Genomic DNA, 57,671 nt, shown 5'->3' with positions numbered 1-57,671 from the left:
GCCAGCGTTGAGGCAAGCGGCGATGCTGTCCGCCGCCCAATCGGAGACTGCTCGCCCGTCCGCATAGGACTGAAGCGTTCCCGCTACGGCTGTGCCCGCCTGGACCGGAGCCAGCCCGGTGATCGACATCGCTCTGGCGAGCAGTGTCATCGCCTGCTCCCGGCTCATCTTGTCATTCGGCCGGAAAGATCCGTCTTCGAAGCCTTCGATGAGGCCGTACGTTTGGACCGCGCCGATCGCGCCCGCGAACCAGTCGGACGGCCGAACATCGGTGTAGGCAGACGCTCCTGCCTCAAGACGAAGACCGAGGCCTCTCGCGAGTATGGCGGCGAACTCCGCGCGCGTCACGTCCCGATCGGGATCGAAGACGCCGCCGTCGCCTTCGACGATCATCCGCGCACCCAGATCTTCGACCGCCTGCTTCGCCCAGTGGTTCGCGACATCGGCGAACGATAGCGGATGCCAGACGACAGCGTACAAGCTGTTCGTCAAACTGTTTATTTTCGCAAAATATTTTCCGTCTGCGACAACGAGCTTCGTCGGAACGTGACGCAGCGTACCATCCTTCTCCAGTACGACCGCCGTGGTCAACCGCTCGGCGTCTGCCTGGCCGGGCAGCGCGATCGTACGCGTTACGTATTTGCCGAACGTTGTCACTTCAACGGAATGTTCCCCATACGCCGCACTTACTTTAAATGCGATCGGGGAAGCGATAATCGATAAGTTGTCCTTTTTCGCCGCAGCCGACATCGCCTCCAGCTCATCCGCGGTCGGCTTGGCAATCTCGATCCTCAGCATGACGCCGGACAAATCCTCCGGTGCGCCGAGCTGCCGGGCAAGCCGGCTCAGATCGATCTGCGCGGCAGGCAGCGTATAGGAAGCCTGTCCGGCTTGAACGACCAGCACGGCCGCATGATCGATGAGGCTTTGGACCATCCTTCCGTTCAGCTCTGCACGATTCACGTCGGAGTCGCCCGGCATGGGAAGCGTGATGACGGCTCCCGCTCCCTCGGCGGCGAGCTTGTCGGCCAGCAGCCGCTCGTCCACCGTCAAGGTAAGCACCGATCGGCCGCCTGCAGCCGTCTCGCTCGCTTGGCCGATGTTTTCGGTACGTCCGTTAATCAGAATAAGGATCGGCCGGGTCGACACATTCGAGAAGACCGGCTCCCAGGGCGAAACCGCGCTCGAAGGCTCGGAAGCCTCGCTGCTGCCCGCGGCATTGATCGCCTTGACCGTAAACGTATAGCTCACGCCGTTGGTCAATCCGGTCATGACGATCGGACTGCCCGTTCCGACCGCGACGATATTCCCCGGATTGGCCGTCACTTCGTATCCCGTAATCGGCGCGCCGCCATCCTCCTCGGGAGGCGTGAACGTAATCGTCGCCTGCCCGTTGCCGGCGACGGCCGCGACATCCTTCGGCGCATCGGGCGCTCTCGGAAGCGTGACGATCCGCGTGGGCTCGCTGACAGTACCGTTAATGCGCTGAACCCCGTAATAGGACCTGCCAGGCGTCAGACCGTCATACCGGACCGATCCGTCGTCCAGCATGTCCGGCTCGGCTTCAACCGCCATATTCGTCTCATAATCGTACAAGATCACGGTTGCGCCGGGATAAACCTTGCGAATATCGACATAACCGACGCCGGCTGCGGCCGTCGGCGTGCGCAGACTTGCGTTCACGAAAACGGAGTTTTCGCTTTCCTCTCCGCCAACCGTCTGCGTGACGTAGTACTGAACGTGATTCGGCACGACATTTTCAAACGTATAGGTCGCCCCGGCCACGCTGGTCGCCGTCGCCACAGGCGCTCCGCCAGTGGACAAATACAGCTTCAAAGTCGCTCCGGACGTGTAGTCGCTCGCCTTCACGCTCTCTTCAAGCCCTTGCGCCGTCGGCGCGGCCGGAATCGCCGGCTGCACGGTCGCATACGACGAACCAAGGCTAAGGACGCCGTTGATCTCTTGGACCGCATAGTAAGACTTGCGCGCCTCGAGTCCCTCATACTTCAGCGTACCGTCGCCCGGGTCCGTCGGCGCTGCCGTAACGGCTGCGTTGGAATCCGCCTCGTACAACGTCACGGCTGCCCCGGGATAAATGTTGCCGACGGTTACATAACCGACGCCTGCCGTCGCTGTCGGCATACGCAAGCTCGCTCCGACGAAGCTCGAATTCAGGCTCTCCTCGCCTGCGACCGTCTGCGTGACGTAGTAGCCGCTGCTGTTCGGCTCCACATTTTCGAACGTATACGTCGTTGCCGTCACGCTCGGCGCCATCTCCACCGGCGTCGCGCTTGTGGACAAATACAGCTTCAAGGTCGCTCCGGACGTGTAGTCGCTCGCCTTCACGCTCTCTTCAAGCCCTTGCGCCGTCGGCGCGGCCGGAATCGCCGGCTGCACGGTCGCATACGACGAACCAAGGCTAAGGACGCCGTTGATCTGCTGGACCGCATAGTAGGACTTGCGCGCTTCCAGTCCCTCATACTTCAGCGTGCCGTCCCCCAGGTCTGTCGGCGTTGCCGAGACCGCCTGGCCGGACCCCGCCTCGTACAGCGTCACCTCCGCGCCGGAATAAATATTTCCAACCCTCACATAACCGTCGCCTGCCGTCGCCGTCGGCGTCCGCAGACTAGCGCCGACGAAGCTCGAATTCAGGCTCTCCTCGCCTGCGACCGTCTGCGTGACGTAGTAGCCGCTGCTGTTCGGCTCCACATTTTCGAACGTATACGTCGTTGCCGTCACGCTCGGCGCCGTCGCCACCGGCGTCGCGCTTGTGGATAAATACAGCTTCAAGGTCGCTCCGGACGTGTAGTCGCTCGCCTTCACGCTCTCTTCAAGCCCTTGCGCCGTCGGCGCGGCCGGAATCGCCGGCTGCACGGTCGCATACGACGAACCAAGGCTAAGGACGCCGTTGATCTGCTGGACCGCATAGTAGGACTTGCGCGCTTCCAGTCCCTCATACTTCAACGTGCCGCCGCCCAGGTCCGTCGGCGTTGCCGAGACCGCTTGGCCGGACGCCGCCTCGTACAGCGTCACGTCCGCGCCGGAATAAATATTTCCGACCGTGACATAACCGATTCCCGCCGTCGCTGTCGGCGTCCGCAGACTGACGCCGACGAAGCTCGAATTCACGCTCTCCTGGCCTGCGACCGTCTGCGTGACATAATAGCCGTCGCTGTTCGGCTCCACATTTTCGAACGTATACGACGGCGACGTCACGTTCGGCACTGTGGCGGCCGGCGTTCCGCTTGTAGACAAATATAGCTTCAAGGTCGCGCCCGACGTATAATCGCTCGCCCGCACGCTCTCCTCCAGCCCTTGCGCCGTCGGCGCGGCCGGACTGGCGGCAAAAGCGAGATGACCGAGCCCGAGACTGCCCGTCAGCAGCGATACGACCGCCAGCACAGACAGCCACGCCAACCTCCATCGACGCCTCGGGGTTCCAATTGCGGCTGTTGCGTATAAACTTGAATCTCTCATTGCATTTCTCCCTTCCCTTTATTCAACCGTGTTTTTCAGAAAATCATATTTCGGTTAAATTTTCATGACTAAATCTTGTAATTCGACGTCAGTCGACATTTCCCTTTACGATTGGTCCTATTGCCAGATACAGTCCCGTCCGAAGTCACCGTTTTGTCTAAACTTCCCGAATCCTTCGGCCTCGGATCGACTCGTCGTTCCGCCGCCGCGCGCAAAAAAAACCTCCCGCCACTCTGTTTGAAGTGGATGGGAGGCTTAGGGTTAAGCACGCTCGATACGGCTCATCGGCTCTTCGCGTCGTATTCCTCGGTCCAGGCCTGCGTCTGCGCCAGCGCGGCTTCCGCCCGCCCGATCGCTTCGCTCACCTGGTTCGCGGCGGTGCCGCCGTAAACGTTGCGCGCGGCGACGACCGTCTCCGGCTTCAGCGTTTCGTAGATGCGATCGTCGAACAGCTCGGAGAACTGCTTGAACTCGTCCAGCGTCAGGTCGAGCAGGAACTTGTTCTGCTGGATGCAGTACAGCACCGTCTTGCCGATGACCTCGTGCGCCTGGCGGAACGGCAGCCCTTTGTTCACGAGGAAGTCGGCGATGTCGGTCGCGTTGGAAAAGTCCTGGTCGACGGCGCGGCGCATCTTGTCCTTGCGCACCTTCATCGTCGCGATCATCGGCGCGAACAGCTGGAGCGCGCCCTGCAGCGTCTTGACGGTGTCGAACATGCCTTCCTTGTCTTCCTGCATGTCCTTGTTGTACGCGAGCGGCAGCGACTTCAGCACGGTCAACAGACCGACGAGGTTGCCGTACACGCGCCCCGTTTTGCCGCGAACGAGCTCGGGCACGTCGGGGTTTTTCTTCTGCGGCATGATGCTCGAGCCGGTACAGAATGCGTCGTCGAGCTCCACGAACTGGAACTCCGTGCTCGACCAAAGAATCAGTTCCTCGCTCAGACGCGACAGATGCGTCATGATGAGCGAAGCGCCCGCCAGGAACTCGACGATAAAGTCGCGGTCGCTGACGGCGTCGAGGCTGTTCTCGTAGACGCGGCCGAAATTCAGCAGCTCCGCCGTGTACAGGCGGTCGATCGCGAACGTCGTGCCCGCGAGCGCGCCCGCGCCGAGCGGCAGCGCGTCGATGCGCTTGTAGCTGTCCTGCAGGCGCTCGATGTCGCGGCCGAACATGGACACGTACGCCATCAGATGATGGGCGAACAGGATCGGCTGCGCGCGCTGCAGGTGCGTGTAGCCCGGCACGATCGTATCGAGGTTGGCCTTGGCTTGGCCGATCAGCGCTTCCTGCAGCTTGGACAGCAGGCCGACGAATTCGACGACGCGCTTGCGCAGGTACAGGTGCATGTCGGTCGCGACCTGGTCGTTGCGGCTGCGGCCGGTGTGCAGCTTGCCGCCGACGGGACCGATCTCCTCGATGAGCGCCTTCTCGATGTTCATATGGATGTCTTCATCGGCGATCAGGAACGCCTGCTCCCCGCTGCGGATGCGCTGCTGCACCTTCAGCAAGCCCGCCTTGATCGTCTCGACATCCTCTTGCGGCAGGATGCCGCAGCGTCCCAGCATCGTCACGTGCGCGAGACTGCCCTGGATATCCTCCTCGGCCAACTCTTTGTCGAACGTGATCGACGCCGTATATTCTTCTACCAGCTGGTCGGTCTTCTTCGTAAACCGGCCGCCCCACAGCTTGCTCATGACGCTAGTTAGCCCCTCTCTATTCGGCAAATAAGGATGCGCGACAGCGTTATTCGCTCGCCATCCGGCGAATCGGACAAATAACGTTACGCGACATCCTTATCCGCTCAACATGCCGGATTTTACGCAAAATAACGATCTGCGGCATCCTTATCCAATCCCCACGCCGGACTATCGAGCAAATAACGATATACGGCATCGCTATTTGCCGGCGATCGGAGGATTTCGAGCGAATAAGGATACACGGCATCCTTATTCATCTCTCTGCCACCGTCGGCTGCTTAAACGCCTGAAGCGCCGTTCACGCCGGACGATACTTTGAGACGCAGCGCGTTCAGGCGGATGAAGCCGGTCGCGTCGCCCTGGTCGTACGCCTGGGTCGGGTCGGCTTCCATCGTGGCGATGTGCGGGTTATACAGGCTGACCGGGCTCTTGAGGCCGGCGGCCAGAATGTTGCCCTTGTACAGCTTGAGGCGCACGGTGCCGGTGACGTTCTTCTGGCTCTCGTTCACGAGCGCTTGAATCGCCAGACGCTCCGGCGCGAACCAGAAGCCGTTGTACACGAGCGTGCTGTACTTCGAGATGAGCGAGTCGCGCAGGTGCATGACGTCGCGGTCCATCGTCAGCGACTCCATCTTGCGGTGCGCGGTGAACAGGATGCTGCCGCCCGGGGTCTCGTACACGCCACGGGACTTCATGCCGACGAAACGGTTCTCGACCATGTCGACACGGCCAATGCCGTGCTTGCCGCCCAGTTCGTTGAGCTTGTTCATCACTTCGAGCGGGGACAGCTTCTCGCCGTTGACGGCGACGACATTGCCCGCTTCGAAGTCGAGCTCGACGTACTCGGCTTGGTCCGGTGCCTTCTCCGGCGACACGCTCAGCACGTACATGTCCTGCACGTCATCCGCGCTGGAGTCGAACCACGGATCCTCGAGCATGCCGCTCTCGAAGGAGATGTGCAGCAGGTTGCGGTCCATCGAGTACGGCTTGGCGGCGGACGCCTGCACGTTGATGCCGTGCTTCTCGGCGTAGGCGATCATCTCGGCGCGGCCCGGAAACGCCTCGCGGAAAGCCTCGTCGCGCCACGGCGCGATGACCTTGATGTCGGGGGCGAGCGCGGCCGCGGTCAGCTCGAAGCGGACCTGGTCGTTGCCCTTGCCGGTAGCGCCGTGCGCGATGGCGGTGGCGCCTTCGGCGCGGGCGATCTCGACCATGCGCTTCGCGATGAGCGGGCGCGCGATCGAGGTGCCGAGCAGGTATTGGCCTTCATAGAGCGCGCCGGCCTGGAACATCGGGTAGATGAAGTCTTTGGCGAACTCGTCCTGCAGGTCGTCGATGTATACCTTGGAGGCGCCGGTCTTGATCGCTTTTTCCTCCAGGCCGTCCAACTCTTCCTTCTGGCCGATGTCGGCCGTGAAGGTGATGATCTCTGCGTCGTACGTTTCCTTCAGCCACGTGAGGATGACGGAGGTATCCAGGCCGCCGGAGTAGGCGAGCACGATTTTTTCTTTTGCCATGATGGGAATGAACGCTCCTCTATTGAAAAATGGATGCGACGGTCGACGAAACGGCAGAATCCGGCAAGCTGCGGCTCAGTCGCCGCGCCCCGGTTCGCCGCCTCGCGAGCCGGCGCGGATCGGATGCTACATGATCGCGGCCATGACGGCCTTCTGCGCGTGCAGGCGGTTTTCCGCCTCGTCGAAGATGATGGAGTGCGGGCCGTCTATGACGCCCTCGCTCACTTCCTCGCCGCGGTGCGCCGGCAGGCAGTGCATGAACAGGTAGTCGGACTTGGCATGCTTGGCCAGTTCCTCGTTGACCTGGTAGTTTTTGAACGCGCGCTCGCGCTCCTGCTGCTCAGCTTCGAAGCCCATACTCGCCCACACGTCCGTGTAGATGATGTCGGCGCCTTCGACCGCCTCGCGCGCATCGCGCACGATGTCGACCCGGGCGCCGGATTGGGCCGCGTACTCGCGCGCCAGCTTCACTTGCTCCGCATCCGGCTCGTAGCCTTCCGGCGACGCGCTGGCAAAGTGAATGCCCAGCTTGCTTGCGCCGATCATAAGCGAATGCACCATGTTGTTGCCGTCGCCGATGTAGGCGACCTTGAGGCCTTCCAGCTTGCCCTTGTGCTCGAGGATCGTCTGATAATCGGCGAGCGCCTGGCATGGATGCGACTGGTCGGACAGGGCGTTGATGACCGGGATGGTTGCGCCGCGCGCCAACTCGACCACGTTGCGGTGGCCGAACGTACGGATGATGATGCCGTCAAGATAACGCGACAGCGTCTGCGCCGTATCGCGAATCGTCTCGCCGCGGCCCATCTGGATGTCGTTTTTGCTCAGGAACAGGCCGTGGCCGCCGAGCTGGAACATGCCGACCTCGAACGATACGCGCGTGCGGGTGGACGATTTTTCGAAAATCATGCCGAGCGTCTTGCCCTTGAGGGGCTGGTACACTTCCCCCGCTCTTCTGCTTGCGCTTGAGCTCGATGGCGAGGTCGATCAGATAACGGATCTCGTCAGGCTGGTAATCGACGAGCCCCAGGAAATCCCGCCCCTTGAGGCCTTGGGCGAGTTCTTCGGCGTTGGCAGCCGGGTTAGGCATGGCGATACCTCCTTGGTATGAAAAGGGGCACACAGACCCCGCGTTAGTGATAGTGTCGGCGAAACGCCGGCCGGACGCGATCGAGCGAGCAGCCGGCCAAGGCGCGATTAGTTCGAGGCCTTCGCGGCAGCCGCTTCGGTCAGGACGGCTGCGATCAGCTCGACCGCGCGGTCGATGTCCTCGCGCGACACGAGCAGGCTCGGCAGCAGGCGGATGACCGTCGGTCCCGCCGAGACGACGAGCAGGCCGCGCTTGTGCAGCTCGCTGATCCAGTCGGCGACCGGCTCGGTGCACTGGATGCCGATGAGCAGGCCGCGGCCGCGGATCTCGGTGACGACCGGCAAATCCAACAGCTTTTCGCTCAGCTTGGCAATCAAGTACTCGCCCGATGCGGCCGCGCGTGCCGGCGCGTCCTGCTTCAGGATCGATTCGACCGTGGCGGCCACGACCGTCGAGGCGATCGGCGTGCCGCCGAACGTCGTCGCATGCGAGCCGGCCGTGAAGGCAGGGATGAGCTTCTCCTTGCCGAGCATGGCGCCGACCGGGAAGCCGCTGCCGATGCCCTTGGCCAGTGTAAAGATATCAGGCTCTACGTCATAGTGCTGATGCGCGAACAGCTTGCCGGTACGGCCCATGCCCGTCTGGACTTCGTCCAGGATGAGCAGCAGGCCGTGTCGGTCGCACAGCTCGCGGACGCCGCGCAGAAACTCGGGCTCGACGACGATAACGCCGCCCTCGGCCTGCACGAGCTCGAGCATGATCGCGGCCGTGCGGTCCGTGATCGCCGCCTCCAGCGCCGGCAGATCGTGCAGCGGCACGTGGACGAAGCCCTCGGGCAGCGGCAGAAAGCCTTCCTTGACCTTGTCCTGACCGGTCGCGGTCAACGTCGCCAGCGTGCGGCCGTGGAACGACTGCGTAAACGTGATCACTTCGTAGCGATCGTTGCCCAGCACCTTCTGGTGATAGCGGCGGGCCAGCTTGATCGCGGCCTCGTTCGCCTCGGCGCCGCTGTTGCAGAAGAACACGGCGTCGGCGCAGCTGTTGTCGGTCAGAAGCTTGGCGGCTTTTTCCTGATACGGGTTCACGAAAAGGTTGGACGCATGCCACAGCTCCCCGAGCTGCGCCACGAGCGCATCCTTCACCTCGTCCGGCACATGGCCGAGGTTGGTGACGGCCAGGCCGCCCATAAAGTCGAGATACTCCTTGCCTTGATCGTCCCACAGGCGGCTGCCTTTGCCCTTGACGATGGCGATCGGATAGCGTGCGTAGGTCGGGAACAAGCTGCTCATGTTTTCCACTCCTTCGTTGGTTCGGTTATTCGCGTACGATGCGGGTCCCGAGGTTGCCTTCGTTAACCGCCCGGCTCAGCACCCGCGGCGCCGCGCCGTCGACGATCAGCACCTCGCGCACGTCGCCGGTCAGGCAGGCCATCGCGGCCCGCACCTTCGGGATCATGCCGCCGTAGATCTCGCCGCTCGCGATCATCTCTTCGATCTGCGCGAAAGTGACCTGCGGCAGCACCTGCTTCTCGCCGTCCGCCGTCCGCATGATGCCCGGCACGTCGGTCACGACGATCATCGTGGCGACGCCCAGATGCGAGGCGACGGCGCCTGCGGCGGTATCCGCGTTGATGTTGTAACGCTGGCCGGCCGCGTCGATGCCGATTGGCGCGATGACGGGCAGGTAGCCGAGCGCCACGATGCCCTGGATCAGCTCGGCATTGACGCCGGTCACGTCGCCGACAAGGCCGACGACGTCCGCGTTGGCTACGGGCCTGGCCTCGATCAGCCGCCCGTCGGTGCCCGACAGGCCGAGCGCCTTCGCGCCGCTCTGCTGCAGCCGCCGCACGATCTGCTTGTTGATGCGGCCGGCGAGCACCATCTCGACGACCTCGAGCGTCGGCTCGTCGGTCACGCGCAGGCCGCCTTCGAAGCGGCTCTCGATGCCAAGCTGGCCGAGCGTCTCGTTGATCGCCGGGCCGCCGCCGTGCACGATGACCGGCTGCGCCCCGCTCTCCTGCAGGTCGCGCAGATCCTCGAAGAACGCGTCCGGCAGCGCGGCGAGCGTGCTGCCGCCGCATTTCATTACGAATGCCATGGTTGCGCCCGCCTCCCTCTAAGTCCGGTAAGCGGCGTTGATCCGCACGTAATCATAAGTCAGGTCGCAGCCCCAAGCGAGCGCCTGCCCGCTGCCCATATGCAGGTCGACGCGGATCGCGACCGTGTCGCCCTTCAGGTAGACCAGCGCGGCGTCCTCGTCGAACGCGATCGGACGGGACTGCTCGAGCACGAGAATGTCGCCGAGCCGCACGTCGACCGTGTTCACGTTGAGCGGCACGCCTGCGCGCCCCGCCGCCGCGATGATGCGGCCCCAGTTGGCGTCCGCGCCGAAGGCCGCCGACTTCACCAGGCTCGAGCCGATGATCGTCTTGGCGATCGCCTGGGCGTCCGCGTCGCTCGCGGCACCCGCTACGGTCGTCTCGATCAGCTTGGTCGCGCCTTCGCCGTCGCGCGCGATCGCCTTGGCCAGCTCCTCGCACACATAACGCAGCCCTTCGGCGAACGCCGCCCAGTCCGGATGCGCGGACGTCAGCTCAGCATTGCCCGCAAGGCCGTTGGCCATCGCCACGAGCATGTCGTTGGTGCTGGTGTCGCCGTCGACGGTGATCATGTTAAACGTCAGGTTCGTGATGTCGCGCAGCAGCGTCTGCAGCGCTGCGGAGCCGATGGCGGCATCCGTCGTGACAAAGCCGAGCATCGTCGCCATATTCGGATGGATCATGCCGGAGCCCTTGGCTGCTCCGGCGATGGTGACCTCTGCGCCGTCTACGACAATGCGGACACACGCAGTCTTCTTGACCAGGTCGGTCGTCAGAATCGCCTGGCAAAAGTCGTCGGAGCCCGCCGCGTCGCCCTTCAGCCGTTCAGGGAGCCGTTCGATGCCCGCGCTGACGCGGTCCATCTTGAGCGGCTCGCCGATGACGCCGGTCGAGGCGACGGCGACCTGATGCTTCGCCACGCCGAGCGCCTCGGCGATCTGCGCGCGCATCGCGTACGCGTCGGCTTCGCCTTGGGCGCCGGTGCAGGCGTTGGCGTTGCCGCTATTGACGAGCACTGCGGTCAGCAGGCCTTCTTCCGCCAGGCTCTCGCGCGTCACCTGCAGCGGTGCCGCCTGAAATAAATTGGTCGTATACACCGCCGCAGCCGATGCCGGCACCTCGCTGACGATCGCGCCGAGATCGTGACGCTCCGTTTTTTTCAGCCCGCAGTGCAGTCCGCCCGCCTTGAAGCCCTTGGGCGTCGTCACGCCGCCGTCCGGCACGATGAGATAGCTCTTCCCCATGTCGCTCCCGTTCCCCCCGTCCGTTATGGATAGACCGGCAGGAACGTCAGACCCGTCGTCTCGTCCCAGCCCATCATCAAGTTCAAATTCTGAATCGCCTGGCCCGACGCGCCCTTGACGAGGTTGTCGATGACGGAGATGACCGTCAGGCGCTTCGTCCGCTCGTCGACGAGCACGCCGATGTCGCAGTAGTTCGAGCCGTACACTTCCTTGGTCGATGGATACGTCCCCTCGGGACGCACGCGCACGAAGGGCCGACCCTCGTAAAACTGATTGTACAGCTCGCGGAAATCGGCCGTCGTGCGGCTCTTGTCCGTGAGGCTCGCGTACATCGTGCTCATGATCCCGCGCGTCATCGGCACGAGATGCGTCGTGAACGACACGGTCACCGGTGCCCCCGCTGCGCGCGCCAGCGTCTGCTCGATCTCCGGCGTGTGCTGGTGCTGGTGGACTTTGTACGCCTTGAAGTTCTCGTTGACCTCGGAAAAATGGGCAGCCATGCTGAGGCCCCGGCCCGAGCCGGACACGCCGGTCTTGGCATCGACGATGATGCTGTCCGGATCGATCCAGCCGGCTTTGACCGCCGGATACAGGCCAAGCGTCGTCGCCGTCGGGAAGCAGCCCGGATTGGTGACGAAGTCCGCGCCGCGAACTTCATCGCCGAACAGCTCGCTCATGCCGAATACCGCGCGCTCGAGTTCGTCCTGCTGCGGCGCTTCTTTTTTGTACCACTGGGCGTAGCTGTCCCGATTCTTCAGCCGGAAGTCGCCGGACAGGTCGATGACCTTGAGCCCCGCCGCGAGAAACTGGCTCGCCAGCTTCGTGCTGACGCCATGCGGCGTCGCGAAGAAGACGACGTCGGCCTTGCCCGCGATCAGCTCGGGATCGACGGCGTCCAGGATGTCCGTGCGAATCTCCGTCAGATGCGGATAACCGGCCGCGAACGGCTCGCCCGCGTTGGACGAAGAGATGACCGACGTGACAGTCACGTAAGGATGGGCGGCCAGCAGCCGGATCAGTTCGACGCCGCCGTAGCCGGTGGAGCCGACGATGGCCGCGCGCACTTGAGATGGCGCCGTGGATGACGATGAGGATGATGGCATTTACATACACTCCTTGCTGTATAAAGGAATGGGACGCGCTATCGCGATAGGTGCGCGCGCCCGCCGTTCATGGCAAACTATTCCCATTGTACCGGATCGCGGTGGGGATGTCTAAAACAATTCAAGCCCCGTCGCCGCGTCCCGGCTATGTAAGTGCAGCTGCGCGGTCGGCGCTGCGGGACGCGACGGACGGCGGCTTGGCGGCACGCAGGGTCCGGTTGTCGATGTGTATCATTATACATTCGAATGATTATTTATTCAATGGAAGAATCGGCCGGATTGTAACGTTATTTTTGATGGAATGATCAATGATTCTCATGAATGGGGCGGCTTAGGGTTTGCAATGGCCGTTTAGGACAGAAGGATGCCGAAGGCGGAAATGCCCTTGCCCCCGGCGCGTAGATTGCCGGCGCCCTGGTTCGCCGGTGCATTGGTTCGCCGTAGCCGACACCCTTAGGGCTTGCGGTTGTTTCTCTCGTCGCCGGGTCTCGGCCCTTTCGGCGCCCATGGTACATTCGGCATGTCGGATACGTTCGGCTTCGCAGGCGGATGCGGTTCGTGAAATCCTTCGCCCAGCACCTCCGCCGCGTTCGTGATGATAACGAAGGCGCCAGGATCGGCATCCTGCACGAGCAACTTTAGCCGTGTCACTTCGTTCTGGCCGACGACGGTCATAAGCACGGGACGCTGCTGGCCGGTGTAGCCGCCCTCGCCCTGCAGCTTGGTAAGGCCGCGGTCCAGGTCGATGAGCACGGCCTGCGACACCTTGTCGGGCTGCGTCGTCACGATGAAGGCGGCCTTCGACGTCTGCAGCCCCGTCTGCACGACGTCGATCGTCTTGCTCGTGACGAACAGGCCGATGAGGGCGTAGAGCGCGTTTTCGGGCGCGATGAGGATGCCGGCCGAGAGGATGACGAGGCCGTCGAGCGTGGCGACCGCGAGTCCGAGGCGCAGGCCGGTGAAGCGGTGCAGGATCTGCGCGGCCGTGTCGAGGCCGCCGGTAGATGCCTGGCCGCGGAAGACGAGGCCGAGGCCCAGCCCGACGCCAAGCCCGCCATAGATGGCGGCGAGCAGCGGGTTGTGCGTCGGCGGCGCCCAGTGCGCGGTGAGCAGCACGAACAGCGGCAGCACGACGGAGCCGACGGCGGTCTTGATGCCGAAGCGGCCGCCGAAGACGGCGAGGCCCGCGAGGAAGAGCGGGATGTTGAGCGTCCACTGCGTGTAGGCGGGCTTAATATCGGCCAGGTAGTTGACGATGACCGAGATGCCGGAGACACCGCCGGAGGCGATGTTGTTCGGCAGGAAGAACAGGTTGAAGCTGACCGCAATCAGGAAGGAGCCGACGAGCAGCAGCGCCATCGACACGGCATTGCGGTAAAGCGGCGAGCGCGGCTTGCGGCGGCGCTTGTTCGGCCTGGGCTCGGGAGGAAGCGGAAGCTCCGCGCGATTCGCTTCGTTTGCATTTTCCATCGTAGGAAGCCCACTTTCTTTTATTTTGAGCACGTAGTTACATACAAAAAAGGGCAAGCCCCTTCACTCGGGCCGGCGCGATAGGTTTACTTCGAACGGATGCCGACATCGCTTCCCGTTGAGGGGAGCAGTGCCGGCGATCGAAAGAAACGTTTCCTCGCGTTGCCATTAGTGTCGGAACTTGCCGCATGCTTTATTCGAACTTGAGCGACGCCGATTATTCGGCCGCAGCCGCCGGATCCGTCTTGATCTGGCTGCGCAGATAACCGTCGATGAACGGATCGATATCGCCGTCCATAACCGCCTGCACGTTGCCCGTCTCTACGCTGGTACGATGATCCTTCACCATGCTGTAAGGGTGGAATACGTACGAGCGGATCTGGCTGCCCCAGGCGATGTCGAGCTGCTCGCCGCGGATGGCGGCCAGTTCGGCCTGCTGCTCCTGAATCTTCTTTTCGTACAGCTTGGATTGCAGCATCTTCATCGCGCGGTCGCGATTCGAGATCTGCGAGCGTTCGGTCTGGCAGGCAACGACGATGCCGGTCGGCAAGTGCGTGAGTCGGATCGCCGAGTCGGTCTTGTTGATGTGCTGGCCGCCGGCGCCGCTCGCCCGGTAGGTATCGACGCGCAGATCCTCGGGTCGAATCTCGATCGTGATGTCGTCCGGAATCTCCGGCACGACGTCGCAGGACACGAACGACGTATGGCGTCTGCCCGATGCGTCGAACGGCGAAATGCGCACGAGCCGGTGCACGCCCTTCTCGGCCTTCAGGTAGCCGTAGGCATTGTAGCCGCGGACCATAATGGTGACGCTCTTGATTCCCGCTTCGTCCCCCGGCAGATAGTCGAGCAGCTCCACTTTGAAGCCCCTCTTTTCCGCCCAGCGCGTGTACATCCGGTACAGCATCGAAGCCCAGTCCTGGGACTCCGTGCCGCCCGCGCCCGGGTGCAGCTCGAGGATCGCATGGGACTTGTCGTACGGCTGGTTGAGCAGCAGCTGCAGCTCGAAGTCGTCGACCTTCTTGGACAGCGCTTTGACGCTGCCCACCCACTCGGCCTCCAGGTCCGCGTCCGACTCCTCCTCCAGCATCGCTTGCATCGCTTCGAGGTCCTCCTGCTCGGCCGCTAACGTCGTATACTGCTCCACGACGCCTTTGACCGCATTCAGCTCGGAGATGACGCCCTGCGCCTTTTCATTGTCGTCCCAGAAGTCGGGCGCGCTCATTTTCTCCTCGAAGTTCGCGATCATTTCCTGCTTGAGATCTAAGTCAAAGAGACCCCCCTAAGATACGTGAGTCGCTTCGCGGATTCGCGAAGGTCTTGCTTGGCTGTGTAATCGTTGACGGCCATTTAAATCACCTCATCGTAGAATGCGGCCCGGCTTGCGGTCCGAAGTTGCTTTCTTTATCTTCGCTGTCCCTGTAAATTCAACAATCGCAGCCGCTCGCCCGACATGCAAGAGCGATGCTCACCGGACGCGGCCCGGTTAGGCCGCCCGGCGGAGCACCGCTCCCGTGCCTTCGATCAGTCTATGCGACCGTGGCACATTTTGTATTTCTTGCCGCTGCCGCAAGGGCAAGGGTCGTTCCGGCCGACGCGCTGCTCCGGCGAACGGGCAGGACGCTTCGGTCCGGCTTCGGCCTTGGTATCGACGGCTTGGCCTTCGGCGACGGCTTCGCGCTTCACGTTGCTCTCGACCTGCGCCTTCATGATGTAGAGCGTCACTTCTTCTTCGATCCGCTCGATCATGGACAGGAACATGTTGTGGCCTTCGAACTGATACTCGCGAAGCGGATCGTTGCCGCCGTAGGCGCGCAGATGGATACCTTGACGCAGCTGGTCCATCGCGTCGATATGGTCCATCCACTTGCTGTCGACCGCGCGGAGGACGACGACCTTTTCGAACTCGCGCATCGTCTCTTCGCCGATCATCTCTTCGCGCTCGCCGTACAGCTGCTCGATGCGCGCCATGAGGAGCTCGACGATCTCTTCCTTTTCCTTGCCCCACAGGTCGTCTTTGTTCACGCGGTCTTCCGGCAGGAAGTTGGCGTGCGCGTAGCCTGCGAGACCCTCGAGATCCCAATCTTCCGGCACGTCGTCGCCCGGGCAGTGCTTGTCCACCGCGCGCTCGACGACCGACTTGATCATCGGCATGACGACGTCGCGAATCTTCTCCGCGCCGAGGATCTGGCGACGGTCGCCGTAGATCTTCTCGCGCTGGAGGTTGATGACGTCGTCGTACTGCAGGACGACGCGGCGGGCGTCGAAGTTGCTGCCTTCGACGCGCTTCTGCGCCGACTCGATCGCGCGGGTGATGAGACGGCTCTCGATCGGAGACTCCTCGTCGAAGCCCAGACGCTCCATCATGCCCATGATGTTGTCCGCGCCGAAGCGCCGCATGAGCTCGTCCTCCATCGACAGGTAGAACTGCGAGGAGCCCGGGTCGCCTTGACGGCCTGCGCGGCCGCGCAGCTGGTTGTCGATCCGGCGGCTCTCATGCCGCTCGGTGCCGATGATGTGCAGGCCGCCAAGATCCGGCACGCCTTCGCCGAGCAGGATGTCCGTACCGCGTCCGGCCATGTTCGTGGCGATCGTAACCGTGCCGCGCTGGCCCGCGCTCGCGATAATCTCGGCTTCCTCGGCGTGGTACTTGGCGTTCAGCACCTGGTGCTTGATGCCTTTCTTTTTCAGCATTTCCGACACGCGCTCCGAGTTCTCGATCGATACCGTACCGACCAGTACCGGTTGGCCGGTCTGGTGACGCTTCACGATCTCCTCGACGACGGCGCGGAACTTGCTGTTCTCCGTCTTGTAGACGACGTCCGGAACGTCCTTGCGGATGTTGGTACGGTTCGTCGGGATCTGCACGACCTCGAGTCCGTAGATCCGCTTGAACTCCTCTTCCTCCGTCTTCGCCGTACCGGTCATGCCGGCCAGCTTGCGGTACATCCGGAAGTAGTTCTGGAACGTGATCGTCGCGAGCGTCATGCTCTCGTTCTGGACGTCCAGGCCTTCCTTCGCCTCGATCGCCTGGTGCAGCCCGTCGCTATATCGGCGGCCCGCCATCAAGCGGCCCGTGAACTCGTCGACGATGACGACTTCCTCGTCCTGCACGACGTAGTCCACGTCGCGCTTCATGATGAAGCGAGCGCGCAGCGCCTGATTCACGTGGTGGTTGATCAGCACGTGCTCGTGCGCGAACAGGTTCTCGATATCGAACGCCTGCTCCACCTTCGTCACGCCGGTCTCCGTCAACGCGATGCTGCGCATTTTCACGTCGATCGTAAAGTCCTCGGTCTCGGACAGACGGCTCGCCACGCGGTCCGCTTGATAATACATCTGCGTCGACTTCTGCGCTTGGCCGGAGATGATCAGCGGCGTGCGCGCTTCGTCGATCAGGATGGAGTCGACTTCGTCGATGATGGCGTAATATAACGGACGCTGAACCATTTGCTCCTTGTACAGCACCATGTTATCGCGGAGGTAGTCGAAGCCGAACTCGTTGTTCGTGCCGTACGTGATGTCGCATGCATAGGCGGCCTGCTTTTCCTCATGGGAAAGACCGTGCAGGTTACAGCCGACCGTCAGGCCCAGAAACTCATAGACTTGTCCCATGAGCTGGCTGTCCCGTTGGGCCAAGTAATCGTTGACCGTGACCACGTGCACGCCCTTGCCGGCGAGCGCGTTCAAATATACCGCAAGCGTACCGACGAGCGTCTTACCTTCGCCGGTCTTCATCTCCGCGATCTTGCCGCTGTGGAGTACCATACCGCCCATCAGTTGCACGTCGAAGTGACGCATCTTCAGCACGCGAAGCGCCGCCTCGCGAACGACCGCGAACGCCTCGGGCAAAATATCGTCCAATTCGAAATTTTCTTTATTCAGGCGATTGCGGAACTCGTCCGTCTTGGCACGCAGCTGTTCGTCGCTCAGCCCTTTAATCGAAGACTCCAGCTCGTTGATCTCGTCGACCGTCTTGGACAGCCGCTTCACTTCGCGCTCATTGGCGTCTCCGAATATCTTCTTCACTATTCCGAGCATATGATACCCCTTCCCCTTATGCGGGATGACCGTATCTATTTATTTTAGCAGTTAAGCGGAAGGGGGGCAAGGAAAGCGGCGTTTGCTCAACCTTTGACGGATGAAGGAAGATGGAGATAGCATAACGCGGTAAACAAAGGCCTGTCGAAAACGTCCGGCGCGCGCTTGAAACGCAGATGAGATCCGATTTCCGCGTTGTTCCAGTGCGCTTTGCGTTCAAGCATCCGCTTTAGCAGCTTGGCATCCAATTGAACCGCCAGGCACGGCTCCGCGATATCTCGAATTGGAATACGAGAAACCTCTCCTTCGGTTAACGGCACGTGGAAAACTCCGTCCTCGTCGCCTACGTCCATATACACGTTCCAATCGTGCAGCCTTGGACGAATTCCGCGCGTCGCCATTTGTCCAATCATATGGCGTTGCGCCTCCTGGAGGTTCAATAGCAGCTCATCGCTCGAGCATGGAGCATCCGAATCGTAAATATAACTTTTGCCGCTTAGTTCTCTTTCAATGTAAGCAAGCTTGTCGGTCATTGAAATCGGCCGGTAAGGAGAGGAAGCGCTGCCGTCCTCTAAATCGAACCACTCCCCGGAATTCAACAGCACCATCTCGGACGTAATTCCCCGCGCGCTTCGCTCAGAAGCGAACAATGATTCTAAATCCTCAAGCTCAGGTACGCCCCTGAAGCGATTTAAATGCCACAGCCTGCCACCCAGCGTATACTGCCCCGCAAATGGCAGAAAATAAGCCGGACGCAGCGCCTCAAGATAATCGGAGCATTGCCGAATGAATTGGCGCTTCTTCTGCTCGCCTTTTTGCATAAGCGCTTCTTCATCCTGATGTTCAAAGCACTGCGGATAAGGTCCCGCCCCGGCATAACCGACGAGCAAAAAATCCACCTTTCCGTAATGATTCACCATATATTTGCAGGCCGATGCCGTTAATCCGTACGGACAATCATTCGTATTGACGACGACTTTCCCGCCTCCATGGAAAATCGCCAGCGTATCAAGCGCGTACGTGACCCTGTCCGGTTCGGGCTGGCACGCAAAAAGAATGTCCGCATAGCGCCGGATCGCAGAAATCTGCCCCAAGCACTTCAATAGAGAAGTCGTCGGCTAAACGATAAGGGCGATGGCCCTGCAGCTCGATAATTTGCTCGAAGCCGCACTGTTTGAGAATTCGATGTACAAAACGGTCCTTGTAATTGGCGATCAGTACCGGAATATGGTCGGGCAATCGGCGAAGCGTTTCCGGGTCCAAGTGATCGGGATGCACGTGGGAGATATAAATATAATCCACGTCCGAAAAATCTTCGGGCGTTATCTCTAGCGGGGGGTAGTGATACCAGCTGCCGTAATAGATGCCATCCGTCAGCCACGGATCGCATAGTACGCGAACGCCTTCATGCTCCACGAGCACCGAAGCGCTTTTAAGATATTGAACCTTCAAATGACGCCGCCCCGCCTTCCCTGCAGTAGGGCCGCCTATCTAAAAGCCCTCTCTCCGTATATCGGAAAAGAGGGCTGGGTTTTTGATTTAAAATGATCGTTTAAGAGAGTCAGACAGCCGATTCAATCAAGCCATAAGTACCGTCGTCCCGGCGGTACACGACGTTCGTCTCCTTGGTCTCCGCGTTCGCGAAAACGAAGAAATTATGGCCGATCAGGTTCATCTCGAGTATCGCGTCTTCGATGGCCATGGGCGGAGATAAGAAGCGCTTCGTGCGTACCACTTCGAACTTCTCGTCCTCGTCTTCGCGCACGAGCGTCGCCGTCGCGTTGGAGCTTGCGCCCTCTTCCTTGAAGACGCCTTTTGCTCCCGCAGTCTGACGAATCTTGCGATTCACTTTCGTTTTGTGTTTGCGAATTTGGCGTTCAAGTTTGTCGACGACCAAGTCGATCGACGCGTACATATCGTTGCTTTTTTCTTCTGCCCGGAGCAGCAACCCCTGGAGCGGAAGGGTGACCTCGACGGCATTGCTGCCCTTTGTCACGCTAAGCGTCACGTTGCCGTCGGTTTGGGGAGGCGCTTCAAAATACCGTTCCAGCCTGGCAAGCTTCTTCTCGACGTAATCCCGAAGAGCCGGTGTGACTTCCATGCGCTGACCACGAATATTATATTTCATATGCTGCATCCTCCTTTGCTGACTTCATTTTAACATACCCCCGCCGTTGAATTCAAAGCAATCCACAGATTCTTTCGAATTTTCTGTTAACTTTGAAAACAATCGTGAAAACGCTGTAAAACAGAGAAAAACCTCGGATCTCTCCGAGGCGGGGTGGCCTTCAATCGTGAATAGGACCATTGCTTTTTCTATAGGCAGGTGCTCGAAAGCGCCTCGAATTAGATTTTGATAACGTTTGCCGCTTGCGGGCCTCTAGCGCCTTGTACGATGTCAAATTCGACCGGCTGGCCTTCTTCGAGCGCCTTGTAGCCGTCCATTTGGATTGCGGAGAAGTGAACGAATACGTCGCCGCCTTGCTCAGCTTCGATGAAGCCGTAACCTTTCTCTGCGTTGAACCATTTCACTTTACCTTGCATGTACATAACATTCCCTTCATCATCAATTCGATTGACATAGGCGATTTGGCCTGGCCCTCTCCCCCGAATATACCATCATGGAAAGTTTTGTGTCAATGGGTTTCGTGAAAGCGGATACACGCCTATCTAGTTACTTTACTATCACAGCGCTTCCGGCAGCATCAGTTAGAGGAACGATTGTAATGGCGTATTCAGAGCAGAATTTGTCTACAGCCTCTTTGACTCCCCCTAAAAAAGGCTATAATTATAATCATGAATCATTATATATCCGCCTTTTGTTAATCTAGGATAGAAGTATTTTAATCCTTCATAAGTTGGTTTAAAAAGATCTACATCCAAGCTAACAAATGCAAAGCCTTCATCGATAGTGCCAATGGATTCCGGAAAGAAGCCTTGCTTAATAATGCAATTTTGTTTAAATTTCATTTTGTTTAGCACTAATTGGACTGATGTATTTGATAATTTAGAATAAGATATTCCATTTTCCAGTAAATCATCATCACTAATATAGCCTTGTTCTTTATCAAAACTTAAATCATTAGAATTAAATCCTTCAAAAGTATCAAATAAATATAAACTCCTATCCGGAAATAGTTCGTTAATCAAGCTTGAAAAGTCTCCTTGATAAACTCCCAATTCTGCAACCGCACCAGCTATTTTTCGTGTATTAATTTCATGGGCTAGTAGTTCCAACATTGATCCTCTAACAAAGTCAGTAATGCTAAAGCGTGATTTCTCAATTGCTCGTTGTCGTCCCAAACTTTCCATATCTCTAATTATAAGCGTCTCTGTATTGGCATTTATAAAAACTGACTCTAGCACTTTTTTGCCTTGATTTAGTCTGGTAACTCCTTCACTTAAATTCGTTTCGACAATAATGCGTCCTGGTTCTATCGACAGTTCTATTAACTGTTTATATATTTCGTTCTTATATTGACTTGCAATAACAATATAATCAAACTTAATTTCCCTTAAATCTTTAACTCCTCTCACTTCAACGCCATTAATTTTTTTTCCAATCTTATCTGCATTGTTATCGATTAATGAGACCAGTTCTACTTCTTCAAAATTGAAAAACTTATACAAATTCGAAAAATAAGCACCTGTACCAAAACATATAATCTTGATCATGACAAGCTCTCCTATACTTTAGAGAATATAACAATAATCGGATAAATGCAGATATCCCATTTCAGATAAAAAAATCCTCTGCCTCCTCTTTCCCAATCGATGAAGCCACGAAAACAAAGGGCCGATCTTCTTTTGGAAGCTGAGTTGGTTTGAGAATTTTATAGTCCATTAACGTACCGGACTTAAAACTGTCGACAAAACCCTGAAAGTTTAAATTAGGAAGAACATCTCTAAGCGCTTCATAAGCAATTTGGCCGCCACTCCCAGCCCCCCAAATTAAGCAAGACCTTTTGGCAACGTCACTTTCTATTAAAGACTTAAATTTAAATAACGCCTTTTCATAAAAGTATTGCCTTTGCTTAGACTCTACATTCGATTTAGAATTGCTTCTCATTCGATAGTTTAAAAGTCTAACTGGTATGTTAGCCATGTTGTATCCTTGCTTTAAGGCCATCATCCACAATGCCCAATCTTCTGTAACCTTATAGTCGGGATAGCCTCCAACACCTAGGATAAAGCGTTTGGTAAACATGACGGACGGATGACAAAATGGGCATTTATCAAAAATTGTCTTATCGATTACATCGTTACTCAAAGGGATATTAAAATATTGCTCAGTTCGCTGTCTGCTTAATGAGTCAATATCGCCGATTGCAGTAATGTAAGTTCCTAATACATCAATAGCCGGATCGGATAACATACAGTCTAATTGAATCTCAATACGATTCGGCTCAGATACATCATCAGCATCCATTCTAGCTATGAAGCTCCCAGCTGCTAATTTAATGCCTTCATTTAAGGAACTGACTAGGCCTTTGTTTTCTCTTGAAATCAATCTGATTCTTTTATCCCCAGCAGCGAAAGCTTTTAAAATTTTTAAAGAGTTATCTGTAGAACCGTCATTCACGGCAATAATTTCAATTTTTTTTGTAGCTTTGATTTATGATGCTTTCCATTGCTTCTGCTAAATACTCTTCAGCATTAAAAACAGGAATTACTATAGAAACCAAGTCATCCATTCTTGTTCACCTTTAAAATTAGATTTCGCTGATTAATGAGATAAGCTCAGAATATCTTTTTAAACTAGCATATTCAGAGAAGTTTTCTTTTACTAATTGTTTATTTTTATCTGATAGAATATTTTTCTTTTTATCAATTTCTACAATTCGAATATCATTAGACTCTTCCTCTAAATAAAATCCGTTTTCATTTTTAATTACCTCTTTGTTGCCACCAACATATGAAAGTAGCGGGATATTACTATGCGCCATAGCTTCAATCGTAGCAAAATCAAAAATAGAATTACGATGTAACATCAAATAATAATCCGTACAATTGAATAAGTGCAATATATCTTCATGATTTACTTTATCTCTAATCCAAATCACTTTATTGCTTAATCCAAATCTATCAATATTATCGGCTAATGCTTCTTTCATGACGCCATCTCCGACAATTACCCAGATAAAGTCTTCAGTTCCTAAAGTAATTTCTCGAAGAACTTTTGGAATTCTTTCGACACCTTTCGCTTCATTAAGAGTGGCTACTGTTATAAATTTATACGCATACTTTTTTTATCTTATTCGCTAGCAACTCTATACCTTGAGACGGAGCTATATCTTCCTTTCGGTCGTAGCCATTATAGAGCACATGTAATGTTTTATTCTCAAGCAAAGGGATAAAGTCAGGTTCTGTCTTTATTAACTCCTCGTACGCCCCGTTGGAAGGAAATCCAAAATGAATATATTTGGTAAGGCTTTTTTGATGAATGTAATTAAGGATTTTTCTCATTTCCTCATTCTGATAACCATTCATTGCTTTAAATTCATTGTACCTGCTGCCCTGGCAGTGATGAATTTGAGTAACTTTTTTAAAGCTAGGAAATAGTTCCGAAAACGCGTATAGGGTATTTTCATCATGGAAAACGAAGGCATCTTGCGCAGAAAATTCATACTCGGTATGGAATCTTTTTAAAATTTGAGTTATTTTCTTAAATTCAACAACCTTATGAAAAACCTGATCCGTATTCAAAAAAGGGGTAGTCATCGAAAAAGCGCGGCTCTTTCTCAAGCGTTTTATTTTCAGTCTTATTGTATAGTTCCGCTTTCCTTGGACTCATCAATAAATTTCCACAAAGCATAAATAGATTGTCTACTAGCTTATATTCCTCGTTCGCATGAAATAGTTTATACATCACAGTAACGGGACCACCAATGCCTGGTTGGTAATAATAATCACTAATCATAAATACTCTTTGTTTAGAAGAATCAAATTCTAATTTAGATTCGTAGCGGCGAACATTCAAATTTTCTTTTGGTACGATATGAAATGACCTATTAAACGACTCTTGAATATTACTCACCACATCGGAACTTTCGCCGCTGTACTTGGAAACTATAAACACATCATAAAGATCATAAACGATATATATATTAACAAAGTTAAGCTGAAGCAATTGCTCCACAATTTGCTTGTAGTACGTAGAAGTAATGTATATAGGCACGTCTTTAGCAATTGCTGGGTCTTTTGGAGACTTGATTTCTTTTTCGAAAAACTTCGTCCCCCACTTTTTTTGAATCATTATCCAAGAAGAATAAAATATTGTATTCGTTTTTAAGTTGTTTAAAGGCCTCTTCACCGAGCCTGGAAGCTCCAAATAATATGATATTCTCCAAACCTCTCACCTCGTCTTAAGAATCACCAAACGTATATATAATCCTTTTTAAACACTTTTCCTAAGCTGTCCAGAATTGCTGCAGCATCCGCCCTTCCTGGAGTTGTTGCAATTACTATATATTCATATTCAATAGCAGGTAGACTTGTATGATCTCCATAAACAGGTCTTTCTAATATATTCTTGCCCCACTTTTTAAAGTCACGATCAATAAATCCAACAACGTTAAATCCCTTGTCAATTAACTTCTCAGCTATTCTTTCTCCGCCTTTTGAAGCTCCCCATATCAAAACTAAAGAAGTCTTCTTTAAAAACTGATTTGCTAAAAGATTTGATTTAATTAATGCATCTAAATCCCTTTGCTTTTCCTTGTGAACCATAGAAATTTGATTAGTATGAATTCGATATTTAAGAACTATTTCGGGGACCTTTTCTATCGTTCCTAAGTTTGCAAGCCTTAGAAAAAGATCATAGTCTTCTGCGCCATTAAATTCCTCCCGGTATCCTCCTACTTCTGTAAAGCTCTTTTTTACGAATCACCACTGAAGGATGGTTAATGCAGTTACCGATAAATAATTGCTTTTTTTATATCTTCAGAGTGGGAATGTTGGTTGTACCAATCGCTAAACTGATTGATCTCGACAGTATGCGCTGAATCTCCAATAACTTCAATTTTTCCGCCAACAATCACACACTCTGAATGTTTTCTCAAGAATTCGAGTTGTAGCTCAAGGCGATTTGATATTGCTATATCATCTGAATCCATTCGAGCTATATATTCTCCTCTTGAAATGGCAATAGCTGAATTTAGGGAGTAAGAAATCCCCTTATTCGTCTCATTTGTTATTAGAAAAATCCTTTTATCCTTGCTCTGGGCGTCTAAAAGTATTTGTGAGGTCAGATCATTAGAACCGTCGTCGACAATTATAAATTCAAAGTTAGAATAAGATTGGCTTAAAATACTGTTAATCGATTCCTCCACGTACTGCTGACCATTATAAACCGCCATTACAACGGAGACATCTGGATTATTCGTCATAAATTCCCTCCGTATCAACCCACCTCATCTATGCGCTTAAATGATTTTTAATCCCACCTGATGGCCTCGTTTCGTGTAACCAATAAATTCGTAATTTAAGTTATTTTCAGTCGCCAACTCTTGAAATGCCTTATACTCGCCTTGTCTCCAATTCGGGTAATTAAAAAACTCATCAAAAACAATAACAGTCCCTTTAACGATTCTTTCTTTAAGCAAATCAAATATTGTCTTGGTCGATGAATATAAGTCACAATCGACGTGTATAAATGCACATTGTTCATCTCTCTCCAACTTAAAAGCAGGAAGGCTCTCATCAAACCAGCCTTTAATTAATTTAACATTGGGATTCACTTCTGGTAGAGCGCTAACTGAAAAAGCACCCTCCTCAAAACCAGGAATCCAACCCTCGGGAAGTCCTTCAAACGAATCGAATCCATGTATTATTTCATTTCTTTTAATTTCAGAAATATAGTTAATAGATTCCCCTTTATACACACCGAACTCTAAGTAGAGTCCTTTGATTGTTACATGCTCAAGTGCAGCCTTTAACAAATCCATGCGTCCCCAATATTGCTTTGCCGAAAACATATTCTCCAAGACAAATGTCGCAGTCTCTTTTAGTGCAATTTTTTGCATTTGCAAACCAATATCTTTGTATTCCTTCTGGTGCGTTTCTTGAGCAAATTTTTCAAAGGCGCGCTCAAATCCATAGGGAATATAACCATCAAGAGCAACCTCGTAATTTAAAGCACCTCTACCAAAGTTATTTAGTTGCTCTTTTACTTCCTCTTGATTTGACGTGACTGCAACTATAATAAACGAATCAATTGTATTCATTGTTTTCAAGAGTTCAGGAGATATAATTTCTGTCTTGTGAATGTCACTTCCCCATTTTTGAGGGTCATTATCAAAAACACCTTCAACTAAAATACCAAGCTTGTTCAAAGTTTGAACTGTCAATCTCCCGCCAAGCCCCGCTCCAAATATATAAATATTTTTATCTTTAAGAAATAAGTATCGATTAAGACAATATTCTTGTATGGTTTTCTCAATCATATTAAACTCTCCCTAACTATGATTTCAAAATAATTTGAACCATATTAAGAACATCTGTAACATCAAAATTATTCATTTGTGGAAATAGCGGCAATGTTATTGCAGTCTCGTAATATAGATCAGCATTGTGATTTACCGTATCTCCATATCCCAACATCAAATAATAAGGCTGCTTGTAAACCGGAATATAATGAACATTCACACCGATATTTTCCGAGCGCAACTTTTCGAAAATTTCTCTTCGAGATTTTATGAACTTTTGAGGATCGATTCGAATTACATACAAATGCCAACTTGAGTCCGCGTCCGGATGCTGATACGGAACGATCACGCCAGGCATCTCGCTGAACGCTTCCGTATACGTCCGTGCAATACTTCTCCGCAGCTCGACGAACTTGTCTAGCTTACCAAGCTGAGACAGCCCAAGCGCCGCTTGCATATCTGTCATTCGATAGTTGAAGCCTAACGCATGCATCTCGTAGTACCATGGTCCATCGTTCTGCTCCATTTGCGCAGGATCGCGCGTCATGCCATGGTTGCGGAAGAGTTGGAGTTTATGATAATACTCTTCGTTGTCCGTGACGATCATGCCGCCCTCGCCGCTGGTGATATGCTTGACGGGGTGGAAGCTGAACATCGTCATGTCTGCAATGGAGCCTACCTTGCGCCCTTTATACGAAGCGCCTAGGGAGTGTGCAGCATCCTCGATGACGATAAGTCCGTGACGATCGGCGATATCCATAATGCGATCCAACTCGGCGGGTTGGCCGGTGAAGTCGACTGGAATGATAGCCTTCGTATTGGGGGTGATAGCCGCCTCTATGCAGTCAGGATCGATATTGTACGTATCCATCTTAATATCCGCGAATACCGGCGTGCCGCCCATATACAAGACGCAATTGCTGCTCGCGAGAAAGGTGATCGGCGACGTGATGACCTCGTCTCCAGGACCGATTCCTGCCGCGAAGCAGGCAGCATGAAGTGCGGCCGTGCCGTTCGTAAACGCTACGGCGAATCGAGCGCCGACATAATCGGCAATGCCCCGCTCGAATTCTGCGATCATAGGCCCTTGCGTCAAAAAGTCGCTGTCTAGTACTCGCATGACTGCTGCCTTGTCTTCATCATCGAGCCACTGTCTTCCATAAGGCAACATCGTCGATCTAATCTGTCCGTTTCCCTCGCGATTGCCAGAGCCACTCATTAGCCGAGCCCCCCGGAAGAGATCCATTCGCTCGTGCGCCGGATCCCCTCTTCAAGCGAGACGGCCGGTTCCCAACCTAGCATTTCCTTTGCCTTGGCCGAATTGCACAGAAGTTTCTGAATTTCGCTTTGAGGATGGATATGCTCCACGTGCCGGATTCGGCTCGGATCTCCGACGATCAATTGCGCCAGGTCGTTAACCGAGATATCACGTCCCAGTCCGGCGTTTACGATTTGTCCGTTCACGCGGTCGCTATACCCGGCTTCGACGACAAATCGGGCGCAATCCTCGACGTACAGCAAATCGCGCGTCTGGGTGCCTTCGCCGTAAATGGAGAGGGTTTTTCCATCCAACGCGTTTTTAATGAAAATGGCCACGACGCCGCCTTCGCCACCCGTTTTCTGAAAGGGGCCATACGTATTGAACGGACGAATGACGACCGTGGGCAGCTCGTAGGCATGATAATAGGACAATACCATATTTTCCGCGGCGATCTTGGCTCCCGCATAGGGAGAGGCGGGCTTGGTGGGATGCGATTCCGCAATGCCCGAATCGTCGTGACAGCGATCATAAACCATGCAGGTGCTCATAAAGACAACCTTGGTTCCGCTGCGCTTGCAGCGTTCGAGCAAATAAAAGGTACCGACCGTGTCATTCAAGAAAGTCGTCTTCGGATCGTCGATGGAGTCCTGAACGTTGATCGAAGCACCCAAGTGATAGCAAATATCAAAAGCCGAAGCTTCGAACAATTGATCCAGCAAATCTCCGTCTTTAAGATCGCCGACGACAACGTCCTTTAATCCTGCATGCTCTCTAAATGCCTCTAAGTTCGCCAAACTGCCATTGGACAGATCGTCCAGCACCCATACGTCATGGCCGTCTTCAAGCAACTTGCCGACGACCCAGCGCCCGATGAATCCTGCACCGCCGGTTACTAACAACTTCATGTCGGCGATTCGCCCCCTTCTCTGCCACGATAGACTAGTCAAATACTATAATAGATCGAACGAGACCGGCGTCCCTTTCTTAACTGCATGTTTGACCGGTCGACCTAGCAACTGATCCAAATACTTCGGCGGCAATCCATGTCCGGGACGAATGGACCGGATATTGTCTTTCGTCATAATATCGCCTTCCTTTAAGTCCTGGCCGACATACAACGAGCGACGATGCTTCATCGAGGCCGACTCGGCCGCTATCGCTCCGTATTGAATGCGTCCGAGACTGCGCCAGGCCTGTTCGGTTTCACGCACGAGACTCGCCATCTCCGCCGGTTCCATCGAAAAATCGGAATCGACGCCGCCCTCGGCTCTCGAGATGGTCAGATGCTTTTCGATAACGGTGCCGCCCAACGCTACGCTCGCTACGCCGACGCCGATTCCCATCGTATGATCCGACAGCCCGATCTCGCATCCGAACAACTCGCGCATGTGCGGAATCGTCAGCAGGTTCGAATCATCCGCCGTCGAAGGGTAGGAGCTCGTGCACTTCAAAAGTACGAGATCGCGGCACCCCGCCTCTCTAGCCGCACGAACCGTCTCGTCAAGCTCAGCTACGGTAGCCATCCCTGTCGAGACGATCAACGGCTTGCCCGTTGCGGCCGCCTTGCGGATCAACGGCAGGTCCGTATTCTCGAACGAGGCGATCTTGTAGCACGGAACGTCCAAGCTCTCTAAGAAGTCTACGGCCGACTCATCGAACGGCGTACTGAAGCCAACGATTCCAAGCTCTTTGCACTTGTCGAAGATGGCTTGATGCCACTCCCATGGCGTGTATGCCTGTTGATAGAGCGAGTACAGCGAGCTGCCTTGCCATAGATTCTGCGGATCGTCGATGAAGAACTCGCCCGTATTAATGTCCAAGGTCATCGTATCCGCTGTGTAGGTCTGAATCTTTAAGGCTTGCACGCCCGCAGCCGCAGCCGCTTCCACGATCTCGAGCGCTTTATCCAATGATTGATTATGGTTGCCGGACATCTCGGCGATGATAAAAGGCGGATGATCCTGCCCGATTTGATAATTTCCGACTCTGATGCTCATGAACGAATCCCTCTCTCCTGCCCGGTGACAAATGCCTCGAGTCGTTGTTCCAACCCATCCAAGGTGTCAATTGTGAAGTCTGCCTCATAAGCATACGGTTTAAGCACTTCGCGATGAGAGCCTCTCAAGATCCGCACCGTTCGAAATCCCAGCGGTTTGATACCCACGAAGTCTTTGGCCGGATTATCTCCGATATAAACGATATCGGCAGGAGAGGCTTGCTCCAGTAGTGTTATCTTGTGGAAACAGTAAGGCGATGGCTTCTCGTTATGCAGCCCGTAGCGGCGAGAGATGTAGCTGCGGCGGATAAGCGGCGATTCATAAAGACCGAGTGCGCGGAGTTTCGCAAGCTGCACCAGCTTGTTGCCGTCGGTCACGATATATACGGGCTTCCCTGCATCGTATAGTCTTTTAAGGCAAGCGCGCGCATCCGGACTGAGCTCGATCTCGGGAACATGCCCGCGATAAACGGATAAGCATGCGTTAACGCTTTTTCTCGTCAGTAAACCGTATGAGGCGAGAACGTCGTCAAACACTTGACCCCTGCCGTATGCAATCAGCGAAGCGCGCATACGCGTCTCGCATTCGATCGCGTCTATATTCTCCGTGTCGGCTAGATACGAAGAGACCGCCCTGAATCCGCTGTGCACATAAGTCATCTCATCATAAAGCGTATCGTCTAAATCGAACACATAAGCTCTCATTGAATAAGATCCTCGGGATAGCGGATAAGCGTCTTGTCGGTCGCAGCTCTCATATAGGGGAAATCATCTAGGTCCGCCCCGGATGCTTCGAGCAAAAACCAGTACAGACTGTCCAGGCCCAATTCGCAGCTCAGACGAGAAGCGCCGCCCCACCGTGAATTGCACTCGATGATGCGGCATTCGCCTGGCCCCGTCCGAATCGCTTGAAATACGGCATGCCCGTAGAGACCGAGTCGCTCGGCAAAAGATGCGAAGAGGGTTTCGAGTCCCTCGTCCCTGAACGATTCAGTCACCTGAGATTCACCGTTCACGACGACCCGCCGGCGTCTCAGTACGACACCCTTGCAGCGTCCCGCGCGCGTCACGTAGACGTCGACGCTAATCTCTGGCCCCTCTATGAAAGGTTGGAAGATCGGATGCTCCAGGGCCATTGCATGGCGCTGGGCACTTCCGCGGTCGAGTCCGAGTCCAACGCTTCGCGAGCCAGCGCCGTACCGTTCCTTCACGACATAGCGATTGTTCTCGCCCTCGTCCAGCTTGGCGGCAGCGGGGATGACCGGGAACCCCAATCGTGCGCCGGCTTCCGCGAATGCCAGCTTATCCAGACATACTCGAACCGTCTCCGGATTGGAAACCATCACTTCGATTCCAGCCGCCCGCAAAGCCTGAGAATGTCCGGCATAGTAGGACAATTCGCCGTCCCGCGTCGGAATGATGCGACTGACGCCGCGTTCGAAGCATCCTTCAATCAATTCGGTCAAGCTTAAATTATCCAGTCTGGGCATCCGCCAGAACGCATCGGTGAACCGGCTACCTAAACAATCTCCGTCAACGTCGCCACCGATTACGGCCCAGCCCCTTTGACCTTCAATCCGATCCAGCGCGGTCCTCACGCCGCGAATCAGCGATATTTTGCGGGAAACGCTCGAAATAAGAACGGAACGCCCGGCGCACAAGCTTGTATTTTGTTCCTGCCGATCCGCATTCGCTGCGTTCCGGTAATGGTCTACAAGTTCCGGCAGTACATCCTCAAGCTGACGTTGAGGTCGCCAGCCCGTCCATCGCTCGAACAAAGACATGTCCGCCTCGGACGCCTCGTAAGGGATATCGCTCTCGCCTTCGATAGCGTGCATATCCGGAAAGTGCGTTGCCAGCGCCTGCACAAGCTCATCCACCCGGCGAGCACGGCCATTACCCAGATTCACGACGCCTGTCGCTTCGCTAAGGGCTAGCCTGTATAGCCCCTCCGCCACATCGTCGGCATAAATATAATCGAACATTCCCTCTTTGCGGTAGACTTGAATCGTCTCTCCACGCAGAAGCGCCTTTACCCATCTCGACACGATATCGCGGGAGTTTTTTCCGTATACGCGATAAATTCTCGCGCTGACGGTTTTTAGTCTCTCCTGTGAGAATCGCTGGATAAACGCCAATTCCTTCTCATGCATGAGTTTCGCCATTCCACATAGGTTGCGTGGGGACATGCGGTCAATCTCTCTAAGCGCCGTCGGCACTGCTGCCGGAACCTCGAACTGGTACATATCAGGATCATAGATCAGGTAACTAGACGCAAAGACGACCCGCTCCAGCGAAGGCAAATCCTTCATCAGATGGATCAGATGATGGCTTAGCCTTACATTGTGCCGGTCATTTTCCTCCCAGAATTCGTAGGACTCCGTCGATCGTTCAAACGTAGCTGCCAAGTGGAAGAAGGCATTCGGAGAAAAGGCTTCGATCTCCGCCCGCGTCAGTTCGTTGAGATCCCCTTGGCGATAAAGCACCGAAGCCGGAAGCCAAGAAGGCCGGGGCTTCAAATCCCCGACCCATACCGTAGCCCCCGCCGCGACAAGCCTGCGCACTAAACTGGTCCCGATCACGCCAGCGCCTCCGCTTACGAATATACGCTTATCCTTATACATTTTGCTTCTCCTCCCGCAAACAGCCATGCATTAAAGAGTCGACGTGCGCCCCTCCGATTTTCACGTGGCCCCTCAGCCGGCCCTCCGGCAGAAAACCGCACCGCTCTAATACGCCGACGTGGACCGGGCGAATATCGAAAGTCTCGGTATACAATCGGTATAAGCGCAATTCGTCGAAAGCGATCGACTTCATCAAAGCCAAAAAGTGCCCAAAGTCTTCGCCATACCGTTTAGAATCCGACTCGAAACTGCGCGAGGTTTCGACAAGATAAGAGATCTCGGCGCGTCCGTGGCCCCAATCGATATTGGTCAACCCGCCGTATCCGATCAGCGCTTCGTTTTGAAAGTAACTAAAGAGCATGATTCGCGGCTCACAATCTGCAAAACTAGGCTCCACCACGCGCTCAAAGTACGCTCTTTGGTCCTCGTCGGTTAACGGCTTGGTCTGCCTCAACACGTCGATCTGTTCGTTGCGCCACGTCTTGATCCTATACATGTCTTGCAGACGAATCGGCGTCACGCTATATCCGTCAAGCGCGAACCTTGCTTGGCTTAAATGTCGGTAATTCATGCGGCGCCCTCGTTTCGCTGAATTCGCAAGCTATACCACTGGCTTCTGCTCGACATGCGCATTGATCGCAGAGATTTCTGGATGTGCGAGCAGATAGTCCACGATTTCTGTCGAGGTCATATCAATCCTGGCGCCAAAGTGCCCCGCGACCGCTCGCAGCATGTCGTAATCCTCATTCGTATCCAGCGTAATTCGCAACTCGGGATGACGAAGATGCGCCGGTATGGACACATAGACTGCTTTGAAAAGATCCGGGAATTCGTAGGCGTAATACGCTACATGCTCTCTGTGCCTGTCCTCGCGACCATGAGCGTCCATGTACTTAAGCGCCTGATAGGAAACTAGCTGCGGCTCTAAACCTCGGGGCAAAGGACCTTCCAAACGAATAATATCGCAAGGCTCGGCGCGCGCCGCCCGAACCATCGCGGTACCTAGCTCATAATCGATAAAGGGACAGTCTCCTGTAACGCGCATCACGTAATCCGGATCATACGGTGCCGCAGCTTTCATATATCGGGATAGTACGTCGTCCTCGGAGCCGCGAAAGCAGGTCACCCCTCGCTCCGCGCACCAAACTTCAACCGCATCGTCTTGCGGCAAATTCGACGTCGCGACGACAACGTCCAAGAGACCTTCGATCCTTCGGCAACGACCCACAACATAGTCGAGATTCAACATCTCTCCAAGAGACATTAGTATCTTGCCAGGGAGTCTCGATGAGCCCATCCTCGCTTGAATGATCAAGATTGTCTTCAACGATTCGTCCCCCATTTAATAGTTAGAAGCGTTCTTCGAACACTTTCAAGGCTTTAGACACGACAGCATCCATATCGTAATAGGTATACTCCGCTAAGCGGCCGAGGAAGACTACCCGATCCAGTTCACGAGCCAACCTGCGATACTCCGCATACAGATCGCCATTTTCAGGATTCGGCACCGGGTAATAAGGGACTTCTCTCCCCGGCGTATGCCGCTCATACGGCTGAGGAAACTCCTTCACGATCGTCGTATACCGGCTATCGCGCTGTCCGGTCAGATGATTGAACTCCGTAATCCGGGTGAAGTCGTAATCGTTCGGATAATTGATCGTCCCCGTCGGTTGATACGACGCCTGATCCAACGTCTCGAATTGAAAGCGAAGCGATCGATATGGTAGTTCTCCGAGCCGATAATCGAAAAATTCGTCGATCTTGCCTGTGAAGATCACCTTGCCGGCGAACGGTTGTCCGAACACGCGAATAAGGCCGCTGTCCGGATCGACCTCGAGAATCTCCTTGTAATCCGTATTCAGCATCAGCTTAATATTCGGATGGCTCAGCATGCGCTCGAACAACCTCGTGTAGCCATCCTTCGGCATGCCTTGATAGCGATCCTGGAAATAGCGGTTGTCTCGGGAGACATACACGGGCACGCGCCCCGTAACATGCGGGTTCAGCTCTTCCGGGCTCACGCCCCACTGCTTCATCGTGTAATGTAGGAAGATCTTCTCGTATACGAACTCAGCGAGCCACTTGAGCTCTTCATCGTCGGACTCCCGCAATCGGAGGATCGGAACTTTCGTGTTGTAGCCGAATACGTTTACCAGTTTACGCTCAAGACTATCCGCTAGCTCGTCCGGAAGAAGCGCGTGCAGCGAATTCAGATTGAACGGGATCGGGACAAGCTGCCCGTCGATGGAGCCCAGTACTTCATGATGATAAATCCTCCACTCGGTGAAACGGGATAGATAGTCCCACACATGCTTCAGCTTCGTATGGAAAATATGGGGGCCGTACTGGTGAATAAGAACGCCCTTCTCGTCGAACCGATCATATGCATTGCCTGCGATATGCGTACGCTTTTCAATGATAAGTACCTTTTGGCCACGTTCGTTTGCCAGGCGCTCTGCCATGACGGCACCTGCGAAGCCGGCGCCGACGATAATCGTATCAAACATGTCGACTCTCTCCATTCCGTGTCTTGATTCGCCATAGAATGACGGGCAGTACGACCAACCATCCAATGGCGAGCAACCCTGTCAGTATCCAGGAAATGGTTTTGAACAGTGTATTTTTCAAAACGTTCGCGACGATTTCTAGGCGCGATAACTCACCGATTTCGGATACGAGATTGCACATCCACCGTGTTTTCCCTGCCAAGCTGAGTGCGTAAAACAAGACATTTGAAAACCCGAGACCGGATAAATTGCCGACGGGAACGACAATGGCGTGAAACTTTCTTCCTTTAAGCGCAGGAACGCGCCGCCAAAACGAGAATCCTTTTTTTGTACGGATAGCTGTAAATTCGATCAATATCGCCATATTTCTCCGCAAGCTTAACCCCGTGCTCATGAGTGAGAATAGACAGTCGGCTATTCGGGAACTTCTCCTTAATCTTCGGCAGATTGTTATCCAACTGCTGAAAACCGACGGAACGAACGATTAAGACCTCTTGCATAAATTGTCCCCCTCCCGTCAGCTAGCGATAAAACGTAAAATTGAGATTGAGGGGAACGCGCAGTCTTGACGCCACTTCGTCTCGAACGGCTTTGCGTTTCCCCTTAATACGCCCGATGTCCGCGACCGCCGACCACATTGCCTTTAGATAAATGGTCGTGCGTTGCTCCATGGAGTAATAAAGACACATTCTGCACAACTGGATCGTTAGCGAAAAAGCCATTCGCAGCGGATAGTTCTTCCAAAGCAACCAGAACGCATTACGCGTATAATAAAAAAGGCGCTCGCCATGAGCTCCGGTTGACCGGCGAAAACTTGTGATAGGCAACGACGTCGGCAAAAAAGGCGATCTCATAACCTGCATCATGAATACGGATCGCAGTATCGAGCTCATTGTTGTATAAAAAAAATTCGGCTGGGTAATATCCGGCCTGCTCAAAGACCGATTTGCGCACCCCGGCACCGGCTCCGTTGAACGACATCAGGTAATCTCCGGAAGACGCCGTAGCGACTGACGGCAGCTCATCATCCCGCGTCGGATCGAAGGACGCATAGTTGCGAACGTCGAACGCGACGACCGCCAATTGTTGATTCGCTTCGAACTTGTCCACCATCCGGCCGATCGCATGCTTGGCCGGGAACGAATCATCGTCTATGATGACGATGAATTCGCCATTAGCTTTTTCAAACCCTCGGTTATAAGCAGCAATACCCAAATTCTCCGGCATGCGCAATAGAGAAACCTCCGGAAAAGCTGCAGCTACCATCTCCGGAGTGCCATCGGTCGATGCATTATCAACCACGATAATCTCAAGCGGTTGATATGCCTGCTCCCGCAATCGCATCAGACTCTCCCGCACATCGTCCGAGCGATTCCAAGCCAGCATCACGACGGATACAAGTGGCCGATCAGAATTGCCCATCATTCTCCACCCTTTAAATTATTGCGAAGCAATTGCAGCTTGCGTGTTAGGAAGGGAAGGAAGATCGCTTTTTGTCTTAGCAAGTCAGCATCGTAGCCGGCAAGCCTTCTTTTGTCGGCCTCCGAGAATACGGTATTGCAATAAGAGTCGACGATAAGCGCAACATTCATGTCCGCTGGACAATCCCGGATATCCATCACATGCGCGACGGGCTTAACGATGAACGCCGCTTCTAAATGGTCGGCGGAAGACTCACTCTCGATCTCTACTTTTTCCTTCTCGTTTTTGAATTCCTCCATGAGACGGGCGCCCTCATAGCGCTCAGGCCGGACGTAGACATGCATGCCGGTTCGAGCGATCAAAAAATTCACCGCGCTGCGGATCACGCTTATCTCCGCATCGTCCAGTACGATCAGTTTAAGTTCATGCGACAAAGTTTCTAAAAAAAGCCGGCTCGGGGATAACCTCTCGTTTGAGAATCCTTCCTTCGCCTGCTTGGCCGCGCACAAGCCCTAAAGCGTCGTCGAAGGCATGAAGTAGCGCCTCCACCACGCTCCCCTGACCTTTCAGCGTGCTGAAAAAAAACAGCTTGATAAAGCTCTTGAAATAACGCTTCTGCCAACGCCTCAATTCTCGCTTCAGATAAATTGGCTGCGAAAAAGTGAATCCGATTCCGCCAAAAATAATAGGTCGGAAAAGTTGTCGTCGTGTTCGCGGCCCCCATCTTGTGCCACACCCTCGACACGCCGCATACTGCTACCCGGTATCCGGCAAGCTTCATGCGGTGGCCCCATTCGATGTCATCCCAATAAATAAAAAAAGAGATTGTCCATGAGACCGCATCGCTCGATCGCCTCGGCCCGCACCATAACGGAACATGCCGGCACGTAGTCGCAGTCCAGCAGCTCCGGGAGCGCCTCATGGTCCAGAACGCCTTTGTTGATCGGTCTGACATTAAACCGCTCCCAATCAACGAACGAACCATACTCCTGTAATCGCTCGGGTTCCTTGTGCATATACAGCTTGGAACCTAGCATTCCGAGCGTGCGGTCGGCTTCCATTCTCTCGTAAAGTTCAGATATGGCTAACGGATCAACGACGACGTCATTATCCAGCAGATGAATATAGGGGTACCCAGCCTTCAATGCCTCTACGATACCTGCATTAAAGCCTCCAGAACCGCCAATGTTTACCGCTAATTGAATCAGCTTGATTCGCTGGCCTTGTCCGCCATACATTCGCTCTACGGCTTCAGGCGCCCCATCTGACGAGGCGTTATCGACGACGATAATATCGAATAGGTCGCCGTTCGGGTCAGCCACCAGAAGCGATTCCAAGCACGCTAGAAGATCATCCTTTTTTATTCCAACTACAGATGACAACTGCGATCTGCGGAGTTACGGCCACGTCTTCTTTCCCCTTACCTTCTCAAATATTTAGAGTCATGCTTGCTCCAGGAGCTTTTCCCGAATCAACCAAAAACGCAGGGTATCCGCATCAATGATCTCGTCCGTCCTATAGTTGTCGATCACGGAACCGACTTGCCCATAATCGACAGCTTCGCTTTTATGAATGGAGGGCAGAATATACATCTCCGGCGTTTCGATAGCGGTCGACATTTCTTCGTCGCTCATCAGCTCTTCGTATCTCTTTTCTCCCGGGCGGATACCGATGTATTCGATATCGACTTGTTCTGTCATTCGATGACGCTTTTTAGTTTCATCGATCACAACCTGGGCTAGATCCGAGATCTTTACTACCGGCATCTTGAGGACAAAGACTTCGCCGCCCTTGGCCAGTTCATTAGAACGAAGAATCAAATCGACTGCTTGGGTCGGCGTCATCATATAACGGATCATTTCGGGATCGGTAATGGTTATTTTTTTTATCTTCCAGCACCTGGCGTATAAACAATGGAATGACAGAACCTCTCGAACCCATTACATTCCCGAAGCGCACGGAAGATAGAATCGTTGGCTTTGGTCCCTTTTGATATTCAGCAGCAGAGATGAGGCGTTCCGCCATCAACTTAGTCGCGCCATACGTATTCGTTGGCGAGATCGCCTTGTCGGTGCTAGTGAAAAGCACTTTTTTCACGCCTGTTTGTATGGCCGCTTGGATGACATTTTGCGTCCCGATGACATTGGTCTGCACAGCCTCAAACGGATTATACTCGCAAAAGGGTACGTGCTTCATCGCAGCCAAGTGGAAAACATAATCAATGTCTTCCATCGCCCTAAGCAGGCGCTGTTGGTCACGAACATCGCCGATCAAAAATCGAAGCTGCTTGCTATGTTCCCGAAATTGAATACTCATGTTGTATTGCTTATATTCGTCGCGGCTAAAAATCCGAATAACCGCCGGATTTTCTTCAAGTAGCCGGCTGGTCAAGTGGCATCCGATCGTACCGGTACCGCCTATAATCAGGATTTTCTTGTTAGCATACATCACTGCGTCACTCCTGATCCCGTGCGCTCGAGCCGCGAATCGATTCGCCTTGCGGCTTCAGCAATGATTTGTTCAAAAACTGGGATTTTACCTTGCATTGCTACAACTAAGGGTTCAAGAACCTGTTTAAATAATTTCGCTTTACGAATCGTGTTCTTTTCTTCAGCTATATCGGATACGTGTCTGTCAAAGGCATTAATTTCTGCCTTTAATCCAAACATGAAAAGGGTATGGAATACAATGCTCTTAACGACCGGTTCCCATTCCTCCTCAATTCCGACCATCAGATTTAGACACTTCAACGGATTGCTGCGGCTTAGTTCAGATAGCTTCGTTAACGACTTCTGGATCCTATCCAGCCGTTGCTTCGTTAACTTCAACATGCCAAGCATTTCATTTATTCTGTCAATGGACTGGTTTATTCGAAGCTCCGGATAGGAGAATAGATGCTGTTGCATTAATTCTTTAAAAAATGTTGTCTCTAACTTGTTGGCTTGCAATTTTTCTTCAATTTGATTCAGCGGCATAAAACCAGCATGCTGAATTTGAGCCCCTAAACTCGAAGTGTTCGTAAAACGTACATTTGAATGCTTGCTCAACAAATCCTCAATATCCCGAAGCGTTAACAACATACTTTCCGTGGTTTGATTTTTGCCACCTTGCACATTGTCGACTTGAATGTCTGCACTTTGACGGATCCGGGCAGCGTATCCAGGATCAACGTGCTTGGCGCCAGATGCGTATACGACCTCTGTCGGATAAGATAAATCTTGCCCTGCAAAAACAATATGTTCGCATCCCATAAAAATTGCAGCTTGAATCGCCGTCCCCGTGACGGAATGAGTTGAAGCGAACACAGCCTCATCCTGAGTTACTGCCATAAGCACCTGAGTAATCATATCGTTGGCTAGAAAGGAATGAATGGTATTTTTCGTTCTATTCTCGACGATGTGATGTTGAACTTGAGGCGTATATAGAATCGGTATATCATCAAGTTTCAAATGCGAAAATGCATGGTAGTTGGGCATACCACCGTCAATCGTTACTATTAAATGCGGCTCGACTCCGTAGTGCATGAGAGATTGAATACTGGTGCCTGCAGCAATAATAAATGCATGATGCTTCATTCTCTTAAGCACTTCAATGTCTTCTTCCAGGGAAGGACCAGCTCCAACGATAATTGCCGGATAACCTTTCAATTGTCCTTGCAGACCATTCAGCGAAGGCGTCGAGAGGTTCACCGCCAGATTGTAAAAAATGTTGCGCACCCAGTCCAGTCCAGCATTCTGAAGCAGCGACTGAGAATATGCGTAATTTAGAACTGCTTCTTTGGCAATTTGGTTGAATGAATTCCGCGCTTCTAAATCCAGACGATCATAGACAGGTAGCGCCAAAGTTGCCGTTTCTCCCTTCATTACGCGAAGAAAGCGGTAAAAAAATTGATTGATTGTGTTCTTATCATTTCCTATTGCCAACCCGCGTACTTGAAGGCCAGAAAACAAACTACCAAGGTCTACCACATGAAGAGCGGATAAAAAAAACATTCATATCCGGCTCAAAGATATAGTAATGACATCCCTGTTTCCTGCTGGCTAATGCCGCAAGATGGTAACCAAATCCCATTCCGTACAAAATGACATTGTTTTTATCTCCGATGTCATTTGCAACTGTCTCGCTCCACTTACTCGCTTCGAATTGCGGATCATATTCGCTATAATAGTGGACTGAATGTCCATCATTAACTTGAACATTTAAATTAGCCGATCCGTTCGCAGCATAACAAACTCGGTATGACGTGCTCATCGCCGCTTGCGATACGCTAGCAAATACGAACGGAAACCGCTCCTCGAGGTAAGCCAAGTTGTCCCTAAAACGTGCGGATTGAACGCTCTCCTCTTCCCCAAGCATTTGAGATAAGCGTTCGAATAAAGGTACGAGCTCGTGCTTAAATGCATCTCCCGCTCCTACATAATTCTCTTCGTCCATGCTGCGATTCATGACTCCAAACTGCACTTCAAGCTGGGACGAAAACGCAGACAAATCCGACGTAGAAGCCGGAAGGAAAAAACTATTTTCTTCTATTTGTCCTTCAAGACTCCTTAGAGACTTGTACAAGTCATCGATTGCCTGAACGACCTCACCGAGCTCTTCCCACGTGTGCTGATTAGGTGAGCTATATAATTGATCCGCGAGATCTTTCGTCGCATCGATAAGACGTGGCAAAAATCGCCGAATTTCGTCAATAGCTTCCGTTAAATGCTGGTCATGCTGTCCGTTCATATGAATTCCCCCCATCGCTCTCACTATTGATTATATCGGCTATTTTCTTATTTTCATAAGAAAAACCGCCAGGAAAAAAGCACCTCCTAGCGGTTCATTATTGCGGCTTTCTATTTGCGTTTGTCGAAAAAAAACGAATTGACCGGCGCCTGTGCTTCATACTTGCTTTTTTTGCAGACGAGAATTCTGGATTTGCTCTAACCCTCTAGAAGCTTCGTCGCGAAGTTCAACCATCCGGTCAATGATCATGTCATGACGCATTTGGATCATTTTTATCTTGGTGCGGTCCTCATCCGTGACAACTCGTCCTTGCAATTCTTGAATGACCTCTTCTCGCAGTGCGACTAAGTTTTCTAACCCTTCGGAAGTGGCCTCTTCAATTTGCATAGATAATCGCTCAGTGAGAACTAACAGAACATCTAACTTGTTCATTTTAAGCACTTCCGCCTTGTATTGCACCTTGCTCCGCTGCAGCCAGCTTAGCAGTTTGCCTCCAAGCTTCTCTTAGATCATTAAGGTGTTCTGTCACTTCATCCGCGTATTTGGCATCTTTTTTTAATATTAGCCTGGATCAGGTTATGAAGAAAGTATTCATAAAGGTTGGCGAGGTTTTTGGATACCTCGAAATCAAAATTAAGTGACGCTGTTAATTCATGGATAACCGATTGCGCTTTTTTCAAATTTAAGTTTGCCGTACTATAATCCTTGGCGCGAATAGCCTCGGCACTCGCTTTTGTGTATCTAATAGCGCCATCATACAACATAAGCACTAATTGAATGGGCGTAGACGTTTGAACAGAAGATTGCTGATAAGTTTGGTAAGGCGATTTTAACAAAGGAATTTCCCCCTTAGTTCATGAAGCTGGATAGACTGGATGACTGAGTATTCATTTTGTTAATCGCCGTTTCCATCGCTGTGAATTTCTTATAATACTGCGTTTCTTTATCGTTCAGGCGTGCAGCCAGATCGGTTTCTCGGTTTTTCATGGATCGAATCGTATCGCTTAGCAAAGAGTTTTCAATAAAGTCGGCGGTCGTATCGGAGCTTGTTGTGAGCGTTCCCGCCTTCTCAGAGATCTGCTTCAATGCATCCATTGTAAATTTTGTTAGTTTTTGAAATATACCCACGCCCGACATCTCAGCCGTCACTTTCGTTCCCGTCGGAGCCGCCTTTGTGAACATATCGATAATTTTCTGCGGATCAGCCTCAATGGCTTCTTTTAGCTTGCTCTCGTCTTGTATAACGAGCTTGCCTTGCGTCGTATAGTCGCCGGTAGTTATCCCAATGGACGTCAAATTCGTTTTGGTCTGGTAATCTGCCATCGTGGCGATTCGCATCTGGCTGACAAGACCACTTAATATACTATCGTTTTTTAACAAGCCGCTATGTGCTTTTTCTTCCCATAACGTAATTTGGCTTTCTTTCATCCCGCTTTTTTTCGTCTTCCGTTAACGGCATAAAGTCCCGATATGTTTTTTCTCCAAGCTTGCCGTTGATCGCACCGATCAGGGTATTATAGTCATTAATAAAAGACTTGATTGTGTTTAAAATGGTCGTGGTATCCGTCTTAACGGATACTGTCGTGGGATCGCTCGAGCTCGTCTGATTCCGCACTGTAAAATTAATCCCGTTCATGTCGAACGTATTGGATGCCTGCTCGTAGGCGATGCCGTTGATCGTTGCCTTCGCGTTTGCCCCCGATGTCTTGGCCTCGGCAAACTTGACGGTGTTATCCATCGTGATGAAGCCCGATCCTGTGTTTTTGCTAACGATTGAAAATTGCCCGGTGGCATTGTTGTAACTAGCCGTAGCGTTTGTCGACTTGTCGGCATTGATCTTCGCGGCCAGCGTCGCAAGCGTATCTGTACTCGTATCAACAGTGACTGACGTCGTGCCGGAAGGCTGCGTTATCGTTATCGTATTGCTGGAGAATCCTAGCTGAGCCAATGTCTTGCCTGTCGTATCTACGCTATCCGGCGCTGTAGGCGTGTAGGAGTAAACGGTATAAGCCGATTTGGCCACCGCATCTACAGATATATTTAATGTACCGGAAGCTGAACTCGAGGTAGAGTTGACCGTGATCGCATTGGTATTGCCCGTCACATCGCTAGTCTTGGCACCGATGCTGGCTGACAGCGAATAATTGGCCAATTTGTTGTTGCGGAAATCGACAATTTTAGCGTTAATATCGCGATACGCTTCTTGTTGCCACTCAATCTTGGTGCGCTTCTTCACAATCGTGTCTAGTGATGTACGCTCGGCTTTCATTAACTTAGTTACGATGCTATCGATATCAAGCCCAGAAGCAAGGCCGCTCATTCTCGTCACCATTAGGTAAACCTCCTTTAAACCTTCTCATCGATCAATATGCCGTTAATCTCCATAAACTTGGCCACCAGGTCCAACGTTTTCTCAGGAGGGATCTCGCGGATTAACTCACCGGTTTCTTTGTTCATGACTTTAATGACGACCGTCTTCGTTTCTTTATGCATAGACATCTCTAGGGAGGTGTTGGGGCCTTGTAGGGCCGTTAAAATCTTGTCAAGCTTTTTAATGACCTGCTCGTCTCCTGCCGTGACATGTTCGCCCGACAACGAAGCTTTCTGCAACGCTTCTACGGTCGTAACGCTGTTCAAATCGGCACTCGGCACGCCGCCTAGCGTAGAGACCATACTTTTGTCAAAGTAGCTTGCTTGGGAACCGGAACCTGCAGAAGAAATATTCATAGACACCCATCCACCCCGCACTTAGAAATGTTTCTATTCCATTTATCGGAATGATTTCTCCTTATCATTAGCTATAACAACAAAAAAAAGAAGCCTTAGCAAAGCTAAGGCTTCTAGAAAAACGAGAATTAACGAAGCAGGGACAGAACGCCTTGCGGCTGCGAGTTGGCTTGCGCCAGCATCGCTTGGGAAGCTTGAAGCAGGATGTTGTTCTTCGTGAGGTTAACCATTTCCTTCGCCATGTCCGTATCGCGGATACGGGATTCAGCGGCGGTCAGGTTTTCTACCGTCGTGCCCAGGTTGTTGGACGTGTACTCAAGACGGTTTTGCTTCGCACCCAGCTTAGCGCGCTCGGTGGACGTGTTCTTGATCGCGTCTTCGATGTTCGTCAGCGTGGAAGAGCTCGTCAGACCCGTGATGCCGGTCGTGGAGACGGAATCGATCGAGATCGTTACACCGGAAGTATCGCTGATTTGGATCGTCGCGCCGGACGTGATGTTGATGCCGTTGAACTTCGTTTCGGAGAAAATCTTGTCGATTTGCTCGCCCAGTTGGTTCAGCTCTTGGTCGATGTTAGCCTTGTCGCCGGAGGAGTACGTGCCGTTCAGCTTTTGAACGTTCAGTTCCTTCATGCGGGACAGCATGGAGCTAACTTCGTTCATCGCGCCTTCAGCCGTTTGAACATAGGACACGCCGTCTTGGACGTTGCGTTGCGCTTGCTCAAGACCGCGGATTTGACCGCGCATTTTTTCGGATACGGCCAGGCCGGCTGCGTCGTCGGCAGCGCGGTTGATGCGGAGACCGGAAGACAGCTTCTCCATGTTCTTGCCAGCAGCATCGGTGTTCAGACCCATGTTGCGGTGCGTGTTCAGTGCGGTAATGTTGTGGTTAATACGCATGATAAAATTCCTCCCTGAATGTTGGTTTGCCGCTTCCTTGCGGCTTGCCGGGGATTAGGTCGTACGCCCCAACCCCGTCATGCTATTTTTATCGGCAGCATCCGGCACCGGTTTAATAGTAAATCTGATTATTTTTGCGATTTTTTTTTGAAGAACGTCGGACAAGCCCGCGAAGTCTAGTCCCTGCGGCAAACCGACAGACTCCTTGTTGCTCTCCTTCACCGAAGTCAGCAGTTCAGAGCGCAGAATCTGTACGTCCCGCGGCGCTGCAATGCCCAGCTTGATCGTGTCTCCTTCGACCTCGAGGATCGTGAGCTCGATCCCTTCACCGATCAGAATGGACTGTCCCTTTTTTCGAGATAGGACGAGCATCGGTCATTCTCCTTTCGCGGCGCCCGCAGCGGCCGGGAATAGCCGATGGCGCGTGGAGTAGGAGCTTTGACCTAGGATAATCTGTTTGCCGAGCTGTTTTTTCGTATTGAATACAAGCGGTGCCGTCAAGTTCGCCGTCGCATCTTTAAGACCCTGTCTCGTGTTAAGTATGACGCGTACGGATACGTCGTTTTGGCCTTCTAATGCCAACTCTCGCATCATGGCATCCGACAGATCGAATTCATAATCGGAGAAAAAGGCGAAGGGGTCCGCCAATACGAAAACCAAATCAGGTTGATCCGCCGATTGTAAATAATTGAAGGATGGATTCCCCTCGACGTTCACAAGAATGAACCTTCGGCTCTCTTCGAACCCCGGAAGACCTTCCTCAAAAAGATACAAACTTTTCTCCTCTACTTCGATGTCGCCAAAATTAGCCGTCTGAACGATCATCTATCGCTGCCTCCGCTTCGCAAATAAAAGTAGAAAGAACGGCAAGCGCATCATAAATGCCGCCTGCCGCTCCCATCATATCATATTTAAGCCATTATATTGATCGACGGCGCCGTGACCGTGACGTTCGGATATTGCTGCATGTAGACGTTGACCGATCCGCGCCGGTATTCGATCTCGGGCTTCGACGGCCGTATATCGACGTTTTTAGAGCCTGGAATGAATTCCATGTTCAGATCTCTCGGCGTGTAGCTGATCTTCGTATTGTCCGGCGCCGCGAAACCGAAGACCTGCAGATCCGGCGCCCCCTCCAGATACTCGTCCAGCGCCTGGCTGGCGATGACATTGCCTTTGATCCGAAGGTCGCCCGCTTCGTTGCCTTCCGCGACGATGCGTTCGAGGTTCTGACGCGCGACCTGCTGGTATTGCGAATAGATTCGCTGCCAGAACGCCTCGGGCTTGCCGCCAGTCAAGGCATTATCGGTAAGCGTCTTATCGATGACCAGCGTGCCCGAACCATTGTCCGCGGTAAAGGCCGGAGGCGTCGTTTCGATCTGCATGGCGGCCGGGCGCGTGCGAATATCATACTGCCCGGGCTCCGTCGAGATGCCGATCCGCCCGGCCTGCGATCGAATCGATATCTGCGGCAAAGGCATCATGCGTTATCCCCCCCACAGGTCCCATTAGCCCAAGAAGTCCACCAACGATGGTTTAATAATCTTAGCGCCGACGGACAGCGATGCCTGATAAACGCTCTCGTTCACTTTTGCTTTAATCAAGAGGTCTTCCATATCCGCGTCCTCCGTCTTGGACTGAAGATCCTGGAGGTTGACGTTCAAGTCCTGGAGGCGGTTCTGGAGCAAGTCCAGACGGTTGACGCGCGCACCGACTTGCGCTTGCGCAGTCAACACCTTATCCATACGAGAATCCAGAAGGCCTAGTTGCGCGGATACGCCGGCTTGATCCCCCGCACGAAGCTTGGCCGAGATTTGATCCAATACGTTAAAGACGTTGTCGTCCTCATACTGCGGAGAAGAGACCGTCGAAGACGCCGAATTCGGCGGATAGCCGAACACGTCGCTGCCGCTTAGATTCACCGTCAGTTGGATTCCGGCATTAACGATATAATCGAGCTTGCCAGCGTCGGTAACGACCGATGCTGCGTCCGCGTTGTCAGCATACGGCTTCGTATCCGTATACTGTCCGTTGAAGACGTACTTGCCCTTCAGTTGGCTGTTCGCGATATCCTTGAGCTGCGCTTTAAGCTGATCGACCTCGTCGGCAATGTTGTCGAGCGCAACCTGCGGATTGGTCCCGTTGGAGCCCTGTACGCTAAGATCCTTAACCCGTTTCAGCACGTCGTTCACCTGAGACAGCATCGTGTCGTTAAAATCGAGCCAGGAAGATGCCGCATCGACATTGGTCTGATAGGCCTCGTTAACGGACAAATCGGACCGGTACCGAAGCGCGTACGTGATGCCTACGGGATCGTCCGAGGGACGATTGATGTTGCGACCGGTCGAGAGCTTCTCGGACAGACCGGAGGATTGATTCAAGTTCGAATTGATATTGCGCAGTAGCTGCGCCGTGATGGTACCTTGAGTCACGCGACCCAACATGGGATTAACCTCGCTCTCCTAGTGGTGAATTAGCGTCCGACTACGCCGGTTCCGTTAATAATCTTGTCCAGCGTCTCGTCGATCGTCGTCATGAAGCGGGCGGCAGCGCTGTAGGCATGCTGGAACTTAATCAGGTTCGCCATTTCTTCGTCAAGGGAAACGCCGCTGACGGCCTGCCTGCGTGCATCGACCTGGTCGACGACCGCTTGCGTGTTGGTCGTCTGCCGCTGCGCCTCTTGGGATTGAATGCCGAGCTGCCCGATGATGGAGCTGTACATATCATTGACGGTCCCCGTGCCGGTCATGGCATCCGGATTGACCGAGGTAAAGTTTATTTTGGTATCGTTAAACTGGGCCATGAGCAAGGCCAGGTTCTTGTTGCCCTTGACGACGGATTCCGTGCCGCCGCTCGTCGCGGTTCGCATCGAAGCCGCGATATTGTTCGCGTCGTTTTGAATATCCTTGTTGACCATGATATTGCCGGCCGTGAGCGGCGAGCCGTCGGTCGAGACGAAGAAAGCGCCCGCCGCTTTCAGCGGGTCCTGGTTCGTGTAACCTAGCTGATGAAGACCGTTCAGTCCCTTCACGGTTACCGGCAAATCGGAAGCAAGCGTGCGGTTCGTGCCGGAGTACGTCACGCCATTCAGCACCGTGCCTTCTGGCAACACGGATCCCGCCGGCAGCGTCACAGAAATCTCGCCGTTCGCAAGACCGTTCACGAGCGTATCCAATTGACTCTGGAAGTTCGTCACGTATTGATCCCGCGACATGATCATTCCGTAAAGCTCGCCGCCGGTCAGATCGGAGCCGAACGCGCCGATCACGTCCGCGGTCTCCAGCGTCGCCGGATTGCCGTTGTCCACGAGCACCTGTCCGCCCATCGATACTTGATAGCCGTCCGCGGTCTCGGTGACCGACACGTTCGCCATCTTCGACAGTTCGTCCACCAGGACGTCGCGCTGGTCGCGAAGGTCGTTCGCGTTATCTCCGAAGGCTTCGATGCGCTTGATCTGCGTGTTCAAATCCGCGATCGTCTTCAGGGAAGTGTTCATCTGGGACACCTTCGTCCCAATATTGGTCGTCAGGTCGCTCTTCAGATCGTCGAACTGCCGGCTCATCTGATTGATGGCATCCGTGAGAGCCAGCGCATTCTCGCGTACAAGTTTGCGAGCCGTTAAGTCTTCCGGATTTTCGCTTAGGTCCTGCCAAGAATTAAAGAAGTTGTCCAACACGGAGCGAAGGCCCGAATCCGTCGGCTCGTTCATGATCGTCTCCAGCTTCTGGAGCGTATCCTGGCGAATCGACCAGCTGCCATTGTTTTGGTTTTCATTGCGGAACTGATTGTCCAGGTAGCTCTCGCGAATGCGCGTAATCGAAGAGAACTCGACGCCCGTGCCGAGCTGTCCCGGCGAAGTCGAGTGCGTAAGACCCGGCGCCTCGATCGGCCGGGAAGCTACCATGTTGACCGTCTGGCGGGAGTAGCCCGTCGTATTGGCGTTGGCTACGTTCTGCCCCGTCGTCTGCAGCGCGGCCTGCTGCGTAAATAAGCTGCGCTTGGCCGTCTCTATGGCGTGGAAGGTTGATCTCAAAGCGATTCATCCCCTATCTCGGTTGTATAAATGCGCGAACTAGGCGCGCGTATCGAACGATCTCCGGGACGCTCCGCCTACATATCCTTGACCTGCCGATGTCGGCGCGTACGTGATCTCCTGCTCGGGAGGCCCCGCGATCAAGTCCAATTCGTACCGGATGAGCTCAAGGGATTGCTGGATCAGCAACTGATTGCGCTCGTTGATCACCTTCAGCTCGTTGTGTCGCTCCTTCAGCTTGGCCGCTAGCGCGCGAAGCTCCGTCTTATGATCGGCCCTCGGCACCGCTTGAATGAGATCGGACAGCCTGCTGCCCGGCCGTGCCGTTAGTCCGATCTCTTTCCAACTGCCCGCAGCCGAACTGCCCATTTCCCGAAAGCTGTCCTCCAGGCGGGCGATGAGCCGAGTCTCCTTCGCGGTGAGCGCCATTAAAGCGTCCACGTCGTTCTGCACGACGATCGTCACCTTGTCCCGGGCGAGCTGAAGCAATTCGTCATGGATGTCGATCAAGCTATTCAGCGCGATCAGCAAGCCTTGAAAACTCAAGGGGATTCACCTCATTCTTGGGGTGGGATGGGCCGGAAGAACGGCAGCATCTTCTCTGCCAGCTTCGAAGTGTCGACATGGTAGGTGCCGGTGGAAACTTCTTGCTTCAGACTCTCGATCCGCTCCGCCCGCTCGGCGCTCTGAGCGCCTTGGGCGCCCAATAGTTCCTTCGCTTCTTCGGAGATCTGCACTTGGTCCTTGCGCTTGGGCCCCGTCTGGCTGCCTGGGCGCACTTCGTTGTTATTCTGATAGGCTCTATAGGCGCCTATACGCTGCGTATCGTTGATTTTCATATTAGACTCACCTCGGCGACTTAAAATATCAGCCCGAATAAATAAAAGACCGATAAACCTTTACAGGTATTATCGGCTACACCCTGTATGAAGTTAATAGAACGTCATGCCTAATTCCGATCGTTAAACCGGTCCTTGATTCGATACGTATTCTCGGATCCTGTCGAATCGGCGCCTTCGCCCTGTTTTCTGGCGCTGGTCGCGCTTCGGATCTCCGCCTGCAAGCGGCTATGGCAGCTCGCGCACATGCCGCCTTCGCGGATGGGAGTGCCGCACATTTCGCAGGGATAGTGCATGTTAACGGCGTTTTTGAGCGAGATGCGACCTTCGCGGATGTACTTGGTAATCTGCTTGATGCTGACGCCGGTCGCTTCCGACAGTTCGTTGATCGTGGTGCCTTTGTTTTTTTTCAAATAGTCCAGGCAGCTCTCGTATTGCTTTTCGCCCTTGGCGAAGCATTCGTTGCATACCTCTCTAATATGGCGAGGGAACAGCTTCCCGCAGCTTGGGCAATTCGCTAGATTCATAAGCCAACCTCCGTCCCCGATCCGAGGATCGACAGCATTCGATATCGTCCTTTTATTGTAATGGATGCGGACTGGTCGTGTATACTTTTTATTGAAATTCGTGCGTACGTCCCATCAACTCCTGGACCAGGCGATCCCGTAAACTTGGGCACCGGGCACGGCCTGAAGAACTGCGCGCGCGCAATCGTTCATCGTACTCCCCGTCGTGTAAATATCGTCCGCGATCAGAATCCGAAGCGGCCCGCTTGGTGAACGCGCTGCGGCAAATCCGTCCGCTGGCGCGAATAACCCGCGCATGTCCGCGATGCGCCCCTGACGCGCCTTGCCGCTCTGCTTCTCGGTATCGCGCGTCCGCTTCAGCAAGGGGCGATACGGAATCCCGTACCAAGCGGCCATCGCGGCGGCCATGCGCTCAGCCTGATTAAATCCGCGTTCCTCGAGCCTGCCCGGCGCGAGCGGAACGGCGGTGATCAGATCGAAGGCGCCCCCAAAGTCATTCCTCAATTGTTCCATGGCGCAGGATAGCATAGCAGCCATGACCTCGGTATACCGTTCTGCTCCCCTATACTTGTAATCGGCGAGCCAGTCTCTCATCTCGTCCCGATATTGCACCGAGCACCGCACGCCATTGAAGTAGGTCAGCTTGCGACGCAAGCAATCGAAGCAGCGGCCTGGCCTGCCGCACACGGGACACATCGGCGCCCATATCCAGGGAATGCGGGTCCGGCAAGCGCCGCATAGCCGGTTCAAAAGCAATCTCGCCTCCGGCTGTCGAACCGGCATAGGGGTCAAAGACGGCTCCCCGCGCACCTCGCGCAGACATACGGGGCATTGCTGAAGGACGGGATGGAGCAGCTCGTAGACGGCCCGGAGCAAGCCCCGCATCATCGGTCGCCCCCGCGACGGCCCGGGTTAAACGTCGAATGGCGGCCGCCTCCCAAACGAATGGGCCTGTCCCCATGCGACCTCTCGATCAAATAACCCCCTTTTCGCGCGAGCCGATTCATCGCGGTTATCTGCCTGATTGCGCCAGTTAGCGCCCGGGTTCGATGCGCGGCGCAGAAACAGACCCTACCGTCCGGATCGTCCACCGAGCGGCCGGCGCGCCCGGCCATCTGAACGAGCGCCGCCTCGTCGAACAGCTTGGCGTGGGCGTCAAGGATGAAGACGTCGCTGCGCGGAACGGTCACGCCGCGTTCGAGGATCGTCGTCGTCACGAGCAAACGCAGCTCGCGCTCCCGAAAGGCCGTCACTTTATCCCGTCGCCCGTCGTCTTGCGAAGAAGTGCCGTCGATGCAGGCCGCAGATATGCCCCAGCGCTGCGCCTGGCGGCGGAAGAGCGCGACCAGCACCTCGATCTGCTTGATGTAAGGCACGAAGATAAAGACTTGAGCGCCGCGCGCAAGGGATGATTCGATGCGGGCGTATAGCGCCGCCGCTTGTTTATCGGCGATGCGATTGTTTAAGCCTTGCACATTTTTTGCGCGGCTAGTCGCGCCGCCGCTCCAACGCTTCAGCGGCGCCATGACGAGGACGTGCGGCACGGGCAGCGGGTGCCGATGGTATCGAACGGGTACTTTAGCGCAAGGCAAACGGCCGAAGCGAACGGCACGGCGCATGGCCGAAGGCGGCGTCGCGCTCAGCAGTACGGTCGCGCCGTCCGGTTTGCGGGCGGCGGCAGCCGCATAGTGAAGCATGGGGTCGCCGTGGTAGGGAAACGCATCAAGCTCGTCGATCAGCACGAGGTCGAAGGCTTGCCCGAAGCGCATGAGCTGATGCGTGGTCGCCAGCGTCAAGTCGGCCTGCTGCCACCGGTCCCCGCTGCCGCCATACAGCACTGCCATGCTCCGGCCCGGAAACGCCGTCGCCAGCCGCGGCGCCAGCTCGAGCACGACGTCCCGGCGCGGCGTAGCGAGCAAGGCCCGGCCGCCGGCGCTGAGCACAGCGTCCAGCAGCGGAAAGATCATTTCGGTCTTACCCGCTCCGGTAACGGCCCACAATAAAAAAGGAACGCGGTCGAATGGCCAACGGATCGCCATGCGGCGTCTCGAGATCGGTTGCATCGTCAGCGGAAAGTTGCCGCCGATGCAGCGGCCCGCAGCCAAGTCTTAGCAGCGCTCGCAAGTAACTCATCGATTGGTGCGGGACTGCGGAAGGAACGTGCCCGCGAGGGGGAAACAGAGCGCCCTGGAGCCGCGGAAGCTAGCCCGCCGGCAATACCGACGCGGCCGGGCGCGGCCCGTTCCACCCCGAGCCCCGGTTCTCGCCCCGCCAGCAGGAAGCGCACCGCCTGCTCCGAGGCGGCCCGCTGCGCCGGGCTGAGGCCCCAGCGCGCGCAGACGTCCGCCGCGGACGGCCCTGCGGCGGACGCAGTCGCCCCGAGCGGCGAAGCCGCCGGCGCCGGACCGCGCACGAGCAGCCCGCACGCGCGGCTGCGGCCGAGCGCCAGGCACGCCTCGCAGACGGCGCAGGCGGCGCTGCCGCAAGAGGCGCACGCGGTGCGCCTCAGCGCGGCTTCGCCGCTGCCGCATCGCCGGCAGCGCATGCGCCGTGCCCGCGGCAGAGCGCCTGGCGCGACAGCCGCGCCAAGCCGCAAAGCCCCGAGCAGCGCGCCCAGCTGCAGCAGGCCCGGCAAGCCGGCGCCCGGCGCGATGCCGGGCGCCCGATCGGCGAGCATCGCCGCTGCCTCCGCCTGAAGCAGCGAGCGCCCCTCCAACAGCGGCAATAGCGAACGCACCCGCATGGCTTGAAGCTTGGCAGCGGCCGCCCCCATCCCTCGCCCCTCGCGCGACACACGCTCCTGCAATATTTCGCAGCCTTCTTCGGCTCCGTCAGACGCTTCGTTCGCTTTGTTTGCCCCGCTCCCTTTTAATCGCCCGAGCCTCCATCCGCTCCGCTTCGCAAATTCACCGCGTCCTTCCGCCCAATCGTCAAACATTTGCAGCAGCAAAACCCGCACCTCTGCCGTCTCCAACTCCCGCCTTCTATTCAACTTCGCCTGCAATTGTCCGCAAGCCGCCTCCGCCTCTCCCAACGGCATCAACCGCTCCAATCTGACGATTGCCCCGCCAGCCCACCCTAGGTCCATGGCCGGCGTTCCCCAACCTTCCGCGATCCCCGCCCGATACGCAGGGTCGAGCCAGAAACCTTCATCCGTATCCCAATCGACCGTGAACCTCGCCTGCCATCCGGTTTGCAACCGCACCGCATATACCGTCGCCCTCATTTCGCGCCCCCCTCGACTTTTTTTCAAACGCAAAAAAAGCACACCGCTTCAGCCCCTTCGGCCGTTAGCGAGTGTGCTTCACCCATTTAATTGCTATTTTGTTTCATACATCATTACTTAGCTCGCGCCATTCACAACGAATCACCGAGCCATACCCTTCATCACTTTTATTGTAATCGATCGGAAAAGGATGTCAATTCCGAACGCCCATCGTCATCCCTATTCTCCTGACCTTGCGCCTGTATAGGTCCCATTCCTAGCCCCTGTCCCCCGCCAAAGCCGCTGCCGCAGCCCCCGCCGCCGCTCTCTCCGTCAACGCTTTCGCTTCGCGGCAGCTCCATCCATACGGCGTTCGGCCCGTTCCACGCTTCCGCGTACGCCGTCTTCGTCTCTTCCCAACGCCTGCGCCCCGTCGCGCCGTCTTCGCCCGTCTCCGGCAGTTGGCGGATCAGGCTCACGCCCGCCTCCGTGCGTACGAGCATTTCCACGATCGACGCGGTGCCGTCCTCCGCCTCCGGTTCGAGCAGCACGGTAATGCCGATATCCGTCCCCGACAGGCTGCCTTGATAACGGAGCGAGCGGATCACCCACTCGATCTGATCCTCATGATTGCCCGCGACGATGACGTAGTGCCGCTTGGCGACCGGTCTGCGCCAGTGCCGCAGCAGACGATAGGCGCAAGCCGCGGCGACCGCGTAGCAACCGGCGATCCACAGCAGCAATCCGATCATGGGAGCCACCTCCTTGGCGTGAACTTGGCGGCCCCCGTCTCCACGTTGCCAGAGACAATCCTTTATCTTGCGAAAAGGCCGCGCCGCTATGCGACACTATATGCCGCGCAGCGCTTGGCGGTTCCGTGGTCCGCAGCCGCGCAGTTAGAGATCGGACCCACTGCTCAGAAGCCTGCCGCGCGGGCGCACACGAAAAGAGCCTCCGCATCTGCGGCAAGCGCAGCATGTAAAGGCTCTCTCCATAAATTTTATACCGGGTTCAGCACCAGATCCTCGTCCTCGTCCCGGTTGAACGCCTCGCGGTCGAACTCCCCTTCTGCATTCGCCACGAGCAGCGAGGTGACGGTCGTGCCCGTCGCGTTGACGGCGGTACGGCCCATGTCGATCAGCGCCTCGACGCCGGCGACGATGCCGATGCCTTCGAGCGGCAGGCCAAGCGCGGTCAGCACGACGGTGGTGGAGATGACCGCCGGTCCCGGCACGCCCGCCACCCCAATCGAGGAGATGACGCTGACGAGCACGAGCACGATATAGTCCGTTCCCGTCAGGTCGATGCCATACACCTGCGCCGTGAACACCGCCACGATCGCAGGCCAGATGCCGCCGCAACCGTTGAAGTTGACCGAGGCGCCGAGCGGCGCGACGAAGCTCGCAATCTTCTCGGACACGTGCAGGCGCTTGGTGATGACCTCCAGGTTCACCGGCAGCACGGCGAAGCTGCTCCGCGTCGTGAAGGCGACGGTGATCGTCGGATAGATTTTCTTAAAGAAACGGATCGGATTGACCCGCGCCACGAGCAGCACGAGCCCGCCGAACACGAGCACGAAATGAATGATGAGCGCTACGTAGGAAGTGACGATGACGCTTCCGAGCTCTTGCAACGTTTCCCAGCCGTACTTGGCCGTGATGCCCGCGATGAGCGCGAATACGCCGTAGGGAGTCAGGCGGATGATGAACTTGACGACCTGATGCAGCACCTGCGTCAGCGAAGCGATCAGCTCACGCACCGGACGGACGGCCTCCGCGTTCCGCGAACCGACCTTGATGATCGCGACGGCGATAAACAGCGCGAAAATGAGCACCGGCACGACCTTGCCGTTAGCCGCTTCAAGCACGGGGTTGGACGGTACCAGATCGAGGATGACCTGCGAAAACGTCGGAATCTCGCGCGCCTCGAAGCCTTCCGGCAACGCCTGCTGGATGCCCTTGCCCGGGTTGAACAGCAGCGCGATCGCCAGCCCGATAATCGAAGCCACGCCGGTCGTGCCAAGGAACCAGGCAAATGTCTTGAAGCCGATCTTGCGCAAATATTCGAGACTGGTCAATGAGGCGATGCTGTTCAGTACCAGGACGAACACGAGCGGGATGACGAGCATCTTGATCAGGCTGACGTAGATGCTGCCGAACGTGACGATCGCCTTGGTGTCCAGGTCCAGATTCTGCAGCAGGATACCCGCGAGCAGTCCTAGCACCAAGCCCGTGATGACGCGGACGCCAAAGCCTATTCGCTTTTTGGCCAGGAAATACAAAATGAAAAATACGAAAATCGAGACGACGAAACTGTACCAATTCGTCTCGATAGCGGATAGCAGATTGTTGTCTACGTTGTTCATAAGGTTGATATCATCTCTTCCCGATTAGTTTCATTCTCAGGAGCGATTCGACGACCGACCGCATCTCGTCTTCCATCATCGTGCCGAGCTTCCGGTAGGCGATCCGCCCTTCCTTGTCCACGAACACGGAGACGGGAATCGAGGTTACGCGATAGGACCGGGCCACGCTTTTGTCCGAATCGAGCAGCGCTTGGAAAGGGTAACCCCCTTGGGCCATGTACGCAGCGACCTTGTCGCGGTCCTCACCCATATCGACGGCAACGATCGCCAGATCCGCGCCTTCGAACGACTGGTAAATACGCTTCATGGCGGGCATTTCTTTTTTTGCACCATTTGCACCAGGTCGTCCAGAAGTTCAGATAGACGGCCTTGCCCCGCAGATCCCGCAGCGACACGGCATTCCCGTCCAGGTCCTTTAGGGTAAAGTCCGGCGCCGCCTCCAGTTGCCGCTCTTCCGTTAACTGCTTTTCCGTCAGGCGTTCGTTCCCCTGCCCATCGAGAAACGTTTGCCGCTCCTGCCTGACCTGCGCGTAGCCGTCGTCCTCGCCGTAGCTGCCCGAGATATACAGGGCGACGGCAAAAAGGACGAGCAACGCGCCGAGGATCGTCAGTTTATTTTTCATCGCAAAGCCGCTCCTCGCGCATCCGCATCAACACGGGCGGAATGGACGGCCAAAGGCCGCCCATTCCAGCTCCGCGCTATTTAGTTTCGTTAACCGATCACTTGGAGAGCAGATTGAACAGGACTTGCGCGACCTGCGCGCGCGTCGATGCGCCCGCAGGATCGAGCTTGCCGCCATTGCCCGAAACGACGCCGCTCTCGACGAGTGCCTTGAATGCATCCTGGGCATAGCTTGCGATCTGGCCCGCATCCGAGAATCCGGACACCGTCGCGCCCGACCGGGCAGCCGGGAGCTCGCCGAGCACGTTCAGCGTACGGTAAAGCAGCGTGAACAGCTCTTGCCGGGAGATCTGGCTATCCGGCGCGAAGTTGCCGCCTGCGCCTGTAGCGATGCCCAGACGCTTGGCTGCCGCAAGGTAGCCGGTATAATACGCATCGCCGGCATCCGCAAAATTGTCGGCTGCGCCGGCTTCCGGCGCGATGCCGTATGCCTTGAACAGCAGCGTCACGAATTGGCCTCTCGACACGGTCGCGCCGGGGCTGTAGTGCTCGGCGTCCGTGCCGGTCGTGATGCCGCGCGCCGCCAGGAATCCGACAGCGTCGCCGTACCAGGAGGAAGCCGCGACGTCCGCGAAGCTCACCGGATTGTAGCCGACGATGTACTGCGAGAAGTGCGTGGTCGTGAACTTCACTTCTTTGGCGGACGCGTCGAACTTCCCGCGTACCGTTTCTAACTCGCCTGTCGTCTCGTTCACGTAGTAGACGACGATCGCGTTCGCGGATTCGCCGCTCTCCAGCGTGTACGGCAGGCTGATATTCACCTTGCCGCCGCCGAAGACGGATACGTTACCGCCGCCCGCGATGACCGCCAGGTCGTAAACCGGACGATCGCCGAGCACCTGCTTGCCTTCCTCGGTCAGCTCTGACTTGGTGATTTGGATGCCGATGTCGCCCGTGCCTTCGGCAGCGCCGATGCTGGCGAACGCCTTCGCGTCAAACGCAATCGTGCCAAAGCCCGCATAGTTGATCTTCACCTCGGCCTGGGTTGCGCCGGCGAGCGCCTTCACCGCGTCGCGCGGCAGGGTCAGCAGCCCCGACTTGGTGTCCGCTTTCGCTTCGATGTTCAGTTCGATGACTGCTGCCTTGCCTTCCGACTCGGCTTTTTTTAGCGCTATCGACCAATCCCGAGACCTCGCTGGCAGTGATGGACGCGGAGGTCAGGCCGTTCGACGCATCGAACTTGGAAACGAGCTTGGCCGATACGACGATCTTGCCGTCCTCCGCGCCAGATCCTGCCGGCGGAGTCGTCGGCGTAGGCGTCGGCGTCGTAGAGCTGACCGGCGGGACATAAGGAGCCACATACCCAGGTACCGTTACTTCGACGTCAGCACTGGCGTAGAAACCAGGCTTGGCGGCGACGCGCACATGATACTTGCCTGCCGCCAGGCCCGTGATCGTAGAGCCCGTCACTGGCGTATAGGCATTTGCGCCGTGCGCCTTGTATTCCAGATCAGCCGTGACGCCCGTAATTTGACCGTCATTGTTCGCCGAACTCGTCGGCGCTACGCCTTGCAGTCCTGTCGGCGCGTCTTGGGTCTGCTTGGACGGCACGACGACGTCGACGGACGGTCCGACTGCGAGCTTGTCGGTGGCCGCATATCTCAGCGTGTAGGTGCCCGGCTCAAGACCGGTCAAAATTCCGTTCGTGCCATTGCCTTCAATCTTCGTATAGACGGCATTCTCGACGGAC

Annotated in this window: 58 protein-coding genes and 4 pseudogenes (2 of these 62 running past the window's edge); all 62 read right to left on the bottom strand. The window is 54.7% G+C overall.

Translation table 11 applies throughout. From position 1 onward, the window contains the following. Positions 1-3,417 carry the 5' portion of an S-layer homology domain-containing protein gene (locus OMP38_RS30025; RefSeq protein ID WP_277568340.1) on the bottom strand. Its footprint begins 108 nt before the window's first position, so only the first 3,417 of its 3,525 coding nucleotides appear in the window; the start codon lies at positions 3,415-3,417; the stop codon falls past the left edge of the window. A gap of 341 nt (positions 3,418-3,758) precedes the next feature. Next, a complete protein-coding gene (argH, locus tag OMP38_RS30020) occupies positions 3,759-5,174 on the bottom strand; it encodes an argininosuccinate lyase (RefSeq protein WP_277568339.1) in 1,416 nt (471 codons plus the stop codon). A gap of 281 nt (positions 5,175-5,455) precedes the next feature. Further along, on the bottom strand, positions 5,456-6,694 hold the full coding sequence (locus OMP38_RS30015; RefSeq protein WP_090116285.1) for an argininosuccinate synthase: 1,239 nt from the start codon (positions 6,692-6,694) through the stop codon (positions 5,456-5,458). 126 nt (positions 6,695-6,820) lie between these two features. Beyond that, positions 6,821-7,784: pseudogene (gene argF / locus OMP38_RS30010) on the bottom strand (ornithine carbamoyltransferase). A 107-nt stretch (positions 7,785-7,891) separates the two neighbouring features. After that, positions 7,892-9,073: an acetylornithine transaminase gene (locus OMP38_RS30005; protein WP_277568338.1), complete on the bottom strand. Its 1,182-nt coding sequence runs from the start codon at positions 9,071-9,073 to the stop codon at positions 7,892-7,894. A gap of 25 nt (positions 9,074-9,098) precedes the next feature. Beyond that, positions 9,099-9,881 carry an acetylglutamate kinase gene (argB, locus tag OMP38_RS30000; protein ID WP_277568337.1) on the bottom strand — a complete coding sequence of 261 codons (783 nt, stop codon included), beginning with the start codon at positions 9,879-9,881 and terminating at the stop codon, positions 9,099-9,101. An 18-nt stretch (positions 9,882-9,899) separates the two neighbouring features. Then, positions 9,900-11,126 (bottom strand): bifunctional ornithine acetyltransferase/N-acetylglutamate synthase, encoded by a 1,227-nt coding sequence (gene argJ / locus OMP38_RS29995; protein ID WP_277568336.1) that lies wholly within the window; start codon positions 11,124-11,126, stop codon positions 9,900-9,902. 23 nt (positions 11,127-11,149) lie between these two features. After that, entirely contained in the window at positions 11,150-12,229 is a 1,080-nt protein-coding gene (gene argC / locus OMP38_RS29990) for an N-acetyl-gamma-glutamyl-phosphate reductase (protein ID WP_277568335.1), read from the bottom strand. 453 nt (positions 12,230-12,682) lie between these two features. Continuing rightward, positions 12,683-13,699, bottom strand: a complete 1,017-nt coding sequence (locus OMP38_RS29985) for a YitT family protein (RefSeq protein WP_277568334.1) — start codon at positions 13,697-13,699, stop codon at positions 12,683-12,685. A 217-nt stretch (positions 13,700-13,916) separates the two neighbouring features. Then, a protein-coding gene (gene prfB / locus OMP38_RS29980) for a peptide chain release factor 2 (RefSeq protein WP_277568333.1) occupies positions 13,917-15,049 on the bottom strand; the annotation gives its coding sequence in 2 pieces (ribosomal slippage) (positions 13,917-14,978 and positions 14,981-15,049; 1,131 coding nt in all). 174 nt (positions 15,050-15,223) lie between these two features. Further along, on the bottom strand, positions 15,224-17,740 hold the full coding sequence (gene secA / locus OMP38_RS29975; protein ID WP_277568332.1) for a preprotein translocase subunit SecA: 2,517 nt from the start codon (positions 17,738-17,740) through the stop codon (positions 15,224-15,226). An 86-nt stretch (positions 17,741-17,826) separates the two neighbouring features. Beyond that, the gene (locus OMP38_RS29970) at positions 17,827-18,834 is read right to left on the bottom strand and encodes a hypothetical protein (RefSeq protein WP_277568331.1); all 1,008 of its coding nucleotides are present in this window, start codon (positions 18,832-18,834) and stop codon (positions 17,827-17,829) included. Continuing rightward, entirely contained in the window at positions 18,749-19,192 is a 444-nt protein-coding gene (locus tag OMP38_RS29965) for an MBL fold metallo-hydrolase (RefSeq protein WP_277568330.1), read from the bottom strand. The genes OMP38_RS29970 and OMP38_RS29965 overlap by 86 nt, the downstream gene beginning before the upstream one ends. A 109-nt stretch (positions 19,193-19,301) precedes the next feature. Next, on the bottom strand, positions 19,302-19,868 hold the full coding sequence (gene hpf / locus OMP38_RS29960; protein ID WP_277568329.1) for a ribosome hibernation-promoting factor, HPF/YfiA family: 567 nt from the start codon (positions 19,866-19,868) through the stop codon (positions 19,302-19,304). A 218-nt stretch (positions 19,869-20,086) separates the two neighbouring features. Continuing rightward, entirely contained in the window at positions 20,087-20,284 is a 198-nt protein-coding gene (locus OMP38_RS29955) for a cold shock domain-containing protein (protein WP_143106717.1), read from the bottom strand. A 228-nt stretch (positions 20,285-20,512) separates the two neighbouring features. Next, positions 20,513-21,415 (bottom strand): TylF/MycF/NovP-related O-methyltransferase, encoded by a 903-nt coding sequence (locus OMP38_RS29950; protein ID WP_277568328.1) that lies wholly within the window; start codon positions 21,413-21,415, stop codon positions 20,513-20,515. A 61-nt stretch (positions 21,416-21,476) separates the two neighbouring features. Beyond that, entirely contained in the window at positions 21,477-22,331 is an 855-nt protein-coding gene (locus tag OMP38_RS29945) for a glycosyltransferase (RefSeq protein ID WP_277568416.1), read from the bottom strand. Position 22,332: 1 nt separating this feature from the next. After that, complete coding sequence (locus OMP38_RS36405; protein WP_420869768.1) at positions 22,333-22,434, bottom strand: glycosyltransferase; 102 nt, start codon at positions 22,432-22,434, stop codon at positions 22,333-22,335. 18 nt (positions 22,435-22,452) lie between these two features. Next, on the bottom strand, positions 22,453-22,968 hold the full coding sequence (locus OMP38_RS29940) for a glycosyltransferase (RefSeq protein ID WP_277568415.1): 516 nt from the start codon (positions 22,966-22,968) through the stop codon (positions 22,453-22,455). A 4-nt stretch (positions 22,969-22,972) separates the two neighbouring features. Then, complete coding sequence (locus OMP38_RS29935; protein ID WP_277568327.1) at positions 22,973-23,446, bottom strand: hypothetical protein; 474 nt, start codon at positions 23,444-23,446, stop codon at positions 22,973-22,975. After that, positions 23,421-24,071 carry a hypothetical protein gene (locus OMP38_RS29930; protein WP_277568326.1) on the bottom strand — a complete coding sequence of 217 codons (651 nt, stop codon included), beginning with the start codon at positions 24,069-24,071 and terminating at the stop codon, positions 23,421-23,423. Before OMP38_RS29930 ends, OMP38_RS29935 begins: the two co-directional genes overlap by 26 nt. 41 nt (positions 24,072-24,112) lie before the next feature. Continuing rightward, positions 24,113-24,469 (bottom strand): nucleoside-diphosphate sugar epimerase/dehydratase, encoded by a 357-nt coding sequence (locus tag OMP38_RS29925; RefSeq protein ID WP_277568325.1) that lies wholly within the window; start codon positions 24,467-24,469, stop codon positions 24,113-24,115. 12 nt (positions 24,470-24,481) lie between these two features. Beyond that, positions 24,482-24,607: pseudogene (locus OMP38_RS36400) on the bottom strand (hypothetical protein); the annotation flags it as partial. Between the two features lie 44 nt (positions 24,608-24,651). Then, entirely contained in the window at positions 24,652-25,128 is a 477-nt protein-coding gene (locus OMP38_RS29920) for a glycosyltransferase family 2 protein (protein WP_277568324.1), read from the bottom strand. Positions 25,129-25,164: 36 nt separating this feature from the next. After that, entirely contained in the window at positions 25,165-26,184 is a 1,020-nt protein-coding gene (locus OMP38_RS29915) for a class I SAM-dependent methyltransferase (protein ID WP_277568323.1), read from the bottom strand. Positions 26,185-26,200: 16 nt separating this feature from the next. Next, a complete protein-coding gene (gene pseC / locus OMP38_RS29910) occupies positions 26,201-27,385 on the bottom strand; it encodes a UDP-4-amino-4,6-dideoxy-N-acetyl-beta-L-altrosamine transaminase (protein ID WP_277568322.1) in 1,185 nt (394 codons plus the stop codon). Next, the gene (locus OMP38_RS29905; RefSeq protein ID WP_277568321.1) at positions 27,385-28,332 is read right to left on the bottom strand and encodes a dTDP-glucose 4,6-dehydratase; all 948 of its coding nucleotides are present in this window, start codon (positions 28,330-28,332) and stop codon (positions 27,385-27,387) included. Before OMP38_RS29905 ends, pseC begins: the two co-directional genes overlap by 1 nt. Positions 28,333-28,377: 45 nt before the next feature. Next, complete coding sequence (gene pseI / locus OMP38_RS29900) at positions 28,378-29,424, bottom strand: pseudaminic acid synthase (RefSeq protein WP_277568320.1); 1,047 nt, start codon at positions 29,422-29,424, stop codon at positions 28,378-28,380. After that, positions 29,421-30,128: an HAD family hydrolase gene (locus OMP38_RS29895; RefSeq protein WP_277568319.1), complete on the bottom strand. Its 708-nt coding sequence runs from the start codon at positions 30,126-30,128 to the stop codon at positions 29,421-29,423. The genes pseI and OMP38_RS29895 overlap by 4 nt, the downstream gene beginning before the upstream one ends. Next, positions 30,125-32,047 carry an NAD-dependent epimerase/dehydratase family protein gene (locus tag OMP38_RS29890; protein WP_277568318.1) on the bottom strand — a complete coding sequence of 641 codons (1,923 nt, stop codon included), beginning with the start codon at positions 32,045-32,047 and terminating at the stop codon, positions 30,125-30,127. Before OMP38_RS29890 ends, OMP38_RS29895 begins: the two co-directional genes overlap by 4 nt. Continuing rightward, positions 32,040-32,618 carry a GNAT family N-acetyltransferase gene (locus tag OMP38_RS29885; protein ID WP_277568317.1) on the bottom strand — a complete coding sequence of 193 codons (579 nt, stop codon included), beginning with the start codon at positions 32,616-32,618 and terminating at the stop codon, positions 32,040-32,042. Before OMP38_RS29885 ends, OMP38_RS29890 begins: the two co-directional genes overlap by 8 nt. Before the next feature lie 30 nt (positions 32,619-32,648). After that, on the bottom strand, positions 32,649-33,374 hold the full coding sequence (locus OMP38_RS29880; RefSeq protein WP_277568316.1) for a glycosyltransferase family protein: 726 nt from the start codon (positions 33,372-33,374) through the stop codon (positions 32,649-32,651). A gap of 22 nt (positions 33,375-33,396) precedes the next feature. Next, positions 33,397-34,554: a UDP-galactopyranose mutase gene (gene glf, locus OMP38_RS29875; RefSeq protein ID WP_277568315.1), complete on the bottom strand. Its 1,158-nt coding sequence runs from the start codon at positions 34,552-34,554 to the stop codon at positions 33,397-33,399. A gap of 287 nt (positions 34,555-34,841) precedes the next feature. Then, a complete protein-coding gene (locus OMP38_RS29870) occupies positions 34,842-35,054 on the bottom strand; it encodes a hypothetical protein (protein WP_277568314.1) in 213 nt (70 codons plus the stop codon). 259 nt (positions 35,055-35,313) lie between these two features. Then, entirely contained in the window at positions 35,314-35,979 is a 666-nt protein-coding gene (locus OMP38_RS29865; RefSeq protein WP_277568313.1) for a glycosyltransferase family 2 protein, read from the bottom strand. Continuing rightward, on the bottom strand, positions 35,976-36,485 hold the full coding sequence (locus OMP38_RS29860) for a hypothetical protein (RefSeq protein ID WP_277568312.1): 510 nt from the start codon (positions 36,483-36,485) through the stop codon (positions 35,976-35,978). The genes OMP38_RS29865 and OMP38_RS29860 overlap by 4 nt, the downstream gene beginning before the upstream one ends. Positions 36,486-36,776: 291 nt before the next feature. Then, complete coding sequence (locus OMP38_RS29855; protein WP_277568311.1) at positions 36,777-37,358, bottom strand: glycosyltransferase; 582 nt, start codon at positions 37,356-37,358, stop codon at positions 36,777-36,779. Between the two features lie 60 nt (positions 37,359-37,418). Next, positions 37,419-38,427: pseudogene (locus tag OMP38_RS29850) on the bottom strand (UDP-N-acetylglucosamine 4,6-dehydratase family protein). Next, on the bottom strand, positions 38,424-39,968 hold the full coding sequence (locus tag OMP38_RS29845; protein ID WP_277568310.1) for a motility associated factor glycosyltransferase family protein: 1,545 nt from the start codon (positions 39,966-39,968) through the stop codon (positions 38,424-38,426). Before OMP38_RS29845 ends, OMP38_RS29850 begins: the two are co-directional and overlap by 4 nt. Then, on the bottom strand, positions 39,928-40,704 hold the full coding sequence (locus OMP38_RS29840; RefSeq protein WP_277568309.1) for a hypothetical protein: 777 nt from the start codon (positions 40,702-40,704) through the stop codon (positions 39,928-39,930). Before OMP38_RS29840 ends, OMP38_RS29845 begins: the two co-directional genes overlap by 41 nt. 156 nt (positions 40,705-40,860) lie before the next feature. Next, complete coding sequence (locus tag OMP38_RS29835; RefSeq protein WP_277568308.1) at positions 40,861-41,136, bottom strand: hypothetical protein; 276 nt, start codon at positions 41,134-41,136, stop codon at positions 40,861-40,863. Positions 41,137-41,234: 98 nt separating this feature from the next. Beyond that, positions 41,235-41,540, bottom strand: coding sequence for a flagellar export chaperone FliS (gene fliS, locus OMP38_RS29830; RefSeq protein WP_338130694.1), 306 nt, complete (start codon positions 41,538-41,540; stop codon positions 41,235-41,237). Positions 41,541-41,553: 13 nt separating this feature from the next. Next, complete coding sequence (fliD, locus tag OMP38_RS29825; protein WP_277568307.1) at positions 41,554-42,132, bottom strand: flagellar filament capping protein FliD; 579 nt, start codon at positions 42,130-42,132, stop codon at positions 41,554-41,556. After that, positions 42,089-43,036 (bottom strand): flagellar filament capping protein FliD, encoded by a 948-nt coding sequence (gene fliD, locus OMP38_RS29820; protein WP_277568306.1) that lies wholly within the window; start codon positions 43,034-43,036, stop codon positions 42,089-42,091. The genes fliD (OMP38_RS29825) and fliD (OMP38_RS29820) overlap by 44 nt, the downstream gene beginning before the upstream one ends. Positions 43,037-43,050: 14 nt before the next feature. Beyond that, a complete protein-coding gene (locus tag OMP38_RS29815; RefSeq protein WP_277568305.1) occupies positions 43,051-43,431 on the bottom strand; it encodes a flagellar protein FlaG in 381 nt (126 codons plus the stop codon). A 128-nt stretch (positions 43,432-43,559) separates the two neighbouring features. Further along, positions 43,560-44,330 carry a flagellin N-terminal helical domain-containing protein gene (locus OMP38_RS29810; RefSeq protein WP_277568304.1) on the bottom strand — a complete coding sequence of 257 codons (771 nt, stop codon included), beginning with the start codon at positions 44,328-44,330 and terminating at the stop codon, positions 43,560-43,562. Positions 44,331-44,384: 54 nt separating this feature from the next. Beyond that, positions 44,385-44,702, bottom strand: coding sequence for a carbon storage regulator (locus OMP38_RS29805; RefSeq protein WP_277568303.1), 318 nt, complete (start codon positions 44,700-44,702; stop codon positions 44,385-44,387). A gap of 3 nt (positions 44,703-44,705) precedes the next feature. Beyond that, positions 44,706-45,155, bottom strand: a complete 450-nt coding sequence (gene fliW, locus OMP38_RS29800; protein WP_277568302.1) for a flagellar assembly protein FliW — start codon at positions 45,153-45,155, stop codon at positions 44,706-44,708. An 86-nt stretch (positions 45,156-45,241) separates the two neighbouring features. Continuing rightward, complete coding sequence (locus OMP38_RS29795; protein WP_277568301.1) at positions 45,242-45,814, bottom strand: DUF6470 family protein; 573 nt, start codon at positions 45,812-45,814, stop codon at positions 45,242-45,244. Positions 45,815-45,838: 24 nt separating this feature from the next. Next, entirely contained in the window at positions 45,839-46,774 is a 936-nt protein-coding gene (gene flgL / locus OMP38_RS29790) for a flagellar hook-associated protein FlgL (protein ID WP_277568300.1), read from the bottom strand. Between the two features lie 29 nt (positions 46,775-46,803). Continuing rightward, entirely contained in the window at positions 46,804-48,363 is a 1,560-nt protein-coding gene (flgK, locus tag OMP38_RS29785; RefSeq protein WP_277568299.1) for a flagellar hook-associated protein FlgK, read from the bottom strand. 39 nt (positions 48,364-48,402) lie between these two features. Further along, positions 48,403-48,909, bottom strand: a complete 507-nt coding sequence (locus tag OMP38_RS29780; RefSeq protein ID WP_277568298.1) for a flagellar protein FlgN — start codon at positions 48,907-48,909, stop codon at positions 48,403-48,405. A gap of 11 nt (positions 48,910-48,920) precedes the next feature. Further along, the gene (flgM, locus tag OMP38_RS29775; protein WP_277568297.1) at positions 48,921-49,202 is read right to left on the bottom strand and encodes a flagellar biosynthesis anti-sigma factor FlgM; all 282 of its coding nucleotides are present in this window, start codon (positions 49,200-49,202) and stop codon (positions 48,921-48,923) included. A gap of 110 nt (positions 49,203-49,312) precedes the next feature. Beyond that, the gene (locus OMP38_RS29770; RefSeq protein WP_277568296.1) at positions 49,313-49,729 is read right to left on the bottom strand and encodes a TIGR03826 family flagellar region protein; all 417 of its coding nucleotides are present in this window, start codon (positions 49,727-49,729) and stop codon (positions 49,313-49,315) included. 114 nt (positions 49,730-49,843) lie between these two features. Then, positions 49,844-50,617 carry a ComF family protein gene (locus OMP38_RS29765; protein WP_277568295.1) on the bottom strand — a complete coding sequence of 258 codons (774 nt, stop codon included), beginning with the start codon at positions 50,615-50,617 and terminating at the stop codon, positions 49,844-49,846. After that, positions 50,614-52,226: pseudogene (locus OMP38_RS29760) on the bottom strand (helicase-related protein); the annotation flags it as partial. The pseudogene OMP38_RS29760 and the gene OMP38_RS29765, both read right to left, overlap by 4 nt. 896 nt (positions 52,227-53,122) lie before the next feature. Further along, a complete protein-coding gene (locus OMP38_RS29750) occupies positions 53,123-53,686 on the bottom strand; it encodes a hypothetical protein (protein WP_277568293.1) in 564 nt (187 codons plus the stop codon). A gap of 248 nt (positions 53,687-53,934) precedes the next feature. Next, positions 53,935-55,299, bottom strand: coding sequence for a dicarboxylate/amino acid:cation symporter (locus tag OMP38_RS29745; RefSeq protein ID WP_277568292.1), 1,365 nt, complete (start codon positions 55,297-55,299; stop codon positions 53,935-53,937). A gap of 10 nt (positions 55,300-55,309) precedes the next feature. Beyond that, positions 55,310-55,606, bottom strand: a complete 297-nt coding sequence (locus OMP38_RS29740; RefSeq protein ID WP_277568291.1) for a TlpA family protein disulfide reductase — start codon at positions 55,604-55,606, stop codon at positions 55,310-55,312. Beyond that, entirely contained in the window at positions 55,542-55,922 is a 381-nt protein-coding gene (locus tag OMP38_RS29735; protein ID WP_277568290.1) for a redoxin domain-containing protein, read from the bottom strand. Before OMP38_RS29735 ends, OMP38_RS29740 begins: the two co-directional genes overlap by 65 nt. Before the next feature lie 97 nt (positions 55,923-56,019). Further along, positions 56,020-56,988, bottom strand: a complete 969-nt coding sequence (locus OMP38_RS29730; protein WP_277568289.1) for an S-layer homology domain-containing protein — start codon at positions 56,986-56,988, stop codon at positions 56,020-56,022. After that, on the bottom strand, positions 56,915-57,671 hold the 3' portion of the coding sequence (locus OMP38_RS29725; protein ID WP_277568288.1) for a hypothetical protein. Its footprint extends 1,925 nt past the window's final position; only the last 757 of its 2,682 coding nucleotides appear in the window; the start codon falls outside the window, past its right edge — the gene reads right to left on this strand; it ends in the stop codon at positions 56,915-56,917. The genes OMP38_RS29730 and OMP38_RS29725 overlap by 74 nt, the downstream gene beginning before the upstream one ends.

This window comes from Cohnella ginsengisoli (genome assembly GCF_029525555.1).
GTDB classification, from domain to species: Bacteria; Bacillota; Bacilli; order Paenibacillales; family Paenibacillaceae; genus Cohnella; species Cohnella ginsengisoli.
The sequence above is the reverse complement of the archived record's forward strand: the minus strand, read 5'-3'. Positions and strand labels throughout refer to the sequence as shown.

Excerpts from the sequence above, each read along its gene's own strand:
- OMP38_RS29920 (WP_277568324.1), bottom strand. The coding sequence starts at position 25,128 with ATGACGAATAATCCAGATGTCTCCGTTGTAATGGCGGTTTATAATGGT.
- OMP38_RS29805 (WP_277568303.1), bottom strand. The coding sequence starts at position 44,702 with ATGCTCGTCCTATCTCGAAAAAAGGGACAGTCCATTCTGATCGGTGAA.
- OMP38_RS36405 (WP_420869768.1), bottom strand. The coding sequence starts at position 22,434 with ATGGATGACTTGGTTTCTATAGTAATTCCTGTTTTTAATGCTGAAGAG.
- OMP38_RS29840 (WP_277568309.1), bottom strand. The coding sequence starts at position 40,704 with ATGAACGGACAGCATGACCAGCATTTAACGGAAGCTATTGACGAAATT.
- OMP38_RS29895 (WP_277568319.1), bottom strand. The coding sequence starts at position 30,128 with ATGAGAGCTTATGTGTTCGATTTAGACGATACGCTTTATGATGAGATG.
- pseC (WP_277568322.1), bottom strand. The coding sequence starts at position 27,385 with ATGAGTGGCTCTGGCAATCGCGAGGGAAACGGACAGATTAGATCGACG.
- OMP38_RS29955 (WP_143106717.1), bottom strand. The coding sequence starts at position 20,284 with ATGCAAGGTAAAGTGAAATGGTTCAACGCAGAGAAAGGTTACGGCTTC.
- OMP38_RS30005 (WP_277568338.1), bottom strand. The coding sequence starts at position 9,073 with ATGAGCAGCTTGTTCCCGACCTACGCACGCTATCCGATCGCCATCGTC.
- OMP38_RS29770 (WP_277568296.1), bottom strand. The coding sequence starts at position 49,729 with ATGAATCTAGCGAATTGCCCAAGCTGCGGGAAGCTGTTCCCTCGCCAT.
- flgL (WP_277568300.1), bottom strand. The coding sequence starts at position 46,774 with ATGTTGGGTCGCGTGACTCAAGGTACCATCACGGCGCAGCTACTGCGC.
- OMP38_RS29915 (WP_277568323.1), bottom strand. The coding sequence starts at position 26,184 with ATGATTGAGAAAACCATACAAGAATATTGTCTTAATCGATACTTATTT.
- OMP38_RS29735 (WP_277568290.1), bottom strand. The coding sequence starts at position 55,922 with ATGAAAAATAAACTGACGATCCTCGGCGCGTTGCTCGTCCTTTTTGCC.
- OMP38_RS29890 (WP_277568318.1), bottom strand. The coding sequence starts at position 32,047 with ATGTATAAGGATAAGCGTATATTCGTAAGCGGAGGCGCTGGCGTGATC.
- OMP38_RS29905 (WP_277568321.1), bottom strand. The coding sequence starts at position 28,332 with ATGAAGTTGTTAGTAACCGGCGGTGCAGGATTCATCGGGCGCTGGGTC.
- OMP38_RS29985 (WP_277568334.1), bottom strand. The coding sequence starts at position 13,699 with ATGGAAAATGCAAACGAAGCGAATCGCGCGGAGCTTCCGCTTCCTCCC.
- OMP38_RS29885 (WP_277568317.1), bottom strand. The coding sequence starts at position 32,618 with ATGAATTACCGACATTTAAGCCAAGCAAGGTTCGCGCTTGACGGATAT.
- argH (WP_277568339.1), bottom strand. The coding sequence starts at position 5,174 with ATGAGCAAGCTGTGGGGCGGCCGGTTTACGAAGAAGACCGACCAGCTG.
- fliD (WP_277568307.1), bottom strand. The coding sequence starts at position 42,132 with ATGAAAGAAAGCCAAATTACGTTATGGGAAGAAAAAGCACATAGCGGC.
- OMP38_RS29745 (WP_277568292.1), bottom strand. The coding sequence starts at position 55,299 with ATGAACAACGTAGACAACAATCTGCTATCCGCTATCGAGACGAATTGG.
- OMP38_RS29925 (WP_277568325.1), bottom strand. The coding sequence starts at position 24,469 with ATGGTTCACAAGGAAAAGCAAAGGGATTTAGATGCATTAATTAAATCA.
- OMP38_RS29795 (WP_277568301.1), bottom strand. The coding sequence starts at position 45,814 with ATGATGCCTTTGCCGCAGATATCGATTCGATCGCAGGCCGGGCGGATC.
- OMP38_RS29845 (WP_277568310.1), bottom strand. The coding sequence starts at position 39,968 with ATGTTTTTTTTATCCGCTCTTCATGTGGTAGACCTTGGTAGTTTGTTT.
- argB (WP_277568337.1), bottom strand. The coding sequence starts at position 9,881 with ATGGCATTCGTAATGAAATGCGGCGGCAGCACGCTCGCCGCGCTGCCG.
- OMP38_RS29740 (WP_277568291.1), bottom strand. The coding sequence starts at position 55,606 with ATGAAGCGTATTTACCAGTCGTTCGAAGGCGCGGATCTGGCGATCGTT.
- argC (WP_277568335.1), bottom strand. The coding sequence starts at position 12,229 with ATGCCATCATCCTCATCGTCATCCACGGCGCCATCTCAAGTGCGCGCG.
- OMP38_RS29950 (WP_277568328.1), bottom strand. The coding sequence starts at position 21,415 with ATGATCAAGATTATATGTTTTGGTACAGGTGCTTATTTTTCGAATTTG.
- OMP38_RS29870 (WP_277568314.1), bottom strand. The coding sequence starts at position 35,054 with ATGCAAGAGGTCTTAATCGTTCGTTCCGTCGGTTTTCAGCAGTTGGAT.
- OMP38_RS29865 (WP_277568313.1), bottom strand. The coding sequence starts at position 35,979 with ATGATGGGCAATTCTGATCGGCCACTTGTATCCGTCGTGATGCTGGCT.
- hpf (WP_277568329.1), bottom strand. The coding sequence starts at position 19,868 with ATGAAATATAATATTCGTGGTCAGCGCATGGAAGTCACACCGGCTCTT.
- OMP38_RS29835 (WP_277568308.1), bottom strand. The coding sequence starts at position 41,136 with ATGAACAAGTTAGATGTTCTGTTAGTTCTCACTGAGCGATTATCTATG.
- argJ (WP_277568336.1), bottom strand. The coding sequence starts at position 11,126 with ATGGGGAAGAGCTATCTCATCGTGCCGGACGGCGGCGTGACGACGCCC.
- OMP38_RS29815 (WP_277568305.1), bottom strand. The coding sequence starts at position 43,431 with ATGAATATTTCTTCTGCAGGTTCCGGTTCCCAAGCAAGCTACTTTGAC.
- secA (WP_277568332.1), bottom strand. The coding sequence starts at position 17,740 with ATGCTCGGAATAGTGAAGAAGATATTCGGAGACGCCAATGAGCGCGAA.
- OMP38_RS29750 (WP_277568293.1), bottom strand. The coding sequence starts at position 53,686 with ATGATCGGATTGCTGCTGTGGATCGCCGGTTGCTACGCGGTCGCCGCG.
- fliW (WP_277568302.1), bottom strand. The coding sequence starts at position 45,155 with ATGATCGTTCAGACGGCTAATTTTGGCGACATCGAAGTAGAGGAGAAA.
- pseI (WP_277568320.1), bottom strand. The coding sequence starts at position 29,424 with ATGAGCATCAGAGTCGGAAATTATCAAATCGGGCAGGATCATCCGCCT.
- OMP38_RS29810 (WP_277568304.1), bottom strand. The coding sequence starts at position 44,330 with ATGCGTATTAACCACAACATTACCGCACTGAACACGCACCGCAACATG.
- fliD (WP_277568306.1), bottom strand. The coding sequence starts at position 43,036 with ATGGTGACGAGAATGAGCGGCCTTGCTTCTGGGCTTGATATCGATAGC.
- OMP38_RS29765 (WP_277568295.1), bottom strand. The coding sequence starts at position 50,617 with ATGATGCGGGGCTTGCTCCGGGCCGTCTACGAGCTGCTCCATCCCGTC.
- flgM (WP_277568297.1), bottom strand. The coding sequence starts at position 49,202 with ATGAAAATCAACGATACGCAGCGTATAGGCGCCTATAGAGCCTATCAG.
- OMP38_RS30015 (WP_090116285.1), bottom strand. The coding sequence starts at position 6,694 with ATGGCAAAAGAAAAAATCGTGCTCGCCTACTCCGGCGGCCTGGATACC.
- glf (WP_277568315.1), bottom strand. The coding sequence starts at position 34,554 with ATGTTTGATACGATTATCGTCGGCGCCGGCTTCGCAGGTGCCGTCATG.